The following is a 50,848-nucleotide window of genomic DNA, read 5'->3' as shown; positions in this document are numbered from 1 at the left end:
CGCAGGTTCGAGTCCTGCTGCCGGAGCCAATTAAAAGGGACCGAACAATTTGTTCGGTCCCTTTTTCTTTTGATATTGTTTCACCTGCCCCAGAAACCGGACTGATCAACCATGAAAACAGCTAAAATCGAATTGAAACAAGTGAAGCTTGGCACGCTGGCCGGTGCAACGGATGGCTGGATGATCGTCGGCGAAGATGAGGTCATTCATGGCCTTGTGCACCGGATTGATGGTGATCTGTTTACGATTTCATCCACAACAGATGAACGTATTCAGGCGTTTGGTTGGTGCCCGATGTTTGACAGCCTGGCCCATGTTCAAAACGATCTTGAAGTTGCGCTGGCGATGCAAAGTGCCGGCGAAGTTGAGGAATGGATAGAACAGTCCGATCGCTTTGATGACGAAGGCCATCACGGGCATCTTCACTGACGATTACGGCCGTGCCGGACGCCTTACGACCCGAACCTTGCCGCTGGGACCACCTCCACAGAAAAACCGTGCAGCACCGTCGCTTTCCAAACCGGAAACACCGACACCGGCTGGCATTGTCAATCGATCCAGAACCATGCCGGTTTGGGGGTTGATCCGGCGAACATCGCTTTCATCACCTTCCCATGTTCCGTGCCAAAGCTCGTTATCGATCCAGGTAACACCGGTGACAAAACGATCAGATTCTATCGTGCGCAGGACTTCGCCCGTTTGTGGATCGACCTGATGGATTTTCCGGTTGCGATGCTGGCCCACCCAAAGACTGCCTTCTGCCCAAGCCATGCCGGAATTGCCACCCTCGGGTGCAGGAATGGAATCCAGAACATGACCGCTTTCCGGGTCGATTTTGTATATGTGATCCTCGGCTATCTGAAAAATGTGAGTGCCATCAAAGGCCGTACCAGCATCGGCAGCGGCTTCAATCATGCGTATCGGGGTTCCGTTTTCGGCGTCAATCGCATGGATAGTCTCGCCCGCTGCTATCCACACATGACGTCCATCATATGTTACGCCATGCACCTGATCGATACCCGGGAAAGGCCCATATTCTGCAAGAATTTCAGCTTTTAGATCGGCCATTTTCTAGCCCTTTCTATGATTGCGTTTCGCTTATGCAAGACACAGGCTATTCAACGGGAAGTCGACCCGGGAGTAACAATGTTGTCGTGAAACCAGGTGGCGGTGGTGACGTCCATCGCCGTGCACGGCCGCGGCCAATCGTTTGAACTTTGTCGGCGCGCGCCAATTCTTCAAGTGCCCTTTGCACGGTCCGCGCACTGGTATCAAGCGCGATCGCCAATGCCGAACTCGACCATGCTTCGCCATCGGCCAAAAGCGCAAGAATATTCGCGTTTTTATCCTCCATCGGAGGAAGCAGAACCATTACGGACTGATCTTTTCCGACAGATTTGGGCTTCAGGATAAAACCGGAATCCGTTGCGGTAATATTTGCAAAGATTCGGATCAGTTTGCGCAATCGCCCGATTTCAACCCGCAATCGGGAACGATGCGTTTCATCGACATACCGGGCACCAAATGCCCCGGATAAAAGAGAATCTCTAGGAATATCTTTCGGCCAGCTTTCGCCAAGAATACGTAGAAGGTTAAAAAGCACCGGTCGGGTTGAAAGTGAAATCGCCTCCCGCCCCTGACGAACGGTATATCGGCACGCATCAATAACAAGCATGTCCGATTCCATCAGGTCTTCGACTTCCTGAAGAATGACAAGCCGCTCCTCGCCATTGGCAATCAGCCGCGCTGCAGGCGCATTCAAAGTTACATATGCTTTTTCAGTTTCTGCGATCAGAACCGGCAGGTTTCCCACCTGCGCCAAATGATTTGCCCGTTCAAGGACCACGCGTGCCGCCCCGGCCTGAAGACGCCGCACAGCGATCCCAAAAAGGATCATTTCATGAGAAATCTGCAGAATCGGCGGCAAAATGTCCGGATTGATTTCGCCGAGCATCTGTTCAGCCTGCTCAAGCTGTCCTGTCAGTAAAACATGTCTGATTTCAAGCTGTCTTGCATGAGCGGCATTCACATGATCGCCACGCTGTTCAAGAGCCTGTCGTGCGCCATCAAGAGCCTTTTCAGCCCATCCCAGATCACGAGACACCAGTGCAATTTCCGCTTCGGCAACAACGCAACGCGCACATGCCACTGGTTCCGACGCACCAAAACCGCGCGCAGCCCGTTTCAGAAGCGCTCTGGCCCGATCAAAATCTTCCAACTGGGCCAAGGCAATACCGCGCAGTGCCAGTGCTGGCGGATCATCCCGCAGACCGACGAATTTCAACGCGCCAAGCGGATCACCGGCTGACAAGGCTCGCGCGGCAGCTGTGATCAGGGAATCCATTATCGCCATTCAGGCATCCCAAATTGCGTCACGTTTGTTACTCCCCGGTTGAACGCCCCTTCGCCTAACCTTTGCCTATCGTCAACCGAAAGATAGGAAAACAGAAATGACGAATGCCAAAATGATCTCCAAACCTAACATGGAAACCCATCGTATCGTCAGCCGCAATGAATGGTTATCCGAACGCAAGGCACTTCTCGCCCGAGAGAAGGAACTGACCTGTCTTGGCGATGAAATCGCCGCCGCCCGCCGCGAACTCGCCTATGTCCGTATCGACAAAAACTATGTGTTCGATACGCTTGATGGAAAACGGTCTCTTGCTGCCCTGTTTGACGGTCACAGCCAGCTGCTTGTCCAGCATTTCATGTTCGGACCCGACTGGGAGCAAGGCTGCCCAAGCTGTTCGTTCATGGCCGATCATGTGGACGGTATCACGATCCATATGGCGCAGCGCGACGTCACTTTCACCGCCGTTTCACGTGCGCCATTTGCAAATATTGAACGCTTTCGCGCGCGGATGGGCTGGAAATTCAACTGGGTCTCTTCCCATGAAAGTGACTTCAACTATGACTTCCACGTCAGTTTCACTCCCGAAGAAACAGCCAAAGGTGAAATTCACTACAACTACGGAAAATGGCCATATGCCTTCGAAGAATGGCCGGGGCTAAGTGCCTTCATCAAAAATGACCGTGGCGAGGTTTTTCATACCTACTCGACCTATGGCCGTGGGGTCGACGCCATGATGGGCACATACAGACTGCTTGATCTTATGCCCAAGGGTCGGGACGAAAGAGATGTCCCGAACAAAATGGAATGGGTGCGGCACCATGATCTGTATGAAACGACAGCAATGAAAACCGAAACTGAAACCGGTTCGGTCGAAGGCCTGTTCGACAGCGTCAAGAAAACCGCATGCCACTAGGCCCATCAGGCAGGAGATACAAAATGGGCAAACTGCATCGCCAAAGCAGATATATTGGCGGCATGGCTTCGGAGGATGGTGGATATACCGCCATCCTTCGGATGCTTCGATGGTTTCCATTTGCCGCATCCCCGGTCTTTGCGCTCATGGCACTTGCCACCGGTTCAGATGCCGGCAGGTCGAATATTATTTGCCTGACGACGGACGATACATCGTACTTTAACGACATGGTTGTGATGTATCTGCTCATGAGCTTTTTTCACCTGCCACCGTGGCTGAAGGTCCTATCCGGTGGCACACAGTATCGGCCGGGAAACACATGATCGCTTCGATAGGAACAGGGTGTGACACTCCTGTAAAATCTTCGGATCATCAGTGCTTTATTGACTCATAACAAATCAATATACTGGTCACCGTAATACGATCTCGCACGTGCACATATGCCGCCCACCGGGTGGCTTGATGCCAAACCAATTTTATCCGGGCAGCCGTCATGTCAACAGGACGCGCAGCCAAAAGGCAAAGCGGGAATTCGGTGATGAGTACCATTAATCTCGACCATCTTTTCAAACCCAAGTCTGTCGCAGTCATTGGCGCGTCCAACCGGCCCCATTCCGTGGGTCAGGTGATCATGCGCAATCTGCTCGCAGGCGGGTTTGACGGCCCGATCATGCCGGTTAATCCGCGCAGCCAGTCGATTGGCGGTGTTCTGGCCTACCCAGATGTTGAAAGCCTGCCGGTCGTTCCCGAACTTGCCGTTATCTGCGTGCCGCCCAAGGCCGTTGTGCCCACCATGGAATGCCTTTCGGCCAAAGGATGTATGGCAGCCATCGTTCTGACAGCTGGCCTTGGCGCCGAACAGTATGACGAAACCCGCAGCATCAAACAGGCGATGCTTGAGATTGCCGCGCGTAACAAGATGCGCCTATTGGGTCCGAACTGCCTTGGCCTGATGGTGCCGGGCATCGGGCTTAACGCCAGTTTCAGCCATCAAAGCATCGGCAGTGGCAAAATCGCATTTGTGTCGCAGTCGGGCGCGCTTTGCACTGCCGTTCTCGATTGGGCAGCAGCACGCGGCATAGGATTTTCGCATTTCATATCGTTAGGCGAATGCGATGATGTCGATTTCGGTGATGTGATCGACTATCTGGGTTCTGATCCTAACACGCGTGCGATCATGCTTTACATCGAATCCATTCAGGAACGCCGCGGATTTATTTCCGCCGCCCGCGCCGCATCGCGCAACAAGCCGATCCTGTGTATCAAGTCTGGCCGCTTTGCCGAAGGTGCCGCCGCCGCTGCTTCTCACACCGGCGCGCTAGCGGGTGCCGATGACGTGTTTGATGCGGCAATCAAACGTGCGGGCGTTTTGCGGGTCTACACGGTAACCGAAATGTTTTCAGCCGCAGAAACCCTGTCACGCATGCGCCCCTTCCGGGGTGACAAACTTGGCATTATCACCAATGGGGGCGGCATTGGCGTTTTGGCCGTTGACGCCCTGATCGAACGGCACGGGCAACTTGCAAAACTGGAAGACAGCACCATCGACGCACTCAGCAGTGTTTTGCCTTCGACCTGGTCGCATGCGAACCCCGTCGACATTATCGGGGATGCCCCGGGCGAAAGATATGCAAAGTCGATTGATGCCGTTCTGAAAGACCCCAATATCGACAGCCTCCTTGTCATGCACGCGCCGACCGCCATCACCGATCCGGTTGAAGTTGCCCAAGGTGTGATTAATGCCATCAAGGACAGCCGCAAGAACATCCTGACCAACTGGGTTGGCGAGGCAACGGTTTCCAAGGCACGCAACCTGTTTTATGCCGCCGGGATTCCGACCTATCGCACACCTGAAAATGCGGTCGCGGCCTTTCAGCATATGGTGAATTACCGCAAATTGCAGGAAGTCCTGATGGAAACGCCCCCGTCAGTACCACAGGATTTCACCCCCGAAACAGACAAGGCGCGCCAGATCATCCACACAGCCATCCATTCGGGGCGTGATATGCTGACCGAGCCGGAAGCAAAGGCGGTCCTGGAGTGCTACGGCATCAATACGGTCAAAACCGTAGCAGCAGAATCGCTTGATGACGCCGTCGAAACGGCCGATGCCATCGGCTATCCTGTCGCACTTAAAATCCTGTCGGATGATATCAGTCACAAATCCGACGTTGGCGGTGTGGTTCTTAATATCGATAGTGACGAGGAACTACGTGCCGCAGGTAACAAGATGCTGCGGACCGTCAAGCAGAAATTCCCAGATGCGCGGGTGCGTGGCTTTACCGTGCAGGAAATGATCAAGCGGGCAGGCGCGCGTGAATTGATTGTTGGCATGACCACCGACCCGATTTTTGGCCCGGTGATCCTGTTTGGCCATGGCGGGGTCGAGGTCGAAGTGGTCAGAGACCGGGCCATGGCCCTGCCACCTCTAAACATGAAGCTGGCGCGCGAACTTGTTGAAGGTACGCGTATCTATAATCTGCTGCGCGGCTATCGCGATGTGCCGCCGGTCAATCTCGAACAGCTTTATGTCACGTTGGTACGGTTGTCGCAGTTGGTTGTACATCTGGGTGAAGTCCTTGAACTTGATATGAACCCGCTCCTTATTGATCAGACCGGTGTGATCGCCTTGGATGCAAGGATCAAGGTGACACCGAAAGTGGTTGGCGATGATCAGCGTCTGGCGATCCATCCCTACCCGCGTCATCTGAAACAGGAACTGATTCTGGATGACGGAACGAAATATCTGCTGCGTCCAATCAAGCCCGAGGACGAGCCGAAGCACTATGAATTCATGTCCAAACTGACACCGGAAGATATTCATTTCCGGTTCTTTGGATCCGTTCGTGAATTGCCGCATTCGGAAATGGCCCGCCAGACACAGCTTGACTACGACCGGGACATGGCATTCCTTGCCATCGTGCCGGATGGTTCGGAAGAAGGCGAAATCCACGGTATTGTTCAGGTCGTGATCGATCCCAACAATGAACATGCCGAATATGCAATCATGGTGCGCTCGGACATCAAGGGACGCGGCCTTGGTCGTGTGCTGATGGAAAAGATGATCGAATATTGCCGACAAAAAGGAACTGGGACCTTTATCGGGCAGGTCTTACCAGATAACCGCCGGATGCTGACGCTTTGTGAAAAACTGGGCTTCTCGCGCAAATATCTTGCCGACGAGGAAGTGTTTGAGGTTACCCTGCCCTTGCAACGCGACGTTGCCTGAAATTGGTTTGATCCATCATGAAAAAAGCCCGGTCATATTGGCCGGGCTTTTGTTTAATCGGGCATTATCAACAGATCACGCGGTTTCAGACATCAATTTGGCTTTGATATTTGTCAATGCCTTTTCCGGGTCGATCCCCTTCTCGCGCAAGGCGTCGGCGGCTTCGCTTTCAATTTTACGAAGTTCGCCCAAGGTTGTCTGAACGTCTTCAAGCTGCTGTTCCAGCTCGGAAATACGACGACGCCCCACCAGCATCAGATGCGCAAGCTGATCGGCACCCGACCGTTCGGCGTCGTATAGATCAATATATTCCTTGATGTCTTCAAGCGAGAAACCAAGACGCTTGCCACGCAGCACCAGCATAAGGCGCGCACGATCACGATAGTTATATACGCGCGTCGCACCTGCCCGCTGCGGCGACAGAAGACTTTTGGTTTCATAAAACCGGATGGCGCGTGGCGTGATATCAAACTCTTCGGCAAGCTCGGTAATGCTGTACAGCTTATCGTTCATGTTTTTTCTTATTGAATGAATGCAATGGTGCAGCATCGCAACATTGGGACTTACAAGTCAATATATTTACGCTTACGTCACTTCGCTGCAAACCTTCCCACAGGTTACGACAACGTCGTCAGGTTACCTGATCTCCTGTGTCTGAATTATTTTCATCAACCTTGGCACGGACATATTCCAAATCAACCGGCACATATTCCGGTCCGTTAACCAGCCTTTTGCCGGTTAACGCCCCTGGCCAGCTTTTGGGGTCGGATTTCCAGACAGTGCCGTCTGGCATTGGAACTTCAAGTGCGTCGTCATATCCTTCGGCATGATCTGAAACCAGTTCCAGATCACCGCAAATGCCCGCCTTGAATATCGGCTCCAAAGCCGGGCGCGGATTACACAGCACGCCGGGCCAAGCATCGAATATCGCCGGATAGGTCGCATGATTGCATAAATCACCGGAAAACATCACGCTGCGATCTTCTCCAAGATCAAGTTCATCGGTCGGACCAAACAATGTCTGATCGATTGACATCAGATTGACCGGCAATGTCGCCGGATCGGCATAACCTATAGCATTGCGACGGTTCTGCCACATTCTGGTCGCGCCCTTTTTGACGTATTTCTGGCGTAGGAAGAAGCTGTTGTGGAAGCATTCAAATGGCAGGTTTGGCTGCGCATGGCTTGCCTTGCCTAATTTGAAAACGGCACCACCATTATTTTCGTCACCTTCCGGCCCCGGGCGGCTGTCGAACCAGCCGCGGTTACCAAAATAATACCAATACCCGCCAGCCAGATTATCCTGCGAAAACAGCTTGTGACAGTTATAGAACTGGTTGTAGGCCACCCACCAGCCCACGGCAGTTGCTTCGGGTTCGACCGGGTTATCACGCACGAAACTGAACCGGTTATCGATGATCCGCACATTGCGGTTAAAACTGCCAATCGGTTTTTGCAGATTGGCCACTGATACATCCATCCGGACCGCATTATAGCAATGTCGAATGTCATTCTGACGGATCAGGATATCGCCCGCAATGTCATCCGCGCCAAAGAATGCGCCGTTCAGATATCGATATGGTGCCTCCTTGCCCGGCGTTATTTCACCGTCATGGATCATCGCCCAGTCAAGGTAACGCCAGATCACGTCATCCTGAATCCAGTCGCAATTTTCGATGGTGATGCGTGATGTATGCTCGCCCGTTGCATAAAAGGCATATGTTCCACCACGGATCTGCATATTTTTGAATGTCAGGTCGTTGCTGTCGCGGATATATACCGCACTTGGCCATGCGCGTTCGATACGGATGTTATCTAGGCGGATATGGCGCTTTCCGATGATACGGAACGCCGCATATCTGGCACATCCGGGATCAGTTGCCGAAACTTCCGGATCAGGCGGACGACGACCATCAAGAATGGCGCCATATTCGCCACGAATAATAATTGGTTGATCTTCAAGACCGCTGATCGGGATGTCTACCGGTTCAGGCAGAAAGTAATTCCCCGGCATCAAACGGATCAGATCACCGGGCGCGCACTTGGCCACCGCATTATGAAGCGTTGCGGTTTCTCGCCATGCAGAATCCACCCAATGGCGCCCACCATCGGGCGTAACATAAACCATCCTGAGCATCTCGTGTTCCCCTTGTACCCCGAATTCCCCGATAAACTTTTTAATGCCGGGCTTGTGTTTTTTAGAGGTCACACCATATGTGTCGCAGCTTTATCGCTTGTCGGACCATTATGAACCAGCCACTCAGCCAAGCCGCAAAGGCAGCAGGTCATCCTGATCGCAATCGGCCCCCTTCGGACCTGCTGCGAAGTGTTGCCTTTTGCCTGATCGCCTGCGCGCTTGTTCTGTTTGGTGGTGGGACGTCCATAACTACCACTCCGGTCTTCGACGGAACAACTTTCCCCCATCCGTTTAATACCGTCAATCACGATAGCGGCCCGGCGCAGGCACTCCTTCCTGCGACACCGGATCGTGCCATCGCAGGCAACCGCCAAACCCCGAATGACATCCCTGCCCATCAGCCAACTTTCCCTGATAATGCTGCAATTGTACCGTCGGTCACATCGCATGCAGCCACCCAATCGGCGAAACGCCTCTTTGAGGCAGGTACGATCACGGTATTTGGCGCAGAAATTCTTCCCGTTTCTCCGCGTGCACCGCCTTTTGAGGCCTGATTTTCATGATTTAAAACCACGGCCCGATATGCGCCGTGTTTCCAGAAATATCAGGTGACAGCATCGCCGGGCATCAAACTGGCTCGGCCCGATTGCTGTGCGGAGTTCATTGTCATGCGTACATCAAGATGGCGCGTGGTTGTCTATGCCCTTGTCCTTCTGACAGGCTTCCTGACAGCCCTGCCAAACCTTTTCACCCCGGCCCAGCTTGCCAACTGGCCATCATTTTTACCAACCCGACAGGTTGCCCTTGGACTTGATCTCAGAGGAGGATCACACCTTATTTTGGAAATCGATACCGCAGCGATGATTGCCGAACAGCTTGAAATCGCGCGTGATGATGTGACAACGGCCCTTCGCACAGCCCACATAGCGACTGACAACATTCAGATCAGCAATGATCAGGTGATTGTGACCCTGCCCGACGCCAAGGATCACGACGCTGCCCTTGATGCCCTCAAAGACCTTGTCAATGCGCAGGTCGAAACACCGCGACACGGATCGACAGCGGAATTTGTGATTACAACACCGCTCGATAACAGCATTCATATCGCGCTTAGCGATCAAGGTATTCGCAACCGGGTTGATGCCAGCGCCCAGCAAAGTCTTGAGATCATTCGAAGCCGTATCGATCAGATCGGTGTCTCAGAACCTACCATTCAGAGGATTGGCAGCGATCGCGTCTTGGTGCAGCTACCGGGTATTCAGGACCCGTCACAGGTTCGAAAACTTCTGGGAAGCACGGCAAAACTTGGTTTCTATATCCTGGTCGATCAGAACGGAGCAGACAGGCGCGACAGCAATGTCCTTACGGTGAAAGACAAGGATGGGCAAAGCTATCACCTGCGCCGGCCCCCGGCACTTTCGGGGGATCATCTGACAGATGCACATGCCGGTTTTGATCCGCAAAGCCATCAGCCGGTCGTCAATTTCCGTTTTGATAGGGTCGGCGCGGCAAAGTTCGCCGATATCACCCGAGCTAATCTTGGAAAACCCTTTGCCATTGTTCTGGATAACGAAGTCCTCAGCGCACCAGTCATCCGGGAGGCGATAACGGGGGGCTCCGGTCAAATCAGCGGCAGCTTTACTGTAGGCGAAACAGTAACGCTTTCAGCCCTGTTGCGCGCCGGGTCCCTTCCTGCCCCAATGACCGTGATCGAAGAAAGAACCGTCGGCCCAGACCTTGGTGCCGATGCAATCGAAATGGGCATTTATACCGGCCTGATCGGGTTGACTCTTGTGACCGGGTTGATGTTTTTCCTTTATGGACGCTGGGGTCTTATTGCCAACCTGGCATTGGGACTTAACGTCATGCTTACATTTGGTGCCCTTGGTCTTATGGGGGCGACGCTTACCCTTCCTGGTATCGCCGGGATTGTTCTGGGGATCGGGCTTGCTGTTGATGCCAACGTCTTGATCAACGAACGTATCCGTGAGGAGACGAAACGGGGGCTTTCGGCCTTCATGGCGCTCGATTCCGGGTTCAAGCGTGCCTATGCCACGATTGTTGATTCAAACATCACAACCCTTATCGCCACCGCCCTTCTCTTTGAATTCGGATCAGGGCCGGTGCGTGGCTTTGCCATCACGATGGGTCTTGGCATCCTGATTTCGATGTTTACCGCGGTTGCAGTTGTTCGGGTCATCATGACCGAAATCGTCTGGCGCACCCGGATGAAAAAGCTCGTTATTGAACCGCTTTGTCGTTTCATGCCCGAAAAAACCAGCATTTCCTTCATGCGGGCACGTTTTCTCGGCATTGGCATGTCACTTTTGCTATCTGCTATTTCAATCGGATTGTTCTTTAAACCCGGTCTTGATTACGGCGTTGATTTCAAAGGTGGCATTCAGATCGAAGTTGCTGGTGGCACTGGGAATGATGGTTACAGTCCGCTTGATCTTGGAACATTGCGACAGGAACTTTCGACATTGGGACTTGGCGATATCAGCCTTCAGGATATCGGCAAGGATGGACATATCCTGATCCGGGTTGAACGTCAGCCGGGTGGTGAACAGGCACAGACAACAGCCGTCGAAACCGTAAAGAAGGCCGTACAATCGATTGACCCAGCAGCAGATTTTGAACGCACCGAAGTCGTCGGCCCCAAAGTCAGCGGTGAACTGGCCCAGTCCGGTGTCAGTGCCGTCCTCTTGGCAAGCCTAGCAATGCTGGCATATATCTGGTGGCGTTTCGAATGGCCATTTGCCGTTGGCGCAATTTTGACACTGATCCTTGATGTGACCAAAACCATCGGCTTTTTCGCGATCATGGGGCTCGACTTCAATCTGACCGCCATTGCCGCCTTGCTGACCCTGATCGGCTATTCGGTCAATGACAAAGTGGTGGTTTATGACCGGATGCGCGAAAATCTGCGGCTTTATCGAAAAATGCCGATGCGTGAAATCATCGACATGTCGATCAATCAGTCACTTGCCCGCTGTCTATTCACATCGCTTACAACCCTGTTTGCGATGGTGCCTATGGCAATCTGGGGTGGGTCTGCCGTTGAGAGCTTTGCCGTCCCAATGGTGTTCGGTGTTGTGATCGCCACGACATCTTCGATCTATATCGCGGCACCCATTCTGCTGTTCCTTGACACATGGCGACAGAAACAACGCCAGAAGCATATGGGATTGGCATCAGAAACCAACGACGAGCCAATGATTGAGGCATCCAGCTAGCAATAGTATCTGGCGATATCGAAACCGGCTTTCATCGCCGGTTTCGATACACCTCCGAGAATCATACGTTTAATAATATTTTATGAAATATTTTATTTCAATGGATTGACCCAGCAAATCGGTCACCATAGGTTAAAGCGTCATTTCAGTTTCACAGGACGAAAAGATGTCGATTTCTTTCCGGTTTGTCATGACCGCGGGCTTCTCATTCGGGTTGCTGATCAGTGCACAACATGATGCTCAGGCCCACTTCCAGAAGATGATTCCGTCAACCAACGTGGTCACACAGGAAACCGGTCGAAATGTTGACATCGATCTGACCTTTACCCATCCGATGACAAATGGTCCGGCAATGGAAATGGCCCGGCCGGTTCGATTTGGCATCCAGACTAATGGCAAGAAAACCGATCTTGACGACAATCTGGTGGAAAAGACAGTTGACGGCAAAGCAGCCTTCGACGCCACAATCAGCATTGATCGCCCCGGCGGGTATGCGCTGTATGTCGAGCCGGCTCCATATTTCGAACCGTCCGAGGGCAAATACATCATCCAATATACCAAAACGATCATTGATGCGTTTGATGCAGGTGAAGAATGGGATCAGATGGTCGGCTTCCCAGTCGAGATCGAGCCCCTGACCCGCCCCTATGGCATCTGGACCGGTAATGTGTTTAGCGGGATCGTTCGGCACAATGGTGAACCGGTACCGTTTGCCGAGGTCGAGATCGAGTATGCCAATGACGGTAGTATCACGTTGCCGAATGACAGTTTTTCAACACAGGTCATCAAGGCTGACGGCAATGGTGTTTTCACCTATGCCATGCCACGTGATGGATGGTGGGCGTTTGCCGCCTTGGTCGAAGATGGCACGATGGCGGCTCCCGGATCGGATGATCAGGTTCCGGTCGAACGTGGCGGAGTCATCTGGGTCAAAACCAACGCGATGGACTGATGTTCGTAACGATATGCCAGCTCCGTCATACTTATTTCTAAAAAATATGAAACCTGCTTGACTTCGCGACTGCGAAATCGCTACGCTTTTCAGGCAGGTTTCATCGCCTGTCTGCCCCACCGGAATAAAATCAATGCGCCGTTTCATCCGTTTACAGGCCTACTTGTAAGCTGATGGATTACAAATGCGCTTTACAGGGATTTGACCATGCACATCGTCGACGGAGCCCTATCGACTGAAGTCGTTGTCGCTGGCGCGGTTTTGGCTGTTGCCGGTATCAGTTACGGGCTTCGCAAAATCGATATTGATGCGATGCCACGTGTGGCGATGATGAGTGCGGTTTTCTTTGTTGCCTCCTTGATCCATGTTCCTGTCGGACCAAGCAGTGCGCATTTGATCGTCAATGGCCTGGCGGGTTTGATGCTAGGTTGGGCTGTTTTCCCGGCGATATTCATCGGCCTGTTATTGCAAGCGGTTTTCTTTGGTTTCGGCGGCATCACCGTTCTCGGTGTCAATACAATCAATATCGCCCTGCCCGCCGTTTTGATGTGGTGGCTCGTTTCACCGTTTCTGGCACGTGCTGAAGGTAAATCGGTTCTGCTGGCGGGTTTTGTTGCCGGGTCTGGTGCCATTGCCCTTTCAAGCATGATGGTCGGCCTGTCACTGGCAGCCAGCGGACAGGAATTTGTTCCGACGGCAAAACTTGTCGTCATGAGCCACATACCGCTCATGGTGGTTGAAGGTGCCCTGACAGCAGCAACTGTCCATCTTGTCAAAAAAGTCCGTCCGGTCATGCTGGCACCCGTCGGTTCACTTCGAAGTGCTGCCTGATCGATGCCGCGATTTCCCACATTATATGGAATTGTCGTTCTGATCGGCACGCTGTTTACATGCGTCAGTGCCCAGGCACACAGCCTGCATGTTTTTGCAATGGGAAATGGCGACGTCATTGACGGCTATGCCTATTTCGGGGGTGGTGCCCGACCGCATGATGCGGAAATCCATCTTCTTGATGATACAGGCCACATTATCTTTGCCGGAAAGACTGACGATCAGGGTGAATTCAAACTTCGCGTCAGTCACCAGCAGGATTACGTCATCGAAGCCAATTCCGGTGACGGCCATATCGCAAGCTTCACAATCAATGGTGATGAGCTTTCGGATCAATTGCCGTCCGGTGGCGAAGGCATCAATGTCGACGTCAGCCAGATTGACACGACGTCAGCCTTCCAAAGCGGAAAAACACCTAGCCCATCGACAACCATCGCTGTGGATCACTCAAACGCGATGATCTCCCTTTCAAGGGACGAGTTGGACAGCCTGATTGACGCTGCTGTATCCCGTCATATCCGGCCCTTGCGCGAACAGATGGTTGCCTACGAAGACAAAGTCCGATTTTCCGATCTTCTAGGTGGTATCGGTGTAATCGTCGGAATATTCGGGGCCTTTGCATGGTTTCAGGCCGGAAAATCACGCCCCCGTCAGCAGAATAAAAAGCCATGATCGGGGCAACAACTGTCCTTATGCCATCGCGATCTAATTCGGTTCTGTCACGGATTGATCCACGATTTCGTATACTTGCTGCTCTCACGCTGATTATAACTGCTGTGAGTTTTTCAAGCTGGCAACCATTGGCAATGCTGGTTCTGACCGCTGTAATCTTTACAGGTTTTGCCAAACCCGACTGGCCCAGAACGCTTAAAATGGTTTTGGCCATGGATGGTTTCATCCTCGTGATGCTACTCATGCTACCCTTTACCGTTCCCGGCCAGGTGATGTTCACCTTCTGGGGTTTTGACGCCAGTTATCAGGGGCTGTTTCAGGCTGTGCTGATAGCGCTAAAAGCAAATGCCGCGATCCTTGTTCTGATTGCACTGGTGGGCGGAATGGATGCAATCCTTCTGGGGCGGGGTTTGCAGGGGATATACGTTCCGGCAAAGCTGGTGACGCTTTTCATGTTTACCATTCGCTATATCGATCTTTTGCGGCGAGAATATCTGCGCCTGCGTGTTGCCATGCGGGCACGCGCCTTTGTCGCGCGTAACAATCGTCATAGCTGGCGCAGTTTTGGATATTTACTTGGGATGCTGCTGGTGCGCAGCCATGATCGTTCAGAACGCATTCTTTGGGCGATGAAATGTCGTGCCTATCACGGTCATATGCATTTCGGCTCCCTGCCCCGGTTCAGTCCTCAGGATTATCTGTTTGCCAGTGCCCTCATCCTTTTCACCGCTGCCCTGATCGGGTTGGAGGTCGCATGTCCGCCGCTGATCTGATCACAGTCAAAAACCTGCATTTCACCTTCCCCACCGGGCGCAAGGTCTTGAATGGTGTGGACCTGTACCTGCGAAGCGGTGAAAGATTGGCCCTGATGGGGGCGAATGGCGCAGGAAAAAGCAGCCTGTTGCATTGTCTGATGGGTTTGGTCACAGCAGAGAATGGCGAGATCGCCATTCTTGGGTCAAGATGCGAAACAGAATCAGAATTTCGCGCCATTCGCGGCCGGGTTGGATTGCTGTTTCAAGATTCCGATGATCAGCTTTTCTGCCCGACCGTTCTTGAAGACGTAATGTTTGGGCCGCTCAATCTTGGCCAATCGCGAGATGATGCTCGAAAGGTCGCACTGAAAACGCTATCTGATCTGGGGCTGGACGGATTTGAAAACCGGATCACCTATCAGCTTTCCGGTGGTGAAAAACGGCTGGTCGCACTTGCAACCGTATTGTCGATGTCACCCGAAATTCTGCTGCTTGATGAACCAACCAACGGGCTTGATGCCGATGTTGAAAAACGTCTGATTGAAATTCTGCGGTCCCTGCCACAGGCGATGCTGATTATTTCACATGACCGGCAGTTTCTTGAGCAGGTCGCAACGCGTTCAGTCCGACTTCAGGACGGCATCATATCCCAAGCCTGACTTGCTGGCACCTGCGTGCTCGCCTATGCTGCCGCAACATCAAAAAACGGGAAACGCTCCATGAAACCTGAATCCATCCTCGTCTTTTGGTTCAAGGAACTAGAACCCAAACAATGGTTTGAAAAAGATATCACGCTTGATCGTCATATCACTGAACGCTTTGCCGATTTTCATGCTGCCGCGGCAGCCGGGGAGCTATATGGCTGGCGAAAAAACGCACATGGCCGACTGGCAGAAATCATCATTCTGGATCAGTTTTCACGCAATATCTATCGCGACAAACCCGGTGCGTTTGCCTGCGATACGATGGCACTTGTTCTGGCCCAGGAAGCCGTTGCCCAAGGGTTTGACGCGAAATTGACCAAACCTGCGGAAAAATGCTTCCTCTATATGCCTTATATGCATTCGGAATCAGAAGCGATCCACGAAGTTGCACTCAAGCTCTTTGACCAGCCGGGACTGGAAAACAATCATGACTATGAAATCAAGCACAAGCAGATCATTGATCGTTTCGGACGCTATCCCCATCGCAACGCGATCCTCGGTAGGGAATCCACCCCTGAAGAAACAGCGTTCCTGAAGGAACCCAATTCTTCGTTCTGAAAATAACAAAGGGGATGGCGCTGACCATCCCCTTTTGCATTTCGCCCGAAAGCCAGCAAAGATTATCCGATCTTGTGATCACGCATTTCCCACCAGCCTTCAACCAGCGATTCGGCCTCGTCCATGTAATCGGCCTTACCCGCTAGAAATGCACCCATTGCTGCACTGCCTTTGACGCGCGCGATCGCGGCACTGTCTTCGACCTCTCCACGCCAGACAGCCAGAAAATGCTGCAAGGTCACCGGGCTGTTGTCTTCGTCGTCCTTTTCGGTCCGCGCCAGAAGTGCTGGCCAGCGAACATCGCTAAGCTCGCCATTATCAAGCATACGAAGATCGACATGCTTGAACGGTGTGCGTTCCGCCTCACCACCGCCGCCCTTGATCACCCCAATACGTGGCAGTTCAAGCAGTTTGCCTGTTTCCCGATGGACATCAAGAAACGCCGGATGGAACACACCAAGAAACGCTGCACGCGCCTGTAAAGGATTAAGCAGGCGCAGCAAGGTATTGACCGGACTGCGTAGGCCGAGCAACGGCCGCAAACCAATCAATTCCTGAAGTTTCGGGTGAATATGGCGCAGCGGCAAATAGGCAAAGCCCTTTGATGCAATATCGGAACGTGCTTCGTCTGCCGACATGGCAAGGGGCAGCTTAAGGGCCTTTACCGCGGCCTCGGTCCCGACACCATTGGTCAGATGCGAATTATAGCCATGCATCAGAACCGGTATACCATTGCGTGACAGCAACATCGCCGACAGCACGAACCAAGGCAACCCGCGCGAACGACCTGCCGCGTAGGACGGCCAGTCCAACATCGGATGGCATTTTTCAGGAACTAGGCTTTCGTCATCAAGTTCAAGACGGGCAGCCTTGCGCACGGCTTCGATCATGCCGGCTAGTTCATCGGGCGTTTCGGCCCGGTAACGCAGCATCAAAAGAAACGCGCCCAGCTGGATCGGTTCCACCTCGTCGCGCAAGATCATTGAAAAGGCGTCAAATGCCTCTTCGCGCGTCAGACTGCGTGAACGCCCCGGCCCACGGAAAAAGGTCCGCAGATATCCGGAAAACGGATGAGATTCCGGCAGATGATTGTCATCTTCAAGCTGCTCGAGATGATCGTCAGTCATACGATCGCACCTGTTCTGTTATCAGTCATGTTCGCGTGTAAAGACCCACTCGTTATCATTCGACTGATCCTTTTGATAGCGATAACCGTCCATATCGAACGATTTAAGGTCCTCGGGCTTTTCCAGACGATTGTCGATCATGTAACGCGCCATCATGCCACGTGCACGTTTGGCCGAGAAACCAATGACCTTGCCAACGCCAGCTTTGACTTCCTTGAAGACTGGCGTGATCACCCGACCGTCAAGCACATCTTTTTTCACCGACTTGAAGTATTCATGCGATGCCAGATTGATCAGGCTGCGGTTCTTATGATCAGCGGTAATAGTATTGATCTGTCTGGCAATCTTATCACCCCAGAATGCATAAAGATCCTTGCCACGTGGGTTCGAAAGTCGGGTTCCCATTTCAAGACGATAGGGCTGCATCAAATCACGCGGTTTCAAAAGACCATAAAGGCCCGAAAGCATCCGGAAATGGTTTTCGGCCCAGTCGATATCTTTTTGATCCATCGTGTCGGCATCAAGACCGACATAGGTATCACCACGGAACGCGTAAATTGCGGGCTTGGCGTTTGTGCGATCAAAAGGCCGTGAAAAATGTGCAAACCGCTGATAGTTCAGATCAGCAAGATTTTCACTGATCCCCATCAGCTTCATCAGGTCGCTGCGGCTTTTTTTACGCGCGACTTCAACAAGTTCTTCAGTATCATCAAGAAATTGCGGTTCTGAAACGGCCATTTCAGGTGCATCGGTTTCGAAATCAAGTTTCTTTGCCGGAGAAACAACAGCAAGCATTAGAACGCCTCTTCTCTTTCATCTCTGATCATTTTGTCGTAACAAGCCACAAGGCATGGAGAAAGTCTAGGGCCCAAGCCCATGTACACGTGAATATACGCCTGCACATCGGTTTGGACCCTTTGCCTTCTCCATAAATTTCTAATCTTGTAGAAAATCCGCGGTGTGCAAGGCGCCCGCGGAAGAAAGGACGAGTTATGAGTGAACAAGTTCGCGCGTCGCACATTCTTCTGATGTATGCAGGTTCGGCACGTTCCAGTGCAACCCGCACGAAGGAAGAAGCGCTTACCGAAATCAACGCACTCAAAGATCAGATTGCCAATGGTGCTGACTTCGCTGAAGTCGCCAAAGCAAACTCTGACTGCCCGTCTGGTCAGCAGGGTGGCGATCTTGGCTTCTTTGGCCGTGGTATGATGGTTCCGGAATTTGATGCGGCGGCTTTCAACATGGAAGTCGGCACCACGTCCGACGTGGTTGAAACCGATTTCGGTTACCACCTGCTACAGCGTACTGCCTGATTGGCGTTCGCTAAAAAATAAAGGGCTTGCAATTATTTGCAGGCCCTTTTTGATTTGGCACTTACGAATTTTCATTCATCAGAAATCGACCAGCGGCGCATCAAGCTCGTATTCGCCTTTGTGATCCTCGACCTCAAGCACCCAGACATCTCGATCAAATTTCACCTGTTTGCGCCAGTATTCGTCGCAGGCGAACTCGGTCTCGCGTCCACCATCCGCGCCACCGGCCACCTGCATCCAGCCCATATCGCCATCAAGTGTCGTCACACGCGAAAAGACATAGCATCCAGCCGCAAAACGATTGAGCTTCAGCAGCACCGCGCCAGCATCTTCATTCCCCTTGTGTGCGACCATCGCCGTAATCAGCTTTGACTGGCAGATGGCAATCTGCCCGCGCACCCAGATACCAGCCTTGAGCCGTGGCTGCATCACTGGCCACTCCGGTTTGCGGTCACATTTTCCGGCATTTGCAGGATCAGGTTGGCGTTGGGACAGATACTTTCCCAAATGTCCCATTCCGATGGTTTGGCAGCTCCGAAATAATCGCCCTTTTTACCCAGCATATCGAAAATGATCTGAAAATGAAGATGCGGGATCCAGTCGCCATTAATCGGAAAATCACCAAAGGTGCACAGCAGATGGTCTTTTTCGACCGGCTGGCCTACATACAACCCGTCAAGCGACTCACGGCTGAGATGCCCATACAACGTATAGAATGTCACACCCGGTTCCGGATTGTGTTCAAGGATGATGGTTGGCCCGTAATCAAGGTGAAGATTGTTGTCATTAAAGCTGTGCACGACGCCATCAAGCGGTACATAAACAGGCGTTCCCGCGGGAGCGAACAGATCAATCCCCAGATGCTGGCTACGTGCCTCGCCATCATTTTTGAATTGATCTGATTGATAACAAATCCGGTCTTCGCGATAACGGCCGATACCCACAGGCGCATTGGCATCGGCCAGTTGCTGCCACATGATTTCGGTCTGCCGGGCCGGGTCACTGATGCCACCAATCACGACATCCCCGTTACGTGAAAAGTCATAGACGATTTTCGCACAGCTTTTCAGATCGCAATCCATGATCGACGCGAAATCAGCCTGATGATCAATGATCCATTGGCGAAGTCTCGTTGCATCCCCCAACGGTTCCTGCCCCTTGGCGTAACGATCAAGATAAGACTGAAAACGTGCAGACGCATCGTCAAAGATGGTTGTGGTCAAACTGATTGCTCCGGCAAAGAAAAAGGCAGGATGAAAACATCCTGCCTTTGCCTACATGATATTTCGCCAACAGGGCAAGCACCAAGACTTACCAGTTGGTGACTTCGTACTCGCACGCGACATCGTCATCATCGGTATCGGTCAGTGCCACCGTCAGGCGACGCATCTGCGGATTAAAGCGTTTAACGAAGTTCAAAAGCACCAGCGCTTCTTCCGAAAGTTCGCCGGCATCTTCATCGTCTTCGTCAAGTTCACACAGCTCAACCAATTCAAGGAACAGGGCCGCCAGCGCACGTTTGACATCTTCGCCGCCTTTAAGGCCGCCGGTCAGTTCGCCAAGCGGGCCCAGATCCACATCAAGCTTGCGAAGCGTCTTGCTCATCTGGTCGATGGCATCTTCGTCCAGAACCATCTCGGCCGCGATCATATGCGTGCCGACTTCGTTGATGTTCAGGAAGCCGATAAATTCGAACAGATCGTCCTTGTTACGGCCTTCGGCCAGAAGCTGTTCGGTATGCGCTTCAAATTCTTCGAAGTCTATGTCTTCGCCAAGATCGTTTTCGAGGTCGCTCATGTCGCTCTCCAGTGAAAATTTGCGCCGCTCATACTCTGTATCGGTGGAAAACACAACCCGCACCCGGACAACAGGGATCAGACATGCATGGATCACAGATCGGAATGAATACAGGAAACATTAAAGCCGATTGCGAAGAAACATGTATCCTCAGTAGGATGGCATCACCACTCGATGTGTTTTACGCCCGAAACGATTTCAAAGACGGATCACATTATGCCCGAATTTACGTTACTCGACATCGCCGCTGTTAGCTGGGCATTCATCTGGTGGGTGGGCTATACCATATTCGCAGATGCGAGTTCGCGACGGCGCAATTCGATTTCGGCCCATATGGCGCGTAATCGACATCGCTGGATGGAACAGATGCTTCAACGCAATCTGCGCATGGTCGATACATCCATCGCGGGCAATCTGATTACCGGCATCAGCTTCTTTTCATCGACCACCATTCTGGTGCTGATTGGTTTGATCGCACTTCTTGGTTACACCGAAAAAGCGATCCAAACGGTATCCGCCCTGCCCTTTGCCGTTGAAACGACGGCGGCAGTCTGGGAATGCAAGGTCGTTCTGCTGGTTCTGATCTTTATCTACGCCTTCTTCAAATTCACCTGGGCGTTTCGCCTGTCGAACTATTGTTCGATCCTGATTGGTGCGGCACCAGACCCCGGTGCGCCAGATGCTGCCAAGGCCGCCGCCCGGGCATCACGCATGAGCATGATGTCAGCTCACAACTTCAATCGTGGCATTCGCGCCTATTTCTTTGCACTTTCAGCACTTGCCTGGTTCTATCACCCGGTCGCCTTTATTATCGGCGCCGCATGGGTCACGCTGGTTCTTTACAATCGGGAATTCCGATCCCATGCACTTGATATTCTTGCCGGGCATCACTGAAGCGAAGAAGGGCCGCATTAAGCGGCCCTTTTTTACAGTCCACGTATCATCAGGCGTGCTGGCGACGGTAACGCAATGCATAACCGGCAAGAACAAGCATCACCAATCCAACCGGCAGAGCCGCAGAATACAGTAACGTTGCCCAACCGGCCCCTGCATAGATCGAACCGGCAGACAATGACGCAACCGCAACGGTCCCAAACACGACAAATTCGTTGATCGCCTGCACGCGGGCCTGCTCGGCTGGTCGATAGTTTTCCGTAAGGAACGTCGTGGCTCCGACGAACATAAAGTTCCATCCGGCCCCGAGCAGCACAAGAGACGGCCAGAAGTTACCGATCAGATCCTCGCCCCCGAGCCCAAACGCCAGACAAATCAGGTTCAGGACGGCACCGACCTGAATGATGGTAAGCGCGCCAAAGCGGCGGATCAGATTGCCGGTAAAGAATCCCGGCGCATACATGCCCACCACATGCCATTGGATGATGAAGGCGGCATCGCCGAATTCATAATTACAATCAAGGATCGCAAGCGGTGTTGCCGTCATGACAAAGCTCATCACCGCATAGCCAAGCGCCCCGGCAATCATTGCAACGAGAACGGCAGGTTGTCCTATCACCATTTTAAGCGGACGAGCCGGTACATCATGCTTGGTGCCGCGCATATCAGGCAAGCGCAACTGGCCGATTGCAAGAACCAGCATAAATTGCATCCCGATCAGTGCGACGAAAGTCCCCAGGAACGGCACCGTATCAAACCAGTTGCGCGCAAAACTTGCGAGGTTCGGTCCGACAAAGGCCGCTGCAAGCCCGCCCAGCATTGTCAATGAAATTGCCCTCGAACGGAACTCTGGCGGAGCGGCCTCGGCGGCGGCAAAACGATATTGCATGGCAATGGCATTGGCAGACCCGATACAGGCACATGCCACGCACAGAAGCCAGAAACTGCCGAAATAAACCGTCCCCATGCCGGAAACAGCGCCCAGCATGCCAATCACCGATCCAACCCAGAACCCAGTGCGACGGCCAAACCTGTTCATCATCAATGCCGAGGGGGCGGTCGTTGCCATCATCGCGATCATGGTAAATGCAACTGGCAGCGTCGAAAGCGATTTGTCCGGCGCCAGCGAATATCCGATCACAGCAGCGACTGTAAACAGCAGCGACATCGCACTGGCTGATAACGCAACGCATAAACTTAAAAACAGAATATTTCGGCGCACTTCGGGGCTGGACATGCGGGGCTTACCTTAAGGGAATTTGGCGTGGTGGCGCCGTTTCAAACTGATGTAAAGGCAAAGTACAAGAACAAGCAACTGCTGTAAAATCTTAACCGGGTTACGGCTTGCCCTGCTCTCTTTTGATGCTATATTGGCTTTTCAATTAACGGGATAGCATCAGTGCACGGCATGGCCGACAAAAAATTGATGGAATGCACAATCGCTGCACGTCTTAAGGGCGTCGCGGCTTTTTGTGCTGCTTCCCCTGTCGCTTTTTTCAAAGAGCGAACTTGACCTCATCCTGAAATTCCTTTTCTTGTGCCTAAAGCCCGCGTAAACATGCGAGTTTGAAAAATGCGCACATTACATTTATGCCCGCAGATAAAGCAGAGTTGAGCCAGACATGATTGCCCTCACCCTTCCGGACGGCGCCGTACGCGAATTTGACGGCCCTGTATCGGGTTTCGATGTTGCCAAAAGCATCAGTCCCTCGCTGGCAAAGAAATCCTTTGCCATCATCGTTAACGGCGAATTGCGCGACCTGTCGCGCGAAATCGACACTGATGCCGCCATCGAAATCGTGACCAAGGGGCACAAGGAAGTTCTGCCGCTAATCCGGCATGATTGCGCCCATGTCATGGCCGAAGCGGTTCAGGAACTTTATCCTGACACCCAGGTCACAATCGGCCCATCCATCGAAAACGGTTTCTATTACGACTTCGCCCGCAAGACGCCCTTTACGCCGGACGATCTGATCAAGATCGAAAAGCAGATGCACAAAATCGTTGAGCGGAACGAGAAAATCGAACGCGAGGTCTGGGATCGTAATGAGGCGATCAAATTCTTCCTCGACAAGGGTGAAGACTATAAAGCCGAGATCATCCGGGATTTGCCGGAAACCGAAACCATCACCTGTTATCGCCAGGGCAATTTCATTGATCTGTGCCGTGGCCCGCATGCTCCCTCCACTGGCAAGATCGGCAAGGCCTTCAAACTGATGAAGGTTGCCGGCGCCTATTGGCGTGGCAATTCGGATAACGAGATGCTGCAACGTATCTATGGCACCTGCTGGGAAACGCAGGAAGACCTTGATGCCTATCTGCACATGCTTGAAGAAGCCGAAAAACGTGACCATCGTCGCCTTGGCCGCGAAATGGACCTCTTCCACATGCAGGAAGAAGCCCAAGGTTCGGTTTTTTGGCACGACAAGGGGCTGAAACTGTATCGCAAGGTCGAAACCTATATCCGTGAACGTCTTGATGCCGAAGGCTATCAGGAAGTCCGCACGCCGCAGCTTGTTGACCGTGTCCTTTGGGAAAAATCCGGCCACTGGGAAAAGTTCCGCGAGAACATGTTCACCACCACCCCTGATGAAGATGACCCGGAAAAGGTTCTGGCTCTCAAGCCAATGAACTGCCCGTGCCACGTGCAGATTTTCCGTATGGGTAGCAAGTCCTATCGTGATCTGCCGCTGCGTATGGCGGAATTCGGCTGCTGCCATCGTAACGAGCCGTCCGGTGGCCTGCATGGCATCATGCGCGTGCGTCAGTTCATTCAGGATGATGCGCATATCTTCTGCACCGAAGACCAGATCGTCTCCGAAACCAAGATTTTCTGTGACCTTCTGAAATCGGTTTACAAGGATTTCGGTTTTACCGACATCCTTGTAAAATTCTCGGACCGTCCGGAAGTCCGTGCCGGTTCAGATGAAATCTGGGATAAGGCCGAAGCCGCCCTGCGCGAAGCTGCGGAAGAAGCAGGTCTGACACTTGAAATCAACCCGGGTGAAGGCGCGTTCTATGGACCGAAGCTTGAATTTGTTCTGCGTGACGCAATTGGTCGTGACTGGCAGTGCGGCACGCTTCAGGCCGACTTCGTTCTGCCCGAACGCCTTGATGCTTCCTATATGGGTGAAGACGGTGAAAAACATCGTCCGGTCATGTTGCACCGTGCGATCCTTGGTTCGCTTGAGCGCTTTATCGGCATTCTGATCGAAAACTACGCCGGTCGCCTGCCGCTTTGGCTGTCACCAGTTCATGCGGTGATCTGCTCGATCACCAACGAAGCAGACAGTTACGCAGAAGAAGTCAAAAAAGCACTTCAGGCCAAAGGTTTGAATGTTGAGCTTGATCTTCGAAATGAGAAGATCAGCTACAAGGTTCGCGAACATAGTCATGCGAAAATCCCGCTCATCCTTGCCCTTGGCAAACGCGAAGCCGAAGAAAAGACCGCATCGGTCCGTCGTCTCGGTTTCCAGCATCAGAAAACCATGGGGATCGAGGAACTGGCGGAGGCTATGGCAACCGAAATCCGTGATCGCGTGATCGAAGCCGACTTCTGATCATCTGATCGACACCCAAACACCAAAGGCCTGCAACGTTTGCTGCGGGCCTTTTTTGCTTCCCGAAACCATAGATTTCACCAATTCTCTGGGCCCTCAACCAATTCAGTATTTTACGATATAGTGCTTTCACCAACTCGTGACTGCACTTAACACAAAGTTGTGCTAAATCCGAAACTGAAACCGCGTCCCCAACGTATCTAATGCATGTGTTTTTCTGAAAAAGGTAGCGACAATGAATTCCAAAGGTAGAACCCGTCATTTTGTTGCATCGCTGGCGATGACGCTTGCATTGGGCACCGTATCCTCCGCTGCCTTGGCAATGGGCAGCGGCAGCAGTTGGGGCAGTGACACTCCGGATCTGTCCACAATCGTCGAAATGATTGATGCCGGAAAATATGACACGGCGATCGAAAGCCTTGAAGAGATGCTCAAAGAAGATCCAAAGGATGCCAATGTGCTGAACTATCTTGCCTATAGTCAGCGCAAGTCTGGTGACTTTGAAAGTGCTGCCCAGAATTACGAACGCGCATTGATGATTGATCCCGAACATAAAGGCGCCTTGGAATATCAAGGTGAATTGTTCCTCCAAACCGGGAAACCGGATATGGCGCGCGAAAACCTTGCCCGGTTGGAAAAAGTCTGCGGCATGGATTGCGAAGAATACAAAGAACTGGCTGCCAAAATCCCGCAATAGGTTTGCACCACGAAAGACCTCCCAAAACTATTCGTTAGGATAGCTTTGCAACAGGCATGTTTGTCGCCATGTATTACCCCTCTTGTGGGTAATACATGGAATTGGACTTGGCCATGCCTGATGCTGTGATGCGGAAAAGCTATACTGTTGTTGTCGTGCGCAGCACCGGGCAGCAAATGGATATGGAAACGCTTTCGGATTATCAAAGCGCTATTAATTCCGCCAAAAATGCATTGACCAACAACAATAATTCCGAAGTTCGCGTTGTCGAAAACAAATATGACGACGCCACAAAGCGCGATAAGAAGCAGGTCGTAAAAATCCTTACCCGTCAGGAAAGTGGTGCAGGTAATGGCGGAACGGCAAAATCACGTTCAAAAAACTCCGGCGTCAGCCACGACGTTGCCAGCCAGTTTAGTAAGGGCATCGTCAATATCGTCCTTGCAATTACGGTTCTGGTTCTCCTTGCCGGGATTATCGTTCCATTAATGAACCGCTGATATCCCGATTACACAGCCAATCCTATCTAAAAAAAGATACCCCGCCAAAACGCGGGGCTAAATCGATCATCTGTTTTCGCTGACTGCTTGACAGTATGCCGCCCGATTGCAAAATTGGTGACGTCCATGCAGTGGACCTCCGGGGGCTCAAAGGGAAATCAGGTGCCAGTCAATTGATCAATAAAAGCGCCAAGTCTGTCATCTCGTCACGCTGGAAATATGGCTGCCTGACGATGGCCCTGTTTACCCCCCTGCTTTCCGGATGCTCGTCAGACGATATGATGTCGTTATTTGGTGATGATGACGCATCAAACCAGATCAAGATAAGCGATACCAACCGTCCGTCAGAAACTGCAATGATAGCCGCGATTGATAGCGCAGCCTGTGGCCTGTTCTTTGACGGCTCGCCCAAAAACATAGCATCCCCCCTGCCTCAGGCTGACAATGCCGAAGATCCGATAGCACTTCAGGGCAAACCGGCAAATGATCTCCGCCATGCCATTGCACTTGACCTGTCGGGGGAACACGCGAAGGCACGTCGTCTTTATCTCTGGCTGACGGCGGCTGACCCGAATGCTTCGATCGCGATCAATTGCGGTAACAGCATCATGCTGACCGGCGCGATTACAAGTCTTGCACAAAAGCGCATCAAGGCAATGGACCAAGCAAATCCGACTCTTGCCCGATCACGCGAGATTGACACGGTCGTCGCCTCGGCGATTGTCGCGCCCGGGCCAGAACTTCCCGACCCACCGACGGTGCAAAGAAATCGTGACTTCTACAAAAATACCATTGCCGTCAATGTGCAGCCTGAAGATTCGACAACAGCTCTCCCTGCAATGCGAATGGATGTGAGTAGTAATACCGCACGCCTCACATCTGTTGATCGCTCTGCCAAACAAATAGCTGCCCCATCTAATTCAATCGCGGCCTCCAAGGGGACAACCACAACCGTCACAACGGCTTCAGCAACGACACCGGGCATCATCAAGGGGGATGCAGTTACCCCAAGCGCGTCAAACAAGGCGCTTCTGTCGACAACGCGCCCGGTTGAAAGTGGCTCGCTGGAGCTCGCCGACGAAGCAGCTGCCACCAATAATAATCTGATCGAAGTTCCGATGGTGGATGCGACGTCAACAGCCGCAACCAGTAGTACACCAGCGACAATGCAACCAGAACCCGACACAAAATCAGTCCCGCCATCCTCTGCCCCCAAAGCGGAACCAACGCAACCTGCCCCGGTACTGAATTCTTACTATACGGTACAATTGGCTGCATATCGGTCTCGTGAAATGGCAGAGTCACGCTGGTTGAAGTTTGAAACCATGGGCGACGGTATTCTTCGGGATGCAAGCCACGAGGTGCAAAGCGTTGCGATTGAGGGTCAAGGGCTGTTTTTCCGTCTGATGACCGGTCAATATGCCAGCCAGTCCGAAGCACAGTCTGCCTGCAACGGCCTGAAACGGGCGGGGATTGATTGCCTTATCCGGCACATGACGCCCTGATCCCTGCCTGAACGGTTCGCTTACGACCCGGACTTGTTTCCGGGAGATGTCCCGATACCTGACGACTTATCCGACCATTGACCGAATGAACGATGTCGGTGAAGAGCTTCGGGTCGCGTCTTGCGACCGTGTCGACGAAGAAAACCCGGCAGTCGTGCGATAATCGCCTCGATCTTGCTGTTATGTCGGTAATATCGCCATCGCAGGTATTGAATGAAACGTCTGGTACGCTTTGATCCCGCAGCCAGCATCGGTATGCCGATTGCAATGAAAACCATTCCAAAAAATGGCGGGGGCAATGGCAGAAACACACATCCGATGAACAGGCTGATCCCGCCGCCGATCATTAGCATGGTCGATTTCAAATGTCTCGAGCGTCTCAAATCGGCGGTATCCGGCACTGATGGCGTTGATAAACACGATTATCGCGCTCGTTAAAGCTGCCGCCAAAGGAATGTTCAAAGACAATTTACCGTGAAGGCGATTGCCAAAGTGACGATCTGGGTTAAATTGCAGGTCAGCCCATCAACACAAGTCAGGTTTTGACATGTTTTCTTCGACCTCCCCTGAAAAAATCACGATCCCATCTGCCGAAACGGCCCTGCCCGGCCGCGCCGAGAAATTGCAGGTAGCTGACCGTCATGTGGTTACAGGTAATCCGATGACCGGTCCGTTTCCCGATAATCTTGAAACGGCTGTATTTGGCATGGGTTGTTTCTGGGGGGCAGAACGCCTTTTCTGGAAACAGGACGGCGTCTATAGCACTGCCGCAGGTTACGCAGGTGGTTACACCGAAAACCCGACCTATCGCGAGGTTTGCAGCGGCATGACCGGTCATGCGGAAGTTGTTCTGGTGGTCTATGATCCGGCTGTTATCTCGTATCAGGCACTGTTGCGTCTATTCTGGGAAAACCACGACCCGACCCAGGGTATGCGTCAGGGCAATGACATCGGTACCCAGTACCGGTCGGCAATTTATACCTTGAATGACAAACAGAAGATCGCCGCCGAAGAATCCCGCACTCAATACCTGAACGCTCTCAGAGCAGCAGGGCGCGATGCAATCACAACCGAAATTCAGACTGCGCCGACCTTCTTCTACGCCGAAGATTTCCATCAGCAATATCTGCACAAAAACCCGGACGGCTATTGTGGCCTGGGCGGAACCGGCGTGTCCTGCCCAGGAATGTGAGCCAGCAAACATTGCATCAGCCTGTGCAAAACCGTCACAGACCGATGAAAAACCTGACACATTCTGACAAAACCTGTGTCTTGTTGAGTTCTTTTGCTGAAGGTATAAGCTTTCCCTGATGTTAGGAGGGGAAGAGCTATACTCGGTAAGATCAAACATATTCGGCCCCACAGCCGCTATCTGGTCGCCCTGCTTCTGTTCTGGGTTGCACTCGGACTTTGGCTGGGGGTCTTTGCCCCTTATTTTCTCGAACTGGAACCCGGTTACAACGCCTCACTAACCTTGTTGGGCGAGATCATCCTGATGGGTGGTGGCATATTTATAATTGCCGCAATCACATGGCTTTGGTCCCGCTACCGGGCAATGCGCGACAATCTGTATGCCCATCTGCCGGGTCTGGTATTTGGCATTACACCGCAAGGCAAGATAGAATTTGCATCAGATCTTGGACTGAAATGGCTGGGTATTGCCGAAAAAACCGGAAGTTCAAATCACCGTATTCAGGATGTTCTATCGACCAACAAGGACTTGGCTGACCTGCGTGAACGCGCATTGCGTACAGACGGGCAAATTGTCGAAGCCGAAATTGCGGTATTCACCATCGCCGAACAGAAACGCTGGCTTCGCATTCAGTGCCGGACCATGCCACCTCATACACCCGACAGCATGATCGAATGCATTGCCTGGGACATTACCGAACTGGTCCGGGAACGCATGCTGCGGACCGAAAGCGAACAACGTCTTGAACAGATGGCCAATCTGTCGAGTGAAGGTTTGTTTTTGCATGATTCCGGCAAGTGCGTTGATGCCAATATTGCGGCCGAACGGATGTTTGGTCATTCGCGCGACGAGTTGCTGCTGATGAGCGCTGCGGACATCATCGCCGAAAACAGCCTGCAAATGGTAATCGACAACATTCAATCCGGGTACGATAAACCCTACGAGGCCACAGCCAGACGTAAGGACGGAACGCTTTTTCCTTGCGAAATCAACGGGCGCAACGTTGTGATTGATGGCGTAAAACTTCGCCTGACCAGTTTTCGCGATATATCCGAACGCAAGATCGCCGAAGACCTTGTGCGCTATCAGGCCACGCATGATGCCCTGACCGACCTTCCGAACCGATATCTGTTTGTAGACCGGCTTGAATATGCCATCAAACTGGCGAAACGCCGCAAGGAACGTTTCGCTCTAATGTATGTCGATCTGGATGGCTTCAAACAGCTAAATGACATGCACGGTCACGTCATCGGGGACAAGGTTCTGGTGGAGGTGGCGCAAAGGCTTCGTCACAGCTTACGCGAAGTCGATACCGTCGCCCGGATTGGCGGCGACGAATTCACGGTTATTCTTCCCGGTACGGAAACACTCGAGGACGCCGAAATCGTTGCACGCAAAGTTTTGCAATCACTGACAAGCTCACCGATCAACATTTCACGCCAGAAACAGACATGCGAAGCATCCGCATCGATCGGAATTGCCCTTTACCCAGAACATGCCGACAATTTCGATGACATGATTTCTGTTGCCGACAAGGCAATGTATCAGGCTAAAAAAAGCGGCAAAAACCAGTTCAGATTTGCCGTCCCAGTCACATCAAAGACCTGATTACATCATACCGGCTTGCCGCCATATTCGCGGCTGAGATCGGCACAAACCCGACGCACTTTCAGGCCGAACTGCTCTATCCGGTCATTTGGGATGCGCGCAGCGGGTCCGGACAGGGAGAGCGCGGCAATTGGCAGTCCGGTTTCATCGCGCACCACACCGGCAACACACCGCAAACCGACGGCATGTTCTTCATCATCAAGCGCATATCCACGCTGTCTTGATCTATCCAGATCGGTTTTCAAGGTATCTTCGCTGATCAGGGTACGTTCAGTGATTTTCGGCAAGCCGTGCTGCGCAATGACAGCAGTCACTTCCTCATCCGGCAGGAACGCAAGCAACGCCTTGCCAACTCCCGAACAATGCATAAGTGCGCGCCGCCCCGGCGTGACCAATGCGCGCATCATCTTGCGACACTCCACCTGCGACAGGAAAATGACTTCCCCGCCATCTGCGACGGCAAGATTAACCGTTTCTCCGCTGTCTTCCATCAACGCCCGCATATAGGGACGCGCAATCTGGCTGAGATTGCGGTTTTTGGTAAATGCATTGCCAACGCTGAATGCCTGCACACCGATTGACCAGAGTGTTCGTTCACCGTCGAAAGTCACATAACGTTCGTGCTGCATCGTTGTCAGCAAACGATGAACGGTTGAAGGCGGCAAATGCACCTGATGAGCGATTTCGGTCAAAGTCATTCCATACTCGCTGTCTGCAAGTGTGTTCAGAATGCTGATCGCCCTTACCAATGACTGAACCTGCTGCATGCAGATCATCCTTCCGGTCGAAGGCTTTGATGCCTTGGGAACTGATATATCGTAATGTTATGGGATTGGCTTCACGCGCGCACGGACTTTTCACGCATCCAGACCAAAGTGGAATATGCGATCAGATAGATCGTCGCAACTGCGAAAGACAGAAGCGTCCCGATATTGATCCCCCAAAGCGGATAGGTCACCGTCACCGCCAGAATATAAATCCAAAGCGCCCCCATCCCCCTTGGAAAGTTGCGGATTACGGTATGAAGGGGACCGGTGCCATAAGACACATGCAGGATCAGCATCATCGGATAAAGTGTTACAGGGAAACCGGAAAACAGCCCAGCCCATTTGGGACCGACCCAAGCGGCTATGCCACTGATACCAAGAACAATCAGCGATGCCAGAATGGCACGGAATAAAACCACACGCCTTGTCAGTCGCACCCGGTTAAGGATGCGAACATTCTCGATTCCGCGAAACAGTATCAGGGCCAGCATCATAGCAACCAGCAAGGTAACCGCCCCGGAGAGACGGGTAAACGCAATCTGCTGACAAATCCATGATACGAACATGAATGCGCCAAAGGCTGCAAACGAGCTTATCGGCAACTGAACAATCAGCCTCCGCTCGACCAACAAGCGGGAGGCCATATAATACGCATAGAGGAAGGCTAGTGTCGCAATCAATCCAGGCAGGGCATAAACCGCACTTTCCGAGGCAAAGGCAATTCCCTGTTCCAGCCCGATGAAATACAGCAAGATCGCCGTTCCAAGCGGATAACCTGAAAGGACGCCTGCGGCACGCGGGCCTACCCGTTCCGCAAGGATCGATAATCCCAGCACAACGGCAATTGATACTGCAAGCTTTGCAAACAGTAACGTCACAAGAACCTCCCAAATCTTATTTTACAATTCGTCGATGAATTGTCGTAATATTATATTTACCGCTATCTCCTTTTGCGTGATGGCGCAAGCCTGAACCAATTTAAGGGGCCCAAACAGTCAAGCTAATAGGCAACGAAAAAGCGGGCCCCGAAGGTACCCGCTTTTGTTCTGTTTTGCCGACCGGCACGATATCAATAATCTGCTAGGAAGCCACAGCAAGTTTGGGTGCAGGTTTATCCACATTCCTTGACGCACTCCGTGATTTTTGAACAATCACCCCGCGCCAACCGAGCCCCTGATAGGTTTCATAACCCGGCGTCAACGCATAGGCGACAAGCGCCCCATCCGCCAAAAGATAAGAGCCGCGCTTTGGGTCTTTGACCTCCAGCTTCATCTGTTCAGACAAGACACCCTGACCATCCGAGGCCGCAATGATACGATTTTTTGAATCAATAAGCATCACGCGCGTGCGTGCGCGCTCTTCGTCACTGAAATTCAATGCTCCGACAACCATCGGAGCCTGATTTTCCCAATCGAAGAACACACCCATAACACCGATAACCTGACCTTTGGCTTGGCCTCCTCGTCTTACGGCGGTGGCATAGGTTGCCGTTGCAGCATTATGCAGCAGTTCGTTACGTGCAATATCTGCAACCGCATATTCTCCGCCATCCCGGCACCGCATAGCATCGCGAAACCACGGCATGTGACTGATATCCGTCCCGACAAGGCGATATTTGTCAGGGCGGCCATTGGCGATGATGCGTCCATTGCAATCAGCAACCCATAAATCAAGATAAACGGTATAAGAATCAAGGATTACACCCAGACGCTGTGATGTCTGCACACTGACATCCGCATTTCCGGAGTTCTCGCAGACATCGACAACAGTAGCGTCGGTTGCCCACCACCGAACATCGCAGGATCGCTCGTACAAATTACGATCCATAAGCTCGACAATGTATCGCGACAAATCCGAGAACCGATCACCGCGTGCCGTCTGAGCAGTACGCTCAAGATCAAGTGCCAGCCTGTCGAACATCTGCTCAAGCTCTTCGGTGATTACGGTAACCCGCTGCGAAATTTCTTTTACCTCGTTGGCCACAACGCCAAATCCACGCCCGACTTCCCCCGCACGGGCAGCTTCGATTAGCGCATTCAGCGCCAGCGTTCGTGTCGCCCGGGTTACTCCTTTGATTTCCGTAATCTTCTCGTTGGCAAGCTGCGACATGTCTGTTGCCACCTGCAAAATTCGTTCGGGCATTCCTGCAAGCTCCACTTGTGAAATTCGGTTTCACCCTGTGCTGATGCTTTTTTTTTACGCATCATTCTTATGCGTGCAATTTATATGCAATTCATGCGCAATTGGTTAATGAAAAAATGCTTACATAAAAGGATTGCTATCATTTTTCGGTCAGACCAAGCCAAACGAAAAAGGACGGGATAATTCCCGCCCCTAAAATCAACTTTTGATAAAATCACGCCCGGAACAACAGATCAAACACTCGCGAAATGCAATACGGCATCAAACAACAGCTTCAGACCGGTCACAAACAGTAATGTATAACACACCCGGTAAAACAGCTTTGCATTCACCTTATCGTGCGCCCAAAGCCCAAGCCAGGTTCCGAACAGCGCCACAGGTACAAGAACCAGCGCGGTGCCAAGATTGGCACCACCAAATTGCCCGAGATACCAGTACGGGATCAGCTTCACGTAATTGACAACGATAAAGAACATGACGGTCGTGCCGACAAAAACCGTCTTGTCCATTCGCTGAGGTAACAGGAAAACAGAGACCGGCGGCCCCCCAGCATGCGCGACAAAGCTGGTAAAACCGGCAATGGTCCCCCAGAACGATCCCTTTCCCCAATTGGCAGGTCTGGATTCATCACCACGTTTCTTTCCGCGAAACCAGTGATCAAGCGTAAAGCCGATGGCAATCAGGGCAATGATCAGCTTCACGGCATATTCATTCAGATAGCTGAACGATAATGTGCCAATCAAAATACCAAGGAGTGCGGCCGGAATCAGGATCATCATGTTGCGGCGATCCCAGTTCTTCCGGTAGGCCCAGACATTCGCAACATCCATCAGGCACAATATCGGCAACATGATCGCCGCCGCAGCCTGTGGCGACAGTGCCAACGCCATCAGGGGCACCGCCATCACACCAAGCCCGCCACCAAACCCGCTTTTTGACACACCTGCAATCAACACAGCCGGAATGCCGACAAGGTAAAAGAAAGGATCGGTGATAATTTCCATAAAGTCGTCCTAAGGGAAGCTGATCGTGTCTGACACCGGTCAGACCAACGAATTACTTTTCGGTCAAACGCGGCATCAGTTCGACGAAATTGCACGGGCGGTGACGAATATCGAGCTGATAGAACAAAATATCGTCCCAGGCATCCTTGCAAGCACCATTTGAACCCGGCAGGGCAAACATATATGTACCACCCGAAACTCCGGCGGTTGCCCTAGATTGAACCGTTGATGTGCCGATCTTGGCATAAGAAAGCCAGCGAAACAGCTCGCCAAATCCCGGTATTTCCTTGTCATAAATCTTTTGATGCGCCTCTGTCGTGATATCGCGCCCCGTAACACCGGTGCCCCCCGTACTGATGATTACGTCAATTTCCGGATCATCACACCACTGCCTGAACTGCGCGACGATCACATCAAAATCGTCCTTCACAATGGTGCGCGCAGCAACCTTGTGACCCTTTGCCTTGATCCTGTCGACAAGAATTTGGCCAGATGTATCGTTTTCCAGCGTTCTGGTATCGCTCACCGTCAGAACGGCAATATTTACAGGCACAAATGCGCGGCTTTCGTCGATCCTCGACATGGCAATAGCTCCGGCTGCTGACTTCATTGACGACAGAGTAATCAGCATATCGGCAAGCGCAAGCCGTTTCAGGATTCCGCATCGCACAAAGCCATCCGATCACATTACAATCGAACAAAATTTCGGCTTTCTCGGTTACTTAATTACCATATTTCTCGAAACATGACGGTGCTATGCATCTTATCGAAAACAAGAAAAGATCAAGAAAAACCATTTTTTTCAACAAACTATCTGACTATCTCAACACACAAGAATAGAATAGACCGCAAGATTATTCATGCTTCTCGTCACCTGCCCCATGACTTTTCTTGCCGTGCAACATAATTCCCCGTAAAAAAGTGGTAGAGAGATACCGATTTGATACTTAAAAATAGTCGGTAGTTGCAATAAAACAGGCAGGAAACAAAGGATCCATCATGAGCGATTTGCTTTGGCAGCCCAGTCCGACCCGCGTTGAAAACGCCAACGTTACCCGTTTTCGCAACTGGGTGAACGAAAAGCACAGCCTGAAACTGGACAGCTTCCACGCGCTCTATGACTGGTCTGTTGCCCGCAAGGAAGATTTCTGGCCTGCAATTATCGATTATGTCGGCCTGAAAGCCGAAAGATGGGGCGAGACAGTACTTGTCGACGGGAACAAAATGCCCGGAGCCAAGTTTTTCCCGGATGCACGCCTGAATTTCGCCGAAAACCTGCTAGTGCGCGATGACGATACCGACGCGCTTGTGTTCTGGGGCGAAGACAAGGTCAAAACCCGGATTTCGTGGTGCGATCTGAATATTGCGGTATCGAAATTCTCGCAGGCACTTCGTGCCGAGGGCATCTCCAAGGGTGATCGCGTCTGCGGATATATGCCCAATATGGTCGAAACCGTTATTGCGATGCTGGGTACATCAGCAATCGGCGCGACATGGTCATCGGCCTCCCCCGACTTCGGTGTTCAGGGCGTCGTTGACAGGTTTGGCCAGATCGAACCCAAACTCATGATTACGGTCGATGGCTACCACTATAACGGCAAAAGCCACGACATTCGCGAAAAGGTCCGCGATGTAATTGACCGCATCCCGTCGATCCAGAAGGTTGTGATTGTCAAATATGCCTTTGACGGCACCAACACGACCGGCATTCGCGGCGGCGTTTCCTATAATGATTTCCTGGCCCCTTTCAGCGCGAAAAAGATCGTGTTTGAGCAGGTCGAATTCAATCACCCGCTTTATGTGATGTTTTCTTCCGGCACGACTGGCAAGCCGAAATGCATCGTGCATGGCGCAGGCGGCACCCTCCTGAAACAGGTGTCTGAACATGTCCTGCACTGCGATGTGGTTCCGGGTGATCGGGTATTCTATTTCACCACATGCGGCTGGATGATGTGGAACTGGTTGATGGGCGGCCTCGCAGCCGGTGCGACATTGCTGCTTTATGATGGATCGCCCTTCTACCCCAGTGGCAATATCCTGTTTGACTATGCCGACGCCGAAGGCATGACCCTTTTCGGAACATCGGCCAAATATATAGATGCATTGGCCAAGGCCGAGCTCAAACCGCGCGAAACCCATGATCTGTCGACCGTGCGCGCCATGACATCGACCGGATCTCCATTGGCACCTGAAAGCTTCGATTATGTCTATCACGACATAAAGCCGGACATTCATCTGGCATCGATCTCGGGAGGCACGGATATTCTCGGATGTTTCGTCCTTGCCTGTCCGGTCTTGCCGGTGAAGCGCGGCATCATCCAGACCCGAGCCCTCGGCCTTGCTGTTGATGTTTTTGACGATGACGGCAAATCAATCCGGAACGAAAAGGGCGAACTGGTCTGTACCACCCCCTTCCCGTCCATGCCGATTGGCTTCTGGAACGATCCTGATGGTTCGCGTTACAAAGATGCTTACTTCAACCGCTTCGATAACATCTGGTGTCACGGCGATTATGTCGAACTTGATGACGATGGCGGTATGGTTATCTATGGCAGATCCGATGCAACGCTGAACCCCGGTGGTGTTCGTATCGGCACCGCCGAAATTTACCGTCAGGTCGAAAAGCTGCCCGAAATCCAAGAATCCATCGTCATCGGCCAGGAATGGGATAACGATGTCCGGGTCGTTCTTTTCGTTGTGCTGCGCGAAAAATATCAGCTCGACGAACTTCTGATCGACCGTATACGCAAACAAATCAGGAACAACTGCACCCCGCGGCATGTCCCGGCAAAGATCATTGCAGTGGCAGACATCCCGCGCACCAAGTCGGGAAAAATCACCGAACTGGCCGTGCGCGATGTTGTTCATGGCCGCCCAGTAAAGAACCAGGAAGCGCTTGCAAACCCCACTGCACTTGAACTTTTCTCCAATTTGCCGGAACTGCGCAGCTAGCAGAAACCTCCGGAATGTCACAGCAAAACCCCGTCGGGCACACGACGGGGTTTTCATTTTTGCAAAAGATTAATCAGAACTGCAACGTGTCATGATCAGGGCTAGGCCGACATCAGAAGTCGATTCCGCGTCGCAACAGAGTTTATTTTTTGAGCAACAGTTAATTTTGTTCAAAAATTGCTCATTTAATTGCTGGCAACAAAAAAATTTTGAGATTTGTTTGTTTTTGGAACCTGACCATTCGAACAGGTTTTTAACCTTTTGAAATATGGCGACTTTTGGGAGTAGCCGAAGGGTGTAGTCGCTCAAACAATGTTTACCAGCGCGGTACCAAAGCATGGAAATCATGCGAATCTGATGAACAAGCCCCCAGCGTGAAATTTTTCAGACTTGACACATAGCAGCCGAAAATTTCTTAATTTGGAGGTCCGATAAAAAAACAGGACAGTAGGATATGCTGCTCTGGCATATCCAGGGTGGCATAAAAGTTACCAAAGCCATAAAGAATGCTTTGCTAATGAGGGAGCTCATCTAATGAAAATCAAAACGATCCTGGCCGCTGGCGCAATGTCTGTTGCCGCCATCGCCGCGAACAATGCCCAGGCGGGCGCTGTACTTGACGGCATCAAGGCTAAAGGTTTCGTTCAGTGTGGCGTAAACACCGGTCTTCCGGGTTTCTCCGCTGCCAATGCCGAAGGTAAATGGGAAGGTATCGACGTTGACGTTTGCCGTGGCATTGCTGCTGCACTTCTGGGCGACGCCAACAAGGTTCAGTACACCCCGTTGACCGCTGCACAGCGTTTCACCGCGCTGCAGTCCGGCGAAATCGACATCCTTTCGCGTAACACCACGGCGACCCTGACGCGCGACGTCAAGCTTGGTCTGACCTTCCTTGGTATCAACTACTATGATGGTCAGGGCTTCCTGATTCCGAAAGCTCTGGGCGTATCCAGCGCAACGGAACTTGACGGCGCAACCGTTTGCGTCGAACCGGGCACCACCACCGAACTCAACCTGGCCGATTACTTCCGCGCCAAAGGCATGAGCTTCGAGCCGGTCGTTATCGAAAACATCAACGAAGCAACTGCTGCCTTCTTCTCTGGTCGTTGCGACGTTTACACCACTGACGCATCGGGCCTTGCCTCGATCCGTACCACCATGGCACCGAACCCGGACGACTATGTGATTCTTCCGGAAATCATTTCCAAAGAACCGCTTGGTCCGGCTGTCGCACAGGGTGACGAACAGTGGGCAGACATTGGTCGCTGGGCTCTTGCAGCTATGATTGAAGCCGAAGAATACGGCGTCACCAGCGCGAATGTTGACGAAATGAAGAGCAGCACCAATCCGGGCATCCAGCGTCTTCTGGGCGTTTCCCCGGGCATGGGCGAAGCTCTTGGTCTTGACGAAGAGTGGGCATACCGCATCATCAAGCAGGTCGGTAACTATGGCGAAAGCTACGAGAAAAACGTTACCGCGAAACTGGGTGTCGAGCGCGGCCTGAACGCTCTCTGGACCGATGGTGGTCTGCAATATGCTTGGCCGGTTCGCTAATATTTAGCGTCGGCTGAAAAGCGCCTAACGAAGCTCCGCCCCACTGCCTGAACGCATGGGCGGAGCTTTTCGTTAAAGCACATATATATTGGATACAATCTACACCTGAGGGTCAGATGAGTAAGACTCAAAATGCCCCGGGGGGTGTTCGTTCCAAGACCGTCGTCGATTACCTGAATGACGAGAACGTTCGCGCAATACTATACCAAATCATTGCGATCGGACTTGTCATATTGGCGGGCTGGTATCTGGTTTCCAATACGCTGGTAAACCTGGAACGACAAAACATCTCAACCGGTTATGGCTTCCTTGATCTCGAAGCTTCGTTCGAAATCAGTGAAAGCATGGTCCAGTACAGTGCACAAAGCAGTTATGCGACGGCACTGTTGGTTGGCCTTCTGAACACCGTAAAGGTGTCTTTGCTCGGAATTATTCTGTGTACCATTATCGGTACTATTTTCGGGATTGCACGCCTGTCGTCGAACTGGATCGTTCGGAAACTGGCAACTGTTTACGTGGAAACTTTCCGTAACATCCCGGTTCTGTTGCAGCTTTTCTTCTGGTATGCGGTCATTCCGAACGCGTTCCCGCATCCGCGCGACGCTTTCGAACCCCTGCCAGGTGTCCTTTTGACATCGCGCGGCATGTATATGCCGGTTCCGGTTGCCGACAATGCCTATACCCTGATGGGGATTGCTGCGATCATCGCTATCGTTGCGATCTTCTTCATCAAAAAATGGGCAAAAAAGCGCCAGGATGAAACCGGCCAACCATTCCCGATGTTCCTTGTCGGAACGGGTATTTTTGTCGGCTTGGTCTTTCTCGCCTATCTGATCGGTGGTGCACCGACAGATATGGATATGCCTGAACTCAAAGGCTTCAACATTCGTGGCGGTTATAATATCTCGCCGGAATTCCTCGCGGTTCTGATCGGCCTGACGGTTTACACGTCAACCTATGTTGCCGAAGTTGTACGTTCCGGTATTCAGGCAGTCCCAAATGGACAGTGGGAAGCCGCCGACAGCCTTGGCATCAAACGTTCGGTTGCCCTTCGCAAGGTAATCCTGCCGCAATCCATGCGCGTCGCTATTCCGCCTCTGACCAACCAGTATCTGAACCTGACCAAAAACAGCTCGCTTGCCGTCGCTGTCGGTTACCCGGATCTGGTGTCGGTATCAAACACGACCATGAACCAGACCGGTCAGGCGATCGAGGCAATCTCGATCTTTATGTCGATCTATCTGGGGCTGTCCTTGTTGACCTCGCTCTTTATGAACTGGTTCAACAAGAAAATGGCACTGGTGGAGAGGTAAGATGGCAGATAACGCAAAATTACCTCCGCTTCCTACAGGTACATTTTCTGCCCGTGCCGTTGCATGGTCAAAAAAGAACCTGTTTGACGGCTGGTTCAACACCCTCCTGACACTGGGTTCGATTGCCTTTCTGGTTTGGCTTATTCCGCCACTCGTGAACTGGGCAATCGTCAATGCCACGCTGGAACCGACGATTGAAGGCTGTGCAGAAGTCACCGGCGCGTGTTGGGGCTTCGTAAACGCCAACTTGCGTCTCATTCTGTTCGGAACCTACCCGTTCGAAGAGCAATGGCGTCCCCTTCTTGCAATGATCGTCCTGATGGGCATCATCTGCTTTAGCCTTGGCGGGGTTAAATATCCGTCCTTCCGCAAGGCAATCATCCCGATGTGGGTGATCGGGGTTCCGATCATTGCCATCCTGATGTGGGGTGGCATGCTTGGTCTGACCTATGTCCAGAACAGCTATTGGGGTGGTCTTCCGCTGACCCTGATCCTGTCAGCGATCGGCATCATTTTTGCCTTCCCGCTGGGTTTGCTTCTGGCGTTGGGCCGTCAGTCAACAATGCCAGCGATCAAGACAATCTCGGTTGTCTATATCGAAGTGATCCGTGGCGTGCCGCTGATTACGGTTCTGTTTATGGCATCGGTGATGTTTCCTCTGTTCCTTCCTGACGGTGTGACCATCGACAAGCTGCTGCGTGCGCAGATCGGTATCATCCTGTTCACTGCGGCCTATCTTGCCGAAGTGTTCCGTGGCGGTCTGCAGGCTGTTCCACGTGGCCAGTTCGAAGCGGGTGACAGCCTTGGCCTGTCCTATTGGCAGTCCATGCGCCTGATCATCCTGCCGCAGGCTTTGCGTCTGGTGATCCCGCCAACCGTCAACAGCTTCATTTCGATGCTCAAGGATACAACGCTGGTGGTCATCATCGGTCTGTTCGACTTCCTTGGTACAGTCAAGCTGGCACTGCGCAGCGACCCGGCATGGACCAAATACTACGTCGAGGGTTATGCCTTCGCCTCGGCAATTTTCTTCCTGATCTGTTTCTCTATGGCCAAATATTCAGCCTATCTTGAAAAAGAGCTCCGCAAGGGCGAGCAACGGTAAGGAGAGAGGAAAAAAACAATGACAGCTACAGAAGCACAAACCACCAATGGCGTTGTCCCTCCTCCGTCTAACGAGGAAGTGATTACCGTCAGCAAAGCCAACAAATGGTATGGCAACTTCCATGTTCTCAAGGATATTGATCTGCATGTCCGCAAGGGCGAGCGTATCGTTATCTGCGGTCCGTCCGGTTCGGGCAAATCGACCCTGATCCGTACGCTCAACCGTCTTGAGACCTATCAGAGCGGTGAAATCACCGTCGATGGCATTCTGCTTGGCGACGATGTTAAAAACATTGAAGCCGTTCGCCGCGAAGTCTGCATGGTGTTCCAGCACTTCAACCTTTTCCCGCACATGACCGTGCTGGAAAACCTGACGCTGGCACCGATCTGGGTTCGCAAGATGCCCAAGAAAGAAGCCATCGATCTGGCGATGCATTATCTGCAGCGCGTTCGGATTGCCGAACAGGCCCACAAATTCCCGGGCCAGCTTTCCGGTGGTCAGCAGCAGCGTGTGGCAATTGCCCGCTCGCTCTGCATGCAACCGAAAATCATGCTGTTCGATGAACCGACCTCGGCGCTCGACCCAGAAATGGTCAAGGAAGTGCTCGACGTTATGGTCGAACTCGCCAAGGAAGGTATGACCATGCTTTGCGTCACCCACGAAATGGGCTTCGCCAAAGAGGTCGCCGACCGCGTCGTGTTCATGGATGCTGGTGAAATCGTTGAAATGGCAGGTCCGCAGGAATTCTTTGCGAACCCCAAAAGCGAACGGACCAAGCTGTTCCTCAGCCAGATCCTGTCGCATTAATCAAAACGCATTGCGGATTTCCGCTTATGACGTACCGGAAACGGCCCCAAACGGGGCCGTTTTCTTTTTTGTAAATTTCGGACTTGCCCCCTGCCCGTCAAATGCCGAAGATCGGCGGGCAAACAGCAATGGATAAACATCTTCATGACCACGCCTTCCGCACCTGCATCCACTGACACGACATTGGGCTTCATCACGGTCCAGTCCCTGACCAAAAAGTTCGGCCCCAACACCGCACTTGATGATGTCAGCCTGTCGCTTGGCAAGGGGGAAACCATGGCGGTCATCGGACCGTCGGCTGCGGGCAAAAGCGTGTTGATGAAATGCATCGTCGGCCTTCACGGCGCGGATGGCGGCAAAATCATGCTGGGTGGCGATGATGTCAGCCAGACCAGCTCCCCGGCCCGCAAACAATGGGCAGAACGGATCGGTATGCTGTTTCAGCAGAACGCCCTGTTTGACAGCATGAAGGTTTGGGAAAATATCTGTTTCCGTCAGATCGAGCGTGGGACACTGACACGCAAGGCCGCGAAAGACCATGCCATCGAATTGCTCGGCCATGTCGGCCTGTCCGAAGACAGTGCCTTTCTGTCGCCTGGTGATCTGTCTGGCGGCATGCAGAAACGTGTTGGCATTGCACGCGCCATTTCAACCGACCCGGAAATCCTGCTGCTTGATAACCCTACCGCAGGCCTTGATCCGGTTCTGTCAAACCATATCGAACTCATGATCAGCAAGATCGCAACCCAGCGCGGCACTACTGTCATAACCATCACCAATGACATGCAAATCGCGCGCACGCGGTACGCAAACCTCGTGATGATGCATGGCGGCAAAGTTTACTGGTCTGGTCCAACCACTAAGATTGACGCGGCCCATAATGAGCACCTGACCCAGATGCTCAATGGGTCGTCACAGGGTCCGATTACCATGCGGATGGGCAAGCGTGGCGACCACATGGTCGCCTGATCACCCATTCTTGCCAATCAGTTGGCGGTATAAACCGACACATCTGCTTCACGGATGACATCTGCCCAAACCGGGCCGGGATGACGGTCGGTAAACAGAGCATCAATTTCCGACAGATGCCCCAGCCGAACCATCGCACGCCGCCCGAATTTCGATGCATCGGTACACAGGAATGTCTGGCGCGCATTGGAAATGATCGCACGCGCCACCCGGACTTCGCGATAATCGAAATCCATCAGGCTGCCGTCTTCGTCAACGCCCGAAATCCCGACAATCGCGTAATCCACCTTGAACTGGTTGATAAAATCAATGGTCGCCTCGCCGATCACACCAAAATCGCGCTGGCGAACAACACCACCTGCGATGATCACCTCAAACCCCGGATTGGCGGCACAAATCTGCGCAACATGCAGGTTGTTGGTGATGATTTTCAGGCTCTTGTGGGACGATAATGCGCGCGCAACTTCTTCATTCGTCGTCCCGATATTGATGAAGATCGACGCCCCTTCGGGGATATGCTGTGCCACCAGCTTGGCAATTTCGCGCTTGCTGCCAAGGTTAAGAACCTGACGGTCCGTATAGGCGGTGTTTTCTGTGGTCGAAAGGCTGGCCGCCCCGCCATGATAACGCGCTACAAGGCCTTCTTCCGCCATTTCGTTGATATCACGTCGAATGGTCTGAGGGGTAACGGCAAAATGATCGGCCAATGTATCAATCGTCATGAAACTGTTCGCCGCGACCAGTTCAAGTATTTCGCGACGCCGCCGATCAAGCTTGCCCATGTTGCTTCCTTCCGCCCTGAATTTTCGTCTTTGATTGTTAATTTTCGTTATCGATCAAAATGACGCTAATGACAACAAGATGCAAGCCTTGTCACAATCATGGTCAAATGGATTTCCTGTCATTCAATGCTCAGACAAATTGCTTGGGAAACCCGTTAAACCATTCTCGTGCCGCGGTAGTTTCCCGGCGAATGAATTCAATCAGCGGCCGGATACGTGCGGCATCTATCATGTCATTATGACAAACAAGCCAGTAATCGCGATGAATTGGAATAATCCGGGGCATCACGGCGACCAAATCCTCAAACATTGCCCCCATATAATAAGGCAGTACACACAGCCCGTAACCTGCACGGCAGGCTTTAAGCTGCGCAAAAACACTGGATGTCTGATAAGACGGTCTTAGCCCCGGAATAATTTCCCCCAGATAGTTGAGTTCCGGGGTAAAAATCATGTCTTCGATATAACCGATAAAGGGGTGCCCCGCGAGGTCCTCGCGCTGTTTGATAGCCCGATTACGGGCAAGATAATCGCGCGATGCATAGACATAAAGGATGTAACTGGAAATCTTCTCGAAGTGATAAGAACCGGCCTTTGGCGTACTGAGCGAAACCGAGACATCCGCCTCGCGCCGCGATAACGAAACAATCTGCTGGATATTGACCATCTCGATGGTCAGGTTCGGGTACTGACTGGCAAAATGAGGCAGCTTTTCAGCTATGAAAAAGTTGCCATAACCTTCAGGAACACTTAGCCGGATCACCCCGCTTAGCGGTAAAGCACCATCCCCGACCACACTAAGCATTTTGTCCGCTTCAAGCGCCATTGCCTGGGCTGGCTCCATCAGCCTTTGCCCCATCGGCGTCAATGTATAACCTGTCGGACTGCGCTGAAACAATTTTGCCCCGATCCCCTGTTCAAGCCTCTCAATCCGTCGGGCAACCGTCACATGGCTGGTTCGCAATCGCCGTGCCGCCGAGGAAAGCTTGCCTTCCTGGGCGACGGCAAGGAAATACTGTAAATCATCCCAAGGGAACTGGCGCATCCACCTTCCTGTTCATTTTTGTACAAGCATTGTCCAAAATTATATATTTGACCGGGTTTTCGTCAATGTTAGCGTAAGCTATGGTCCTGAATACAAGAATAGAATCAGAAATGAATCGTTCTTTTTCAGATACTTAATCGGACAAATTGCAAGGCCGATTAATATAACAAAAATGTGCAATCAAGGCACACCTCAATCATCCGGTCTGTAACAACGGTTAACATGCGGCCCGGAAGCGTCGTCTGGTTTGCCAGCAGGCATACCGAAAAACATAGTTCCATCAGGGAGGAACCTAGATGAAGAAGATTGCAATTGCATCTGTTGCGATAATGGCTGCCGCTGCAGCATTGCCCGCGCATGCCGAAATCTCCGATGATGTTGTCAAAATTGGTATCCTGAACGATCAGTCCGGTGTCTATGCCGATTTTGGTGGCACCTGGTCCTTTGAAGCTGCAAAAATGGCCGTCGAGGATTTTGGCGGCACCGTTCTTGACAAGAAGATCGAAGTCATTACCGCCGACCATCAGAACAAACCCGATGTTGCCGCCAACATTGCCCGTCAGTGGTATGATCAGGATCAGGTTGATACGATCATGGAACTGACAACCTCATCGGTCGCCCTAGCCGTTCAGGGCATTTCCAAGGAAAAGAAAAAAATCGATATTGTAACCGGTGCGGCCACCACGGCCCTTACCGGTGAACAATGTTCGCCCTATGGGTTCCATTGGGCTTACGACACCCACGCGCTGGCTGTCGGTACGGGCGGTGCCTTGGTAAATAATGGCGGTGATAGCTGGTTCTTCCTGACTGCGGATTATGCATTTGGCTATTCGCTTGAAGAACAGACCGGTAACTTCGTCAAAGAAAACGGTGGCTCCGTCGTTGGTTCCGTCCGGCACCCGCTGGCAACCACCGACTATTCATCATTCCTTCTGCAGGCACAGGCGTCCGGTGCGAAAGTAATCGGTCTGGCCAATGCAGGTCTTGATACGGCCAATGCCATCAAACAGGCATCCGAATTCGGCATCGTTCAAAGTGGCCAGCGCCTTGCTGCCCTGCTCTTCACCCTTGCCGAGGTTCATGGCCTGGGCGCAGAAGCTGCACAGGGACTGTCGCTGACCGAGGGGTTCTATTGGGATCGTAACGATGAAACCCGTGAATTCGGTCAACGCTTCTTTGACCGTACGGGCCGTATGCCCAATATGATTCAGGCAGGCACCTATTCCGCGGTTCTCCAGTATCTCAAGGCGGTCAAGGAATCTGGCACAGACGAAACCGAAGCGGTTGCAAAGGCACTGCATGAAATGCCGGTCAATGACGTATTTGCCAAGAACGGCAAGGTCGGTGCAAATGGCCGCATGATTTATGACATGTATCTGATGGAAGTCAAAAAACCGGACGAGATGGCTGGCGACTGGGACTACTACAATGTCCTCGCGACCGTCCCGGGCGACAAGGCTTTCATTAATCCGGCCGAAAGCGGTTGCACTCTGGCATCGAACTAAGAACATGACGGCGACCGGAGTTAACGAAAAACCCGGTAACCATCAAAATCCGGCGGCGTCACGAGTGGTCCTTACCGCTCGTGACCTCCGTCGCGATTTTGGCGGCTTTACCGCAGTCAATAACGTCAATCTTGACGTTTATCACGCCAAGGTGCATGCGCTGATCGGTCCGAATGGCGCAGGCAAAACCACCGTTTTCAATCTTCTGACGAAATTCCTGCAACCGACCAGCGGAAAAATCACCCTGCTGGATCATGATATTACAAATATGGCCCCCGCCCGTGTGGCGCGTATGGGACTGGTACGTTCATTCCAGATATCGGCTGTTTTCCCCCATCTTACAGTTCTGGAAAATATCCGCATCGCACTGCAACGTCCTGGCAATCTGGCAGTACAGTTCTGGCTGCCGCTTGGCAGGCTTGATGTTCTCAATGATCGTGCGATGGAACTTTTGACGTCTGTCGGGCTCGAGAACGAGTACGACAGCCAGGCCGCAGACCTTTCCTATGGCCGCAAGCGTGTGCTTGAAATTGCCACGACACTGGCGCTGGATCCAAAGGTTCTGCTGCTGGACGAACCGATGGCCGGCATGGGTGGCGAAGACGTCGGGATGGTTGCCGAACTCATTCGCGAAGTCGCCAAAACGCGAGCGGTTCTGATGGTTGAACACAACCTTAAGGTTGTCGCCGATCTGTGCGATCACATCACCGTTCTGCAACGCGGCGAAATTCTGGCGGAAGGCGACTATGCCACCGTCAGCAACGACGAACGCGTCAAGGTCGCCTACATGGGGACGGATCATGACTGACAGAAAACCACTTCTTTCCGTGCAGGACCTGAATGCGTGGTACGATGAAAGCCACATTCTGCATGGTGTGAACCTTGAAGTTTGCGAAGGTGAAACGGTTACCATCCTTGGCCGTAACGGCATGGGCAAAACCACGACCCTGCGTTCCATCATGGGCATTTTACGCAAACGCACCGGCACAATCGAATTTGACGGCAAGGACCTTATGAACCGGCCGCTGCATCACACTGCACGGGCTGGGATTGGGTTTGTTCCCGAAGAACGCGGGATTTTCGCAACCCTCAGCGTCGAGGAAAACCTCACGCTGCCGCCTGTCGTTTCACCGAACGGCATGTCCGTCGATGAAATTTATGATCTGTTTCCCAACCTTTTGGAGAGGCGCAACAGTCAGGGAACCAAGTTGTCCGGTGGCGAGCAGCAAATGCTTGCCATGGCCCGCATGCTGCGTACCGGGGTCAAGATGCTATTGCTCGACGAACCGACCGAAGGCCTTGCCCCGGTTATCGTCCAGCGTATTGGCGAGGTTCTGCAAACCCTTAAACAGCGCGGAATGACCATCTTGCTTGTCGAACAGAATTTCCGGTTTGCCAGCAAAATTGCCGACAGGTTCTACATCATGGATCACGGCGTGGTGACAGAAGGTTTCGATGTGGCGGAACTGCCCGCCAGAATGGACACCTTGCACGAAGTTCTGGGGGTATAGCGCCGTGACTATGATATTTGGAATCCCGATTCAGGCGTTTCTCGGCCAACTTCTGATCGGTCTGATCAACGGATCCTTCTATGCAATGCTTAGTCTGGGTCTGGCGATCATTTTCGGCCTTCTTCGCGTGATCAACTTCGCACATGGCGCCCAATACATGATGGGAGCCTTTGTCGGCTTCCTGTTGCTGTCATGGATTGGAGTAAATTACTGGCTGGCATTGTTGCTAGCACCGGTCATTGTCGGCATTACCGGCATTGTGATCGAACGCTTTGCCTTGCGTCGTCTTTATAATCTGGATCATCTGTACGGGCTGTTGTTCACCTTTGGCCTGGCTCTGGTGATCGAGGGTGGCTTCCGGTATTTTTACGGTACTTCCGGTCAACCCTATGCCACCCCCGCCCTGCTTTCCGGCGGGGTTAATCTCGGCTTTATGTATTTGCCGATTTATCGTGGCTGGGTGGTCGTCGCATCGTTGATTGTCTGTATCGGCACGTGGCTTCTGATCGAAAAGACCAAGCTCGGTGCCTATTTGCGCGCCGCGACTGAAAATCCGACACTGGTCCAGTCGTTTGGTGTCAATGTGCCATTCCTTCTGACTCTGACATACGGACTGGGTGCCGGTCTGGCCGCGCTGGCCGGAATCATGGCCGCACCGATCTATCAGGTCAGCCCGCTGATGGGATCAAACTTGATCATTGTGGTGTTCGCCATCGTGGTTGTCGGTGGGATGGGATCGATCATGGGGGCGATTGTTACGGGCTATATGCTTGGCATTCTCGAAGGGTTGACCAAGGTCTTTTACCCCGAAGCCTCGAACATCGTGATTTTCGTAATCATGGCTATCGTTCTTTTGGTCCGGCCTGCGGGTCTGTTTGGTCGGGATGCGTGATATGACAGAAATAACAATGACACCGGAAACCCGCCAATCGGCGCACCGGATACAGCTTGCCCTGCTCTCTGTATTGATCATCGGCCTTGTGATTGCACCCTTCGTCCTTTATCCGGTTTTCCTGATGAAGGTCCTGTGTTTTGCCCTGTTTGCCAGTGCCTTCAACCTGCTTTTGGGCTTTACGGGTCTGCTGTCGTTTGGCCATGCAGCCTTTTTTGGCGGAGCGGCCTATTTCACTGCTCATGCCGTCAAGGAATGGGGATTTCCGCCCGAGGCCGGAATTCTTCTGGGCGTTGTCGGCGCCGCCTTCATGGGGCTGATCATCGGATTTTTCGCCATCCGGCGTCAGGGCATCTATTTTGCCATGATTACACTCGCCCTATCGCAGATGTTCTTTTTCTTCTGCCTGCAATCGGAATTCACCAAAGGTGAAGATGGCTTGCAAGGGGTACCGCGCGGACATCTTCTTGGCTTTATAGATCTAAGCCAACCTTTGAATATGTATTTCTTTGTTCTGGCAGTCTTCGCAATTGGCGTTTTCATGGTCTGGAGAATTGTGCACTCCCCATTTGGCATGATCCTGCGATCCATTCGGGAAAATGAGAACCGGGCAATTTCGCTGGGCTATTCGGTCAATCTGTACAAGCTTGCCGCCTTTGTCATGTCGGCTGCCTTGGCCGGTCTTGCTGGTGGACTAAAGGCACTGGTGTTCCAGTTTGCCACCCTTACCGATGTGGCCTGGCAAATGTCAGGCGAAGTCATCCTGATGACACTGCTTGGCGGGATCGGAACGATCTTTGGTCCGATCTTCGGTGCGGCTTTTGTTGTGACCGTACAGAACTACCTTTCAACAACCGGCTTCCCGGTAACAGTGCTTACCGGCCTGATCTTCATTGTCTGTGTGTTGGTGTTCCGCCGCGGCATTGTTGGCGAGTTCAACGCGTCACGCCTTGCTGCCAAGCTGGGCCTTCGGTCCAGAAACTAGGGAAGCAGCATGATCACGCAACAATTCGACTATATCATTGTCGGAGCAGGATCGGCGGGCTGCACCCTTGCAAACCGGCTATCTGAAATTGAAAACGCCACCGTCCTCCTGCTGGAGGCCGGTGGCAAAGACACCAATCCATGGATTCATATTCCGGTCGGCTATCTTTATTGCATCGGCAATCCGAATGTCGACTGGTGCTTTAAAACCGAAGCCGAAGAAGGTCTGAACGGCAGGTCATTAGGGTATCCCCGTGGCAAGGTTCTGGGCGGGTGTTCGTCGATCAACGGCATGATTTACATGCGTGGCCAGGCCGCTGATTATGATCAATGGCGTCAATCGGGATGCGATGGCTGGGGCTGGGACGATGTGTTGCCGCATTTCAAAAAATCCGAGGATTACTATCTCGGTTCCGATGACATGCACGGATCAGGCGGCGAATGGCGTGTTGAACAGGCGCGTGTGCGCTGGGAAATCCTTGATGCGTTTCAGGACGCCGCCGAACAGGCTGGCATCCCGAAGGTCGCGGACTTCAACCGTGGCAACAACGAAGGTTCCAGCTATTTTGCCGTCAACCAGAAACGTGGCATTCGCTGGAATACCTCAAAGGCATTTCTGAAACCTGCCCTGTCGCGTAAAAACCTGGAACTGCGTACACATGCGCAGGTCCGGCGTCTGATCATTGAAAACGGTCGTGTCACGGGCGTTGAATATGACCGTGATGGCCAGATTGAAACCGTCACCGCACGCCGTGAAATCGTTTTGTCGGCGGGTGCCGTCGGGTCACCCCATATTCTGGAACTGTCGGGCATTGGTCGGGGCGATGTCCTGCAAAAACATGGCATCCAAACCATCCATGAAAGCACGCAGGTCGGTGAAAACCTGCAAGATCACCTTCAATTGCGCTGCGCCTTCAAGGTCACGGGCATCCGCACCCTGAATGAACAGGCCAGCAGCCTTGTCGGCAAGGCCGGGATCGCGC

50 protein-coding genes (1 of these 50 only partly in view) are annotated in these 50,848 nt (G+C 52.4%); 33 read left to right on the top strand and 17 right to left on the bottom strand.

Going from position 1 to position 50,848, the window contains the following annotated elements:
- Positions 1 to 111 precede the first annotated feature (111 nt).
- On the top strand, positions 112 to 429 hold the full coding sequence (locus TH5_RS08365; RefSeq protein ID WP_114121455.1) for a hypothetical protein: 318 nt from the start codon (positions 112 to 114) through the stop codon (positions 427 to 429).
- A 3-nt stretch (positions 430 to 432) separates the two neighbouring features.
- Here TH5_RS08365 and TH5_RS08360 read toward each other — a convergent pair whose 3' ends face one another.
- Both TH5_RS08360 and TH5_RS08355 read right to left on the bottom strand, forming a co-directional pair.
- Positions 433 to 1,068 carry an NHL repeat-containing protein gene (locus TH5_RS08360; RefSeq protein WP_114121454.1) on the bottom strand — a complete coding sequence of 212 codons (636 nt, stop codon included), beginning with the start codon at positions 1,066 to 1,068 and terminating at the stop codon, positions 433 to 435.
- A 46-nt stretch (positions 1,069 to 1,114) separates the two neighbouring features.
- A complete protein-coding gene (locus TH5_RS08355) occupies positions 1,115 to 2,353 on the bottom strand; it encodes a helix-turn-helix domain-containing protein (protein WP_244204858.1) in 1,239 nt (412 codons plus the stop codon).
- 97 nt (positions 2,354 to 2,450) lie between these two features.
- Here TH5_RS08355 and TH5_RS08350 point away from each other — a divergent pair, with 97 nt between their 5' ends.
- The 3 genes from TH5_RS08350 to TH5_RS08340 all read left to right on the top strand — a co-directional run bounded on the left by TH5_RS08350 (position 2,451) and on the right by TH5_RS08340 (position 6,495).
- Positions 2,451 to 3,266, top strand: coding sequence for a DUF899 domain-containing protein (locus tag TH5_RS08350; RefSeq protein ID WP_244204857.1), 816 nt, complete (start codon positions 2,451 to 2,453; stop codon positions 3,264 to 3,266).
- Positions 3,267 to 3,289: 23 nt separating this feature from the next.
- Positions 3,290 to 3,589 (top strand): hypothetical protein, encoded by a 300-nt coding sequence (locus tag TH5_RS08345; protein WP_114121452.1) that lies wholly within the window; start codon positions 3,290 to 3,292, stop codon positions 3,587 to 3,589.
- Positions 3,590 to 3,804: 215 nt separating this feature from the next.
- Complete coding sequence (locus TH5_RS08340) at positions 3,805 to 6,495, top strand: bifunctional acetate--CoA ligase family protein/GNAT family N-acetyltransferase (RefSeq protein WP_114121451.1); 2,691 nt, start codon at positions 3,805 to 3,807, stop codon at positions 6,493 to 6,495.
- Between the two features lie 75 nt (positions 6,496 to 6,570).
- On the opposite strand, the gene TH5_RS08335 is transcribed toward TH5_RS08340, so the two are convergent.
- Positions 6,571 to 7,008, bottom strand: a complete 438-nt coding sequence (locus TH5_RS08335; RefSeq protein WP_114121450.1) for a MerR family transcriptional regulator — start codon at positions 7,006 to 7,008, stop codon at positions 6,571 to 6,573.
- Between the two features lie 118 nt (positions 7,009 to 7,126).
- Positions 7,127 to 8,632 carry a right-handed parallel beta-helix repeat-containing protein gene (locus tag TH5_RS08330; RefSeq protein ID WP_114121449.1) on the bottom strand — a complete coding sequence of 502 codons (1,506 nt, stop codon included), beginning with the start codon at positions 8,630 to 8,632 and terminating at the stop codon, positions 7,127 to 7,129.
- 110 nt (positions 8,633 to 8,742) lie between these two features.
- Between TH5_RS08330 and TH5_RS08325 the strand changes: the two genes are divergently transcribed.
- The 8 genes from TH5_RS08325 to TH5_RS08290 all read left to right on the top strand — a co-directional run bounded on the left by TH5_RS08325 (position 8,743) and on the right by TH5_RS08290 (position 16,340).
- Positions 8,743 to 9,186, top strand: a complete 444-nt coding sequence (locus TH5_RS08325; protein WP_114121448.1) for a hypothetical protein — start codon at positions 8,743 to 8,745, stop codon at positions 9,184 to 9,186.
- Between the two features lie 114 nt (positions 9,187 to 9,300).
- Positions 9,301 to 11,868, top strand: coding sequence for a protein translocase subunit SecD (gene secD, locus TH5_RS08320; RefSeq protein WP_114121472.1), 2,568 nt, complete (start codon positions 9,301 to 9,303; stop codon positions 11,866 to 11,868).
- A 166-nt stretch (positions 11,869 to 12,034) separates the two neighbouring features.
- Complete coding sequence (locus tag TH5_RS08315) at positions 12,035 to 12,820, top strand: DUF4198 domain-containing protein (RefSeq protein ID WP_114121447.1); 786 nt, start codon at positions 12,035 to 12,037, stop codon at positions 12,818 to 12,820.
- Positions 12,821 to 13,027: 207 nt separating this feature from the next.
- Positions 13,028 to 13,651, top strand: coding sequence for a cobalt transporter CbiM (gene cbiM, locus TH5_RS08310; RefSeq protein WP_114121446.1), 624 nt, complete (start codon positions 13,028 to 13,030; stop codon positions 13,649 to 13,651).
- 3 nt (positions 13,652 to 13,654) lie between these two features.
- The gene (locus TH5_RS08305; protein WP_114121445.1) at positions 13,655 to 14,323 is read left to right on the top strand and encodes a hypothetical protein; all 669 of its coding nucleotides are present in this window, start codon (positions 13,655 to 13,657) and stop codon (positions 14,321 to 14,323) included.
- Positions 14,320 to 15,096 (top strand): cobalt ECF transporter T component CbiQ, encoded by a 777-nt coding sequence (gene cbiQ / locus TH5_RS08300; RefSeq protein ID WP_114121444.1) that lies wholly within the window; start codon positions 14,320 to 14,322, stop codon positions 15,094 to 15,096. The genes TH5_RS08305 and cbiQ overlap by 4 nt, the downstream gene beginning before the upstream one ends.
- The gene (locus TH5_RS08295; protein WP_114121443.1) at positions 15,078 to 15,737 is read left to right on the top strand and encodes an energy-coupling factor ABC transporter ATP-binding protein; all 660 of its coding nucleotides are present in this window, start codon (positions 15,078 to 15,080) and stop codon (positions 15,735 to 15,737) included. Before cbiQ ends, TH5_RS08295 begins: the two co-directional genes overlap by 19 nt.
- 60 nt (positions 15,738 to 15,797) lie before the next feature.
- Complete coding sequence (locus TH5_RS08290; RefSeq protein WP_114121442.1) at positions 15,798 to 16,340, top strand: DUF924 family protein; 543 nt, start codon at positions 15,798 to 15,800, stop codon at positions 16,338 to 16,340.
- A gap of 62 nt (positions 16,341 to 16,402) precedes the next feature.
- Here TH5_RS08290 and TH5_RS08285 read toward each other — a convergent pair whose 3' ends face one another.
- Both TH5_RS08285 and yaaA read right to left on the bottom strand, forming a co-directional pair.
- The gene (locus TH5_RS08285) at positions 16,403 to 17,467 is read right to left on the bottom strand and encodes a glycosyl transferase family protein (protein ID WP_114121441.1); all 1,065 of its coding nucleotides are present in this window, start codon (positions 17,465 to 17,467) and stop codon (positions 16,403 to 16,405) included.
- A 21-nt stretch (positions 17,468 to 17,488) separates the two neighbouring features.
- Positions 17,489 to 18,262: a peroxide stress protein YaaA gene (gene yaaA, locus TH5_RS08280; protein ID WP_114121440.1), complete on the bottom strand. Its 774-nt coding sequence runs from the start codon at positions 18,260 to 18,262 to the stop codon at positions 17,489 to 17,491.
- 197 nt (positions 18,263 to 18,459) lie between these two features.
- Here yaaA and TH5_RS08275 point away from each other — a divergent pair, with 197 nt between their 5' ends.
- Positions 18,460 to 18,780 carry a peptidylprolyl isomerase gene (locus tag TH5_RS08275; protein WP_114110270.1) on the top strand — a complete coding sequence of 107 codons (321 nt, stop codon included), beginning with the start codon at positions 18,460 to 18,462 and terminating at the stop codon, positions 18,778 to 18,780.
- 78 nt (positions 18,781 to 18,858) lie between these two features.
- On the opposite strand, the gene TH5_RS08270 is transcribed toward TH5_RS08275, so the two are convergent.
- The 3 genes from TH5_RS08270 to TH5_RS08260 all read right to left on the bottom strand — a co-directional run bounded on the left by TH5_RS08270 (position 18,859) and on the right by TH5_RS08260 (position 20,577).
- Entirely contained in the window at positions 18,859 to 19,209 is a 351-nt protein-coding gene (locus TH5_RS08270) for a DUF1491 family protein (RefSeq protein WP_114121439.1), read from the bottom strand.
- Complete coding sequence (locus tag TH5_RS08265) at positions 19,209 to 20,003, bottom strand: peptidoglycan DD-metalloendopeptidase family protein (protein ID WP_114121438.1); 795 nt, start codon at positions 20,001 to 20,003, stop codon at positions 19,209 to 19,211. The genes TH5_RS08270 and TH5_RS08265 overlap by 1 nt, the downstream gene beginning before the upstream one ends.
- 88 nt (positions 20,004 to 20,091) lie before the next feature.
- On the bottom strand, positions 20,092 to 20,577 hold the full coding sequence (locus TH5_RS08260) for a hypothetical protein (protein ID WP_062949025.1): 486 nt from the start codon (positions 20,575 to 20,577) through the stop codon (positions 20,092 to 20,094).
- Between the two features lie 216 nt (positions 20,578 to 20,793).
- On the opposite strand from TH5_RS08260, the gene TH5_RS08255 reads away from it, so the two are divergent.
- Positions 20,794 to 21,471, top strand: a complete 678-nt coding sequence (locus TH5_RS08255) for a DUF599 domain-containing protein (RefSeq protein WP_114121471.1) — start codon at positions 20,794 to 20,796, stop codon at positions 21,469 to 21,471.
- 49 nt (positions 21,472 to 21,520) lie between these two features.
- On the opposite strand, the gene TH5_RS08250 is transcribed toward TH5_RS08255, so the two are convergent.
- The gene (locus TH5_RS08250) at positions 21,521 to 22,708 is read right to left on the bottom strand and encodes an MFS transporter (protein WP_114121437.1); all 1,188 of its coding nucleotides are present in this window, start codon (positions 22,706 to 22,708) and stop codon (positions 21,521 to 21,523) included.
- Between the two features lie 385 nt (positions 22,709 to 23,093).
- On the opposite strand from TH5_RS08250, the gene thrS reads away from it, so the two are divergent.
- From thrS to TH5_RS08215, 7 genes are all read left to right on the top strand, one after another.
- On the top strand, positions 23,094 to 25,031 hold the full coding sequence (gene thrS, locus TH5_RS08245) for a threonine--tRNA ligase (protein ID WP_114121436.1): 1,938 nt from the start codon (positions 23,094 to 23,096) through the stop codon (positions 25,029 to 25,031).
- Between the two features lie 235 nt (positions 25,032 to 25,266).
- Positions 25,267 to 25,728 (top strand): tetratricopeptide repeat protein, encoded by a 462-nt coding sequence (locus TH5_RS08240; protein WP_062959995.1) that lies wholly within the window; start codon positions 25,267 to 25,269, stop codon positions 25,726 to 25,728.
- A gap of 95 nt (positions 25,729 to 25,823) precedes the next feature.
- Positions 25,824 to 26,228, top strand: coding sequence for a hypothetical protein (locus TH5_RS08235; RefSeq protein WP_062959996.1), 405 nt, complete (start codon positions 25,824 to 25,826; stop codon positions 26,226 to 26,228).
- A gap of 173 nt (positions 26,229 to 26,401) precedes the next feature.
- Entirely contained in the window at positions 26,402 to 27,733 is a 1,332-nt protein-coding gene (locus TH5_RS08230; RefSeq protein ID WP_167443491.1) for an SPOR domain-containing protein, read from the top strand.
- A 213-nt stretch (positions 27,734 to 27,946) separates the two neighbouring features.
- Entirely contained in the window at positions 27,947 to 28,171 is a 225-nt protein-coding gene (locus TH5_RS08225; RefSeq protein WP_114121434.1) for a hypothetical protein, read from the top strand.
- A gap of 109 nt (positions 28,172 to 28,280) precedes the next feature.
- Positions 28,281 to 28,925: a peptide-methionine (S)-S-oxide reductase MsrA gene (msrA, locus tag TH5_RS08220; protein WP_114121433.1), complete on the top strand. Its 645-nt coding sequence runs from the start codon at positions 28,281 to 28,283 to the stop codon at positions 28,923 to 28,925.
- Between the two features lie 363 nt (positions 28,926 to 29,288).
- Positions 29,289 to 30,533 (top strand): sensor domain-containing diguanylate cyclase, encoded by a 1,245-nt coding sequence (locus TH5_RS08215; protein WP_167443490.1) that lies wholly within the window; start codon positions 29,289 to 29,291, stop codon positions 30,531 to 30,533.
- 5 nt (positions 30,534 to 30,538) lie between these two features.
- Here TH5_RS08215 and TH5_RS08210 read toward each other — a convergent pair whose 3' ends face one another.
- From TH5_RS08210 to moaB, 5 genes are all read right to left on the bottom strand, one after another.
- On the bottom strand, positions 30,539 to 31,300 hold the full coding sequence (locus tag TH5_RS08210; protein ID WP_114121470.1) for an IclR family transcriptional regulator: 762 nt from the start codon (positions 31,298 to 31,300) through the stop codon (positions 30,539 to 30,541).
- Positions 31,301 to 31,371: 71 nt separating this feature from the next.
- Positions 31,372 to 32,178 (bottom strand): hypothetical protein, encoded by an 807-nt coding sequence (locus TH5_RS08205; protein ID WP_114121431.1) that lies wholly within the window; start codon positions 32,176 to 32,178, stop codon positions 31,372 to 31,374.
- Between the two features lie 202 nt (positions 32,179 to 32,380).
- Complete coding sequence (locus TH5_RS26050; protein ID WP_114121430.1) at positions 32,381 to 33,442, bottom strand: methyl-accepting chemotaxis protein; 1,062 nt, start codon at positions 33,440 to 33,442, stop codon at positions 32,381 to 32,383.
- A 233-nt stretch (positions 33,443 to 33,675) separates the two neighbouring features.
- The gene (locus TH5_RS08195) at positions 33,676 to 34,446 is read right to left on the bottom strand and encodes a sulfite exporter TauE/SafE family protein (RefSeq protein ID WP_097050327.1); all 771 of its coding nucleotides are present in this window, start codon (positions 34,444 to 34,446) and stop codon (positions 33,676 to 33,678) included.
- A gap of 52 nt (positions 34,447 to 34,498) precedes the next feature.
- Positions 34,499 to 35,029, bottom strand: a complete 531-nt coding sequence (gene moaB / locus TH5_RS08190; RefSeq protein ID WP_114121469.1) for a molybdenum cofactor biosynthesis protein B — start codon at positions 35,027 to 35,029, stop codon at positions 34,499 to 34,501.
- Between the two features lie 416 nt (positions 35,030 to 35,445).
- Between moaB and TH5_RS08185 the strand changes: the two genes are divergently transcribed.
- The 6 genes from TH5_RS08185 to TH5_RS08160 all read left to right on the top strand — a co-directional run bounded on the left by TH5_RS08185 (position 35,446) and on the right by TH5_RS08160 (position 43,146).
- On the top strand, positions 35,446 to 37,398 hold the full coding sequence (locus tag TH5_RS08185; protein ID WP_114121429.1) for an acetoacetate--CoA ligase: 1,953 nt from the start codon (positions 35,446 to 35,448) through the stop codon (positions 37,396 to 37,398).
- A gap of 534 nt (positions 37,399 to 37,932) precedes the next feature.
- Positions 37,933 to 38,952: an amino acid ABC transporter substrate-binding protein gene (locus TH5_RS08180; protein WP_082824660.1), complete on the top strand. Its 1,020-nt coding sequence runs from the start codon at positions 37,933 to 37,935 to the stop codon at positions 38,950 to 38,952.
- A 116-nt stretch (positions 38,953 to 39,068) separates the two neighbouring features.
- Positions 39,069 to 40,265 (top strand): amino acid ABC transporter permease, encoded by a 1,197-nt coding sequence (locus tag TH5_RS08175; RefSeq protein ID WP_114121428.1) that lies wholly within the window; start codon positions 39,069 to 39,071, stop codon positions 40,263 to 40,265.
- Between the two features lies 1 nt (position 40,266).
- Entirely contained in the window at positions 40,267 to 41,370 is a 1,104-nt protein-coding gene (locus TH5_RS08170; RefSeq protein WP_114121427.1) for an amino acid ABC transporter permease, read from the top strand.
- An 18-nt stretch (positions 41,371 to 41,388) separates the two neighbouring features.
- Positions 41,389 to 42,177, top strand: a complete 789-nt coding sequence (locus TH5_RS08165; protein WP_062949054.1) for an amino acid ABC transporter ATP-binding protein — start codon at positions 41,389 to 41,391, stop codon at positions 42,175 to 42,177.
- 144 nt (positions 42,178 to 42,321) lie between these two features.
- Positions 42,322 to 43,146, top strand: coding sequence for an ABC transporter ATP-binding protein (locus tag TH5_RS08160; protein ID WP_114121426.1), 825 nt, complete (start codon positions 42,322 to 42,324; stop codon positions 43,144 to 43,146).
- 17 nt (positions 43,147 to 43,163) lie between these two features.
- Here TH5_RS08160 and TH5_RS08155 read toward each other — a convergent pair whose 3' ends face one another.
- Together TH5_RS08155 and TH5_RS08150 are read right to left on the bottom strand one after the other, a co-directional pair.
- Positions 43,164 to 43,928, bottom strand: a complete 765-nt coding sequence (locus TH5_RS08155; RefSeq protein ID WP_062949058.1) for a DeoR/GlpR family DNA-binding transcription regulator — start codon at positions 43,926 to 43,928, stop codon at positions 43,164 to 43,166.
- Positions 43,929 to 44,058: 130 nt separating this feature from the next.
- Positions 44,059 to 44,973: a LysR family transcriptional regulator gene (locus tag TH5_RS08150; protein ID WP_114121425.1), complete on the bottom strand. Its 915-nt coding sequence runs from the start codon at positions 44,971 to 44,973 to the stop codon at positions 44,059 to 44,061.
- A 296-nt stretch (positions 44,974 to 45,269) separates the two neighbouring features.
- Here TH5_RS08150 and TH5_RS08145 point away from each other — a divergent pair, with 296 nt between their 5' ends.
- The 6 genes in view from TH5_RS08145 to TH5_RS08120 are tightly spaced (at most 10 nt apart) and all read left to right on the top strand, a layout consistent with a single transcriptional unit that may run on beyond the window.
- Positions 45,270 to 46,478 carry an ABC transporter substrate-binding protein gene (locus TH5_RS08145; protein ID WP_114121424.1) on the top strand — a complete coding sequence of 403 codons (1,209 nt, stop codon included), beginning with the start codon at positions 45,270 to 45,272 and terminating at the stop codon, positions 46,476 to 46,478.
- A 4-nt stretch (positions 46,479 to 46,482) separates the two neighbouring features.
- Entirely contained in the window at positions 46,483 to 47,286 is an 804-nt protein-coding gene (locus tag TH5_RS08140) for an ABC transporter ATP-binding protein (RefSeq protein WP_114121423.1), read from the top strand.
- Positions 47,279 to 47,989 carry an ABC transporter ATP-binding protein gene (locus tag TH5_RS08135; protein ID WP_114121422.1) on the top strand — a complete coding sequence of 237 codons (711 nt, stop codon included), beginning with the start codon at positions 47,279 to 47,281 and terminating at the stop codon, positions 47,987 to 47,989. The genes TH5_RS08140 and TH5_RS08135 overlap by 8 nt, the downstream gene beginning before the upstream one ends.
- 10 nt (positions 47,990 to 47,999) lie before the next feature.
- Entirely contained in the window at positions 48,000 to 48,881 is an 882-nt protein-coding gene (locus TH5_RS08130) for a branched-chain amino acid ABC transporter permease (RefSeq protein ID WP_208638422.1), read from the top strand.
- Position 48,882: 1 nt separating this feature from the next.
- Complete coding sequence (locus TH5_RS08125; RefSeq protein WP_167443489.1) at positions 48,883 to 49,866, top strand: branched-chain amino acid ABC transporter permease; 984 nt, start codon at positions 48,883 to 48,885, stop codon at positions 49,864 to 49,866.
- Positions 49,867 to 49,875: 9 nt separating this feature from the next.
- Positions 49,876 to 50,848 carry the 5' portion of a GMC family oxidoreductase gene (locus TH5_RS08120; RefSeq protein ID WP_114121419.1) on the top strand. 632 nt of this gene lie beyond the right edge of the window, so 973 of the gene's 1,605 nt are visible here — the first part of the coding sequence; its start codon is at positions 49,876 to 49,878; the stop codon falls past the right edge of the window.

The sequence above is a fragment of the Thalassospira xianhensis MCCC 1A02616 genome (assembly GCF_003326475.1).
In the GTDB taxonomy this organism is placed as follows: Bacteria; Pseudomonadota; Alphaproteobacteria; order Rhodospirillales; family Thalassospiraceae; genus Thalassospira; species Thalassospira xianhensis.
Note: the sequence above shows the minus strand (reverse complement) of the source record. Positions and strands in the feature narration are given on the sequence as shown.

What these genes read in the sequence shown, in the direction of transcription:
- TH5_RS26050 (WP_114121430.1), bottom strand. Translation starts at nt 33,442, where the DNA reads ATGCCCGAACGAATTTTGCAGGTGGCAACAGACATGTCGCAGCTTGCC.
- TH5_RS08130 (WP_208638422.1), top strand. Translation starts at nt 48,000, where the DNA reads ATGATATTTGGAATCCCGATTCAGGCGTTTCTCGGCCAACTTCTGATC.
- cbiQ (WP_114121444.1), top strand. Translation starts at nt 14,320, where the DNA reads ATGATCGGGGCAACAACTGTCCTTATGCCATCGCGATCTAATTCGGTT.
- TH5_RS08140 (WP_114121423.1), top strand. Translation starts at nt 46,483, where the DNA reads ATGACGGCGACCGGAGTTAACGAAAAACCCGGTAACCATCAAAATCCG.
- TH5_RS08215 (WP_167443490.1), top strand. Translation starts at nt 29,289, where the DNA reads ATGCGCGACAATCTGTATGCCCATCTGCCGGGTCTGGTATTTGGCATT.
- TH5_RS08165 (WP_062949054.1), top strand. Translation starts at nt 41,389, where the DNA reads ATGACAGCTACAGAAGCACAAACCACCAATGGCGTTGTCCCTCCTCCG.
- TH5_RS08225 (WP_114121434.1), top strand. Translation starts at nt 27,947, where the DNA reads ATGAAACGTCTGGTACGCTTTGATCCCGCAGCCAGCATCGGTATGCCG.
- TH5_RS08295 (WP_114121443.1), top strand. Translation starts at nt 15,078, where the DNA reads ATGTCCGCCGCTGATCTGATCACAGTCAAAAACCTGCATTTCACCTTC.
- TH5_RS08240 (WP_062959995.1), top strand. Translation starts at nt 25,267, where the DNA reads ATGAATTCCAAAGGTAGAACCCGTCATTTTGTTGCATCGCTGGCGATG.
- TH5_RS08355 (WP_244204858.1), bottom strand. Translation starts at nt 2,353, where the DNA reads ATGGCGATAATGGATTCCCTGATCACAGCTGCCGCGCGAGCCTTGTCA.
- TH5_RS08330 (WP_114121449.1), bottom strand. Translation starts at nt 8,632, where the DNA reads ATGCTCAGGATGGTTTATGTTACGCCCGATGGTGGGCGCCATTGGGTG.
- TH5_RS08260 (WP_062949025.1), bottom strand. Translation starts at nt 20,577, where the DNA reads ATGAGCGACCTCGAAAACGATCTTGGCGAAGACATAGACTTCGAAGAA.
- TH5_RS08285 (WP_114121441.1), bottom strand. Translation starts at nt 17,467, where the DNA reads ATGACTGACGATCATCTCGAGCAGCTTGAAGATGACAATCATCTGCCG.
- TH5_RS08315 (WP_114121447.1), top strand. Translation starts at nt 12,035, where the DNA reads ATGTCGATTTCTTTCCGGTTTGTCATGACCGCGGGCTTCTCATTCGGG.
- cbiM (WP_114121446.1), top strand. Translation starts at nt 13,028, where the DNA reads ATGCACATCGTCGACGGAGCCCTATCGACTGAAGTCGTTGTCGCTGGC.
- TH5_RS08145 (WP_114121424.1), top strand. Translation starts at nt 45,270, where the DNA reads ATGAAGAAGATTGCAATTGCATCTGTTGCGATAATGGCTGCCGCTGCA.
- TH5_RS08135 (WP_114121422.1), top strand. Translation starts at nt 47,279, where the DNA reads ATGACTGACAGAAAACCACTTCTTTCCGTGCAGGACCTGAATGCGTGG.
- TH5_RS08235 (WP_062959996.1), top strand. Translation starts at nt 25,824, where the DNA reads ATGGAATTGGACTTGGCCATGCCTGATGCTGTGATGCGGAAAAGCTAT.
- TH5_RS08250 (WP_114121437.1), bottom strand. Translation starts at nt 22,708, where the DNA reads ATGTCCAGCCCCGAAGTGCGCCGAAATATTCTGTTTTTAAGTTTATGC.
- thrS (WP_114121436.1), top strand. Translation starts at nt 23,094, where the DNA reads ATGATTGCCCTCACCCTTCCGGACGGCGCCGTACGCGAATTTGACGGC.
- TH5_RS08305 (WP_114121445.1), top strand. Translation starts at nt 13,655, where the DNA reads ATGCCGCGATTTCCCACATTATATGGAATTGTCGTTCTGATCGGCACG.
- TH5_RS08365 (WP_114121455.1), top strand. Translation starts at nt 112, where the DNA reads ATGAAAACAGCTAAAATCGAATTGAAACAAGTGAAGCTTGGCACGCTG.
- TH5_RS08175 (WP_114121428.1), top strand. Translation starts at nt 39,069, where the DNA reads ATGAGTAAGACTCAAAATGCCCCGGGGGGTGTTCGTTCCAAGACCGTC.
- TH5_RS08170 (WP_114121427.1), top strand. Translation starts at nt 40,267, where the DNA reads ATGGCAGATAACGCAAAATTACCTCCGCTTCCTACAGGTACATTTTCT.
- TH5_RS08155 (WP_062949058.1), bottom strand. Translation starts at nt 43,928, where the DNA reads ATGGGCAAGCTTGATCGGCGGCGTCGCGAAATACTTGAACTGGTCGCG.
- TH5_RS08160 (WP_114121426.1), top strand. Translation starts at nt 42,322, where the DNA reads ATGACCACGCCTTCCGCACCTGCATCCACTGACACGACATTGGGCTTC.
- msrA (WP_114121433.1), top strand. Translation starts at nt 28,281, where the DNA reads ATGTTTTCTTCGACCTCCCCTGAAAAAATCACGATCCCATCTGCCGAA.
- TH5_RS08180 (WP_082824660.1), top strand. Translation starts at nt 37,933, where the DNA reads ATGAAAATCAAAACGATCCTGGCCGCTGGCGCAATGTCTGTTGCCGCC.
- moaB (WP_114121469.1), bottom strand. Translation starts at nt 35,029, where the DNA reads ATGTCGAGGATCGACGAAAGCCGCGCATTTGTGCCTGTAAATATTGCC.
- TH5_RS08125 (WP_167443489.1), top strand. Translation starts at nt 48,883, where the DNA reads ATGACAGAAATAACAATGACACCGGAAACCCGCCAATCGGCGCACCGG.
- TH5_RS08270 (WP_114121439.1), bottom strand. Translation starts at nt 19,209, where the DNA reads ATGCAGCCACGGCTCAAGGCTGGTATCTGGGTGCGCGGGCAGATTGCC.
- TH5_RS08360 (WP_114121454.1), bottom strand. Translation starts at nt 1,068, where the DNA reads ATGGCCGATCTAAAAGCTGAAATTCTTGCAGAATATGGGCCTTTCCCG.
- TH5_RS08185 (WP_114121429.1), top strand. Translation starts at nt 35,446, where the DNA reads ATGAGCGATTTGCTTTGGCAGCCCAGTCCGACCCGCGTTGAAAACGCC.
- yaaA (WP_114121440.1), bottom strand. Translation starts at nt 18,262, where the DNA reads ATGCTTGCTGTTGTTTCTCCGGCAAAGAAACTTGATTTCGAAACCGAT.
- TH5_RS08345 (WP_114121452.1), top strand. Translation starts at nt 3,290, where the DNA reads ATGGGCAAACTGCATCGCCAAAGCAGATATATTGGCGGCATGGCTTCG.
- TH5_RS08255 (WP_114121471.1), top strand. Translation starts at nt 20,794, where the DNA reads ATGCCCGAATTTACGTTACTCGACATCGCCGCTGTTAGCTGGGCATTC.
- TH5_RS08195 (WP_097050327.1), bottom strand. Translation starts at nt 34,446, where the DNA reads ATGGAAATTATCACCGATCCTTTCTTTTACCTTGTCGGCATTCCGGCT.
- TH5_RS08210 (WP_114121470.1), bottom strand. Translation starts at nt 31,300, where the DNA reads ATGCAGCAGGTTCAGTCATTGGTAAGGGCGATCAGCATTCTGAACACA.
- TH5_RS08350 (WP_244204857.1), top strand. Translation starts at nt 2,451, where the DNA reads ATGACGAATGCCAAAATGATCTCCAAACCTAACATGGAAACCCATCGT.
- secD (WP_114121472.1), top strand. Translation starts at nt 9,301, where the DNA reads ATGCGTACATCAAGATGGCGCGTGGTTGTCTATGCCCTTGTCCTTCTG.
- TH5_RS08325 (WP_114121448.1), top strand. Translation starts at nt 8,743, where the DNA reads ATGAACCAGCCACTCAGCCAAGCCGCAAAGGCAGCAGGTCATCCTGAT.
- TH5_RS08275 (WP_114110270.1), top strand. Translation starts at nt 18,460, where the DNA reads ATGAGTGAACAAGTTCGCGCGTCGCACATTCTTCTGATGTATGCAGGT.
- TH5_RS08335 (WP_114121450.1), bottom strand. Translation starts at nt 7,008, where the DNA reads ATGAACGATAAGCTGTACAGCATTACCGAGCTTGCCGAAGAGTTTGAT.
- TH5_RS08340 (WP_114121451.1), top strand. Translation starts at nt 3,805, where the DNA reads ATGAGTACCATTAATCTCGACCATCTTTTCAAACCCAAGTCTGTCGCA.
- TH5_RS08290 (WP_114121442.1), top strand. Translation starts at nt 15,798, where the DNA reads ATGAAACCTGAATCCATCCTCGTCTTTTGGTTCAAGGAACTAGAACCC.
- TH5_RS08150 (WP_114121425.1), bottom strand. Translation starts at nt 44,973, where the DNA reads ATGCGCCAGTTCCCTTGGGATGATTTACAGTATTTCCTTGCCGTCGCC.